The organism is Brevundimonas mediterranea, from assembly GCF_014196125.1.
Lineage (GTDB): Bacteria > Pseudomonadota > Alphaproteobacteria > Caulobacterales > Caulobacteraceae > Brevundimonas > Brevundimonas mediterranea.
Window position 1 is genome coordinate 109,715 of the sequence record NZ_JACIDA010000002.1, and the last position, 54,989, is coordinate 164,703.

Below are 54,989 nucleotides of genomic sequence, written 5' to 3' on the forward strand. Positions count from 1 at the left end.
GCCCGCTATCCCGACCACGGCGTGATCGGCGAGGAATACGGCGAGGACCGGCCGGACGCCGAGCATGTCTGGGTTCTGGACCCCATCGACGGGACGCGGGCCTTCATCTCGGGCCTGCCGCTGTGGACCACCCTGATCGCCCTGCGCGTCGCCGATAGGCCGACTGTGGGCCTGATCGCCCAGCCCTATCTGGACGAGATCTTCATCGGCGGCCCGTCCGGCGCCCGCCTGTTGCGCGGCGCGACCGAGCGGCCCCTGGCCGTGCGGGCCTGCGAACACCTGACCGACGCCGTCATCTCGACCACCGACCCCGACATCTTCAACGGCGCCGAATTGGGCGCCTGGACCCAGGTGCGCGCCGCCGCCCGCCTGGCCCGCCTGGGCTGCGACGCCTATGCCTACGCCATGGTGGCGGCGGGCCAGATGGACCTGGTGGCCGAGACCAGCCTGAAGTCCTGGGACTGGTCCGCCCTGGTGCCGGTGATCGAGGCCGCCGGCGGCCAGGTCGTCAACTGGCGCGGCGCCGCCCCGGACAACACCGGCCAGATCCTCGCCGTCGGCGACTCCCGCCTGATCGACCAGGCGCTGGTGACGCTGAAGCGCGCGGCCATCTAGATCACGCCGGTCGGCCGCAAACCGGATTGACCTGTCTTCGTAAGACGCCTCTTGTCACCGCCTAGCGAGGTCGGCGATGCCTGGACTGTCTAGCTTGGTCGTCGGCGTCGACGTCCCCTGGGTCACCAGTTGGAGCGGCGAGGACATCCTCGGCGCCGCGCCCTGCGAAACCATCGGCCGGCGCCTGGCCCTGATCCAGGCCAGCGCCCCTGGCCGGGGCAAGCCGCAGTATTCCAAAAATCACCTTGTCCGCCAGCGACTCTCCGTCGCGCGAATGCTCTGTCCCATGTGCGGCGAGACGACCGATCAAAGCGATCGATGGACCCAGGTGGCGACGCGGCGATGCGCCGGCCAGCTTCGGGCGCGCGGCGGCCAGGTGCGGGCGGACATCGGCGACGACCAAGTCTTGATCGACGCCGGCTCTATATCGCCGCTGCATCGGCGATGCGTCGATCGCTCGATGAAATACTGCCCGCATCTCCGATCCAGCGACGATGTGATGGTGATGCGTTTCCCGCGCGACTGGCTGGTCTTGCCCTTGCTGGTCAAGTCTGACGCCGGCCCGGGCGTGGCGGTGGCCTTCCTGCAGCTCTGCGGGATCACGCAGACCATCGACCGACGCTGGCGCACCCTGGCCACCTGAGGCGGGAGAAGCGTCCCTAAGCCACCGTCTCTCCGGTGACGTCCTCGGTGCGGGCGGCAGGGTCGGCGACAGGGGACAGGTCCGGGATCGGCGAGACGTAGTCGGCCATGGCGTCGAACTCGTCCAGGAAGACGGCGCGCTTGTCGTCGGCTTCCATGATCACCTCGTGCAGGGCGCCGGGGACCTCGACATAGCGGCCGCGGCCCAGGCGTTTGGCGGCCCAGCGGTTGGTCTGTTTCCACACCACGTCGTCATTGTCGGCCTGGACGATGGCGACCGGTATCTTGACCGCTTTCAGGGCCTTGGGCTTCAGCGCCCGCTCGCCGGCGTCCAGGGCGAAGGCCAGCCAGCCGTAGGTGGGGCCGCCGATGGCCAGGTGGGGGCAGGCGTACAGCTGCTGGCGCCACATCTCGTAGCGGGCCTCGTCCGAAGTCAGGGCGTCCTCGGCGAAGGTGTGGTCGAACGGATCGTCCGGGTCGCCCAGGATATAGTCGCCCGCATGGCCGTGGCGGATGTTCCAGCGGACCGCCAGCTTGACCGACCACATCGACCGTTTGCCGGTCTTGATGCGCAGCATGGGGCTGGACAGGACCGCGCCCGAGAACCGGCTCTCGCCGGCTTCCAGCGACAACAGGTTCAGGCAGGCGCCCATCGAATGGCCGACCATGATCCAGGGCTTGGGGCACTGGGCCTCGAAGGCGTCCAGCAGCCGGCCGTAGTCGTCCAGAAACTCTTCCACCGCACGGGCGTGGCCCTTCAGGCGGTCGGGCAAGAGCCGCGCCGACAAACCCTGGCCGCGCCAGTCGTGAGCCAGGACGCACCAGCCGCGCGCCAGGAAATTGCCGATGACCTCGAAATATTTCTCGATCGGTTCGGTGCGGCCGGGGCTGAGCACCACCGTGCCGCGCGGCTTTTCGGCGGTCAGATGCGACGGCGTCCACAGGGCGGCGCGCAGCCGCATGCCGCCGGCCCCACGGTACCAGTCGCCCTTGCCGCCCGGCGGCGAGGACGCGCCCGGAACCCCCATCAGGGGTGCGTTGGCGGCGAAGGCTTGAGCGCGGTTCACTCGGGTTTCCTGAATTTCAAGGTCATGCGGTCGCTCTCGCCGATCTCCTCGTATTTGGATCGGTCGAAGGCGGGGTCGGCGGGGTCGCCGCGGGGGGCGGTCAGGCGGGTCGGCGGCAGGGTGTCGACGCCGAACGGATGGTCCTTGGTGTCTTTCTCGTTGGCGTTGACCTCGGAGGCGGCGACGAAGACGAAGCCCGCCTCTGCAGCCAGCTGTCGGACGAAGGCCTCCTGGACATAGCCGTTGGCGGCCACCGGATCCTGGTCCTCTTCCGGGGCCAGACGGTGCTGCTCGACGCCCAGGACGCCGCCGGGCTTCAGGGCGGCGAAGGCGTCGGAGAAGGCCTTTTCGGCGATCCCGGCCGCCATCCAGCCGTGCAGGGTGCGCATGAACAGGCACAGGTCGGCCGTGCCCGCCGGAGCCACCGGGCCGGAGGCGGCGCCGAAGGTGGTGAACTGGGGCTCGCCATACAGTTTCTTGTCGGCGCTGAACCGGGTCTGGAAGGCGGCGTTCAGGGCGGCTTGGGCCGGATCGGCGGTCGGCCCCTCCGGGAACAGGGCGGCGATATAGGTCCCCTGGCCCCGCGTCAGATAGGGGGCCAGGATTTCGGTGTACCAGCCGCTGCCGGGCCAGAATTCGACCACCGTCATGCGCGGTTGCAGCCCGAAGAAGCGCAGGGTCTCCATCGGATGGCGGAAGGCGTCGCGGGGCCGGTCCTGGGCGCGCCACGGCCCGGCGACGGCCCATTCCAGCGATCCTTCGGGCGGACCGGCGGGGGCGGGCGGCGCCTCGGGGGCCTCCTCCTTCTTGGGGCCGCAGCCGGCCACGGCGATCAGGGCCAGAGCCGCGGCGCCGGACAACAGGAACCGGCGCGACGGGTCGCTGGAAATCGCAGAAAGAGCAGCCATCAAAACACCCCCTCGGAACGCCGGGCCCCGTGTCCGGCAAACCTTGGTCGAACGGGCATAAGCAGGTTCGTGGCGCGGGTCAAAACCCGACTATTCCGGTTTGCGGAAACGCAGGGTCATGCGGTCGCTTTCGCCGACCGCATCGAAGGTCGCGCGCTGATCGGGGGTCAGGGCGGCCGAGCCGTCGCGGGCCTGGGACTGGCGCACCGGCGGCAGGGTCCAGACGCCGAACGGGTGGTCGTGGTCGTCCCTGGGATTGGCGTTCAGCTCGCTGCGGGCCTCCAGCACGAAGCCGGCGTCCTGGGCCTCGTGGATCACATAGCTTTCGGGCACATAGCCGGTCGAGGCGACGTCGGCGACGTTCAGCCCCTCGGCGCTGCGGTGCTGTTCGACCGCCAGGATCCCGCCGGGCTTCAGGGCGGCGTAGAAGGCCTTCAGATAGGGCTGGGTGCGGCCGTCGCGCGACCAGTTGTGGAAGGCGCGGGCCACCAGGATGAAATCGGCCGAGCCGGCCTCGACCCCCATGCCCTCCAGGGGCCGGTTGACGCCGACATAGCGGCCGCCCGTCGCCGCCGCATAGGGCTCCAGGATATGCCGCCACCAGCTGGCGCCGCCCGGTTCGATCTCGACCACCGTCATGCCGGGCGTCAGGCCCCAGAAGGTCAGAGCCTCGTAAGGGCGGCGGGCGGCGTCGCGGGCGCGGTCGGCGGCGGGACGGGTCTCGGCGGCGACGGCGGCTTGCAGCGCCGTGTCCTCCTCGAAGCTCGGGATGGCGCTGGACAGGGCCGAGCGCGGCGGAGTCCAGGCGCCCTGGGTAGGGGCGGTTTGAGACTGAGCGGCCGTCGTCGCGGCGACGGTCGACAGCAGGGCGGCGAGGCCGAAGGCGGCGAGACGCATGGGGTGTTCCTTCATCCGGGGTGATCTTCAATACGGGGCGCAGCGGCCGGCGCAAATGACGATCGTGAGACGCGGGGATTGGTCGCGCACGGCCGCCCCCTTGACGCCGGTTCGGCGCATCCCATTTCATCTCTCGAGAGCGCCGGTTCCGGGCTCTCCAGACCGACGGCGCCGATTTCGGGTCGCCGGGCTGAACTCCTACCGTCCGGGCAAACCGCCGGGCGGCTCAACCTTGCTGATCCTCAGGAGGATGCTGATGCGTACCTATGATTTTACCCCGCTGTACCGTTCGGCCGTCGGTTTCGACCGTCTGGCCAATCTGCTGGAAACCGCCGCGCGGACCAGCCAGGACGGCGGCTATCCGCCCTATAATATCGAGACCACGGGCGAGAACGCCTATCGCATCGAGATCGCCGTCGCCGGATTCTCTCCCGACGAGCTGAATATCGAGGTGAAGGAAAACCTGCTGACCGTGACCGGCCGCAAAACCGCCAATGACGACGCCGAGGCGCAGAAGACCTATCTGCACCGCGGCCTCGCCGAGCGCGATTTCGAGCGCCGCTTCCAGCTGGCCGACTATGTGGTCGTGAGCGAGGCCAATCTGGTCAACGGCCTGCTGTCGATTTCGCTGAAGCGCGAACTGCCCGAGGCGCTGAAGCCCCGCCGCATCGAGATCGGCGGCGCCCAGCCCCTGATCGAGGGCAAAACCGACAAGGCCAAGGCGGCCTGATCGGTCCATCCGAACTGGAAAGGGCGGCGTTCGCGCCGCCCTTTTTTTATGTCGTCAGGTGCGCGAAGGCGGCTACCACCTGTTCGTAGGCCGGGCGTTTGAACGGCACGATCAGGTCGCAGGCCTCGGACAGAGCACCCCAGCGCCAAGCGTCGAACTCGATCTCGTCGTCGGCGGCCAGGTCGATCTCGCTCTCTTCGCCGGTGAAGCGGAAGGCGAACCACTGCTGCCGCTGACCCACGAAGCCGCGCCAGGCCTTGGGATTGTTCATCGCCTCGGGTGGGAAGTCGTACAGGATCCAGTCGTCGGTCCGCGCCAGGAACTCGACCGAGACGACCCCGGTCTCCTCGCGCAGTTCGCGCAGGGCGGCGGCCAGCAGATCCTCGCCCTCGTCCACGCCGCCTTGCGGAAACTGCCAGTTATGCGGGCCGGGCGTGGCGTGGCGGCGACCGTACCAGACCTGGCCGTCGGCGTTGAACAGCACGACCCCGACATTGGGGCGGTACAGACTGAGGTCGGTCATTAACGGCCGGGCCGCAGGGTCATGGCCGAGGCCGGCGCCAGTTGCAGGCCGCGCTGTTCCAGACCGGCGGTCCAGCGGGCGGCGGCCTCGACCGTCACCGGATAGGAGAAGCCGGTCCCCAGGGCCGAGCCGCGCAGCTTGGCCTGGGCTTCCAGACTGTTCAGGGCGGCGATGATGGCGGCGGGGGACTGGGTCTGGTCGATCACCTTGTCGGCGCTGGCGCGGGCCCAGGCGCCGGGACGGCGCTGGAACGAACCGTCGTCGAGGAAGGCGATCCCGCGCTGGCGCAGGGTCGACAGGAAGGCGTTCATCCCCGTGTCCGAGGTCGCGAACCGGTCGCCCAGATAGTTGGTGACGCCGAAATAGCCGACAGCGCGGCCCAGCAGCCAGTCCATCTTGGCGTGAACATCGTCGGGGGTTCCGCTGGCCAACAGGGTATAGGGGCCGGGGTCGTTGTCGGGATAGCCGCTGGGCTCCATCGGCATTTCCAGCATGACCTCATGGCCCTGGGCGCGAGCCTGGTCGATCCAGGACTGGAGATTGTCGGCATAGGGCACGAAGCTGAGCGTCACCTCGGGGGGCAGGCGTTCGATGGCCGCGCGGGTGGTGACGGCGTTCAGCCCCAGGCCGCCGACGATCAGGGCCACGCGCGGCTTGCCGTTCGAGCGGAAGGGCCGGGCATAGGCCTGGGCCGGAACGCGGCCGTCGGGCGCGATCATCGGCAGGGGGCCGCTGGGACCGGGTTGCGACAGGCCGGCGATCGGGGCCTTGGGCAGCGGAGACGCCGCCTGGACGGGCGCGCTATAGCTGGCCCCGCCCGCGACGGTGGCCCCGTCCGGCAGGGTGATCACCGCCTCGCCGCCTGCGGCGCCGCTGGGGTCCCCGGTTCCGGTCAGGTCCTGATACAGGCCCATGGCCCCCATGGAGAAGGCCTCGAACCCGGTCGGGGCCGGGGCGGGCGCGGCCTCTTCACGATGCAGGGCGATCCGGGCTGAAGGCGTGCCGGCGCGCGGGTCGCCGAGGACGGTCAGAAACAGGGCCGTCGCGGACAGCAGGAAGAGGCCGGAAAGCCCCGCGATCACCGGCGGCTTCTTCAGCGCGGCGACGACAGGTTTCAGGCTCGGCTTTCCACGCGCCGCGGGCGGAGAACCGGCGGCGGCGGCGAGGGCGGACTGGCGTTTGGCGAACATGGACACGGGGCGGAATCCTTCACGCCCAGTCTTGCACCGCGCCGGTTAAGAAACCCTAACGGCGGGTTCACCATGACCTTTCCTATCGCGACCTGTCATGGAACGTGCGTTGACGGGGGCGTTTCGGCTCTTTCACATGCCGGTCTCCCCGCTGCCGACTAGGACATGCCGATGATGACCCCCGCCGCCGACGACGCCCTGCGCGAAGAAGTCCGACTGCTGGGCGGCATTCTGGGCGAGGTCATTCGTCAGGAAGGCGGCCAGGATCTGTTCGATCATGTGGAGGCGGTGCGCCAGGCCTCGGTCGCCTATCACCGCGACCCGGCCTCGCATCCGGCCAAGCGGCTGGAGAAGCTGTTGACCGCCATGACGGTGGATCAGGCCGCCGGCCTGGCCCACGGCTTCGCCCTGTTCTCCCTGCTGGCCAATATCGCCGAGGATCGCGCCACCCGTCGTCGCGCCCAGGACCAGGTCGTGGCCGGCGCCCGTCCCGACACGCCCGAAGGCGCCCTGCAACGGCTGGCCGAACAGAAGGTGGACAAGGCGGCGGTGCGCGCCCTGCTGGACGAGGCCCTGGTCTCGCCGGTCCTGACCGCCCACCCGTCCGAGGTGCGGCGCAAGAGCGTCATCGACCGGATCGCCGCCGTCAGCGACATGCTGGACGCCTGCGACAAGGCCGGCGACGCCTGTTCAGCCGCCCAGATCAACCAACCCCTGCGCCGCCAGATCGTCATCCTGTGGGCCACGCGTCTGGTCCGCACCCAGGGACTGGTGGTGCAGGACGAGATCGACACCGTCGTCTCCTTCCTGGACCGCATCTTCCTGCGCGTCGCGCCGAAGCAGTTGTCGGCCTGGCGGCGTCTGCTGGACGCCCCGGACCTTCAGCCCTTCATGCGGGTCGGCACCTGGGTCGGCGGCGATCGGGACGGCAATCCGAACGTCGACGGCGCCGTGCTGGCCGCCGCCTTCCGCACCCAGTCGCGCGCCGTCCTGGGCTATTACCTGGAAGAGGTTCACGCCCTGGGCGCCGAGCTCAGTCTGGCGGCCGAACTGGCCCAGGTCTCGCCGGAACTGGCCGTCCTGGCGGACGCCGCCCACGACCCGTCCCCCCATCGCGCCGACGAACCCTATCGACGCGCCCTGACCGGCGTCTACGGCCGCCTGGCCGCCACCTATGAGGCGCGGGGCGGAACCCCGCCGCCCCGTCGCGCCGTTGTCGCCGCCGAGCCCTACCCCGGCCCCGACGCATTCGAGGCCGATCTGAAGATCATGCGCGACAGCCTGGTGGCGTATAATGGCGAGGTCTTCGCCGACGACCGGCTCAGCGACCTGGTCACCGCCGTCGAGATCTTCGGCTTTCACATGGCGACCCTGGACCTGCGCCAGAACTCGGACGTCCACGAACGGGTCGTCGCCGATCTGCTGAAGACGGCCGGGGTCTGCGCCGACTATTCCGGCCTGGACGAAGAGGGGCGGCTTGCGGTGCTGGCCGCAGAACTGGCCTCGCCGCGCCTGTTGTTCAGCCCCTATGCCGAGTATGCGGCCGAAACCCTGAAGGAGCGCGGCATTCTTCAGGCCGCCGCCGAGGCCCTGGCCGCTTTCGGCCCTCAGGCGATCCGCACCCATATCGTCTCCAAGACCGACGCGGCCTCGGACCTGCTGGAGGTCTATCTGCTGCTCAAGGAGGTCGGCCTCTATCGCCCCGAGAATCCCGCCGCCTGCCCGATCCAGGCCGCCCCCCTGTTCGAGACCATCGAGGACCTGCGCGCCTCGCGTCCGACGTTGGAGCGCCTGCTGAAGGAGCCGTCCGCCCTGGCCGTCGCCAAGGCGCGCGGCGTTCAGGAAGTGATGATCGGCTATTCGGACTCCAACAAGGACGGCTCGTATCTGACCTCGGGCTGGGAGCTGCACGAGGCCTCGCGCGCCCTGGTCGAGGTGACCAAGGCCGCCGGCCTGAAGCTGCAGCTGTTCCACGGGCGCGGCGGCACGGTCGGGCGCGGCGGAGGTTCGTCCTTCGCCGGGGTGCTGGCCCAGCCGGAAGGCACGGTCCAGGGCCGCATCCGCACCACCGAACAGGGCGAGGTCATCGCCAACAAGTACGGCGAGCCCGAGATCGCCCTGCGCAACCTCGACGCCCTGACCTGCGGCGCCGTCCTGGCCTCGCTGGACCAGGGCAAGGATCACGTCTTCACCGCCGACCACGGCGCCACCCTGTCGGACCTGTCCGCTCGGTCGATGGCCGCCTATCGCAAGCTGGTCTATGAGACCGACGGCTTCGTCGACTATTACCGCGCCGCCACCCCCATCGCCGAGATCGCCGACCTGAAGATCGGCTCGCGCCCGTCATCGCGCACCGCCTCGACCCGGATCGAGGATCTGCGGGCCATTCCCTGGGTGTTCAGCTGGTCGCAGAGCCGGGTCATGCTGCCCGGCTGGTTCGGTTTCGGTTCGGCGGTCCAAGGCCAGGACATGGCCGAACTGAAGGCCATGGCCGAGGTCTGGCCCTTCTTCCGCACCCTGGTCCAGAACATGGAAATGGTCATGGCCAAGTCGGACATGACCGTGGCCCGCCGTTACGCCACCCTGGTGCCCGATCCGGCGCTGGCGGCGCGCATCTATGGCGAGATCCGCGACGAGTGGCAGAGAACCCACGACGCCGTCCTGGCCATCACCGGTCATGACAAGCTGTTGGGCGGCCAACCCGAACTGGATCGGCTGATCCGGCTGCGCATGCCCTATGTCGAGCCGCTGAACCATGTTCAGATCGAACTGATCCGCCGCCGTCGCGCCGGCGACGAGAACCCCCGCGTCCGCGAGGGGATCTTGTTGGCCATCAACGGGGTGGCGGCAGGGCTGCGCAACAGCGGCTGATTACGGCCGCAACCATGACGCCGATTTAACCCGCCTGTCTTGGATCGGCGGCTGAACCCTCATTGAGCTGTTACACAACACGCGTATTGCGCCTTCGTCGCCGTTTCGAGCGATTATCTTTCTCTTTAGGAGCAAAGCGATGAAGGTTCTCTCCCCCGTTCTCTTCGCCGTCGCCGTCCTGTCCGTGTCCCCCGCCTTGGCCCAAAGCGATGACGCGCGGATCGCCTTCCGCGATCTGGACCTGTCCTCGGCCGCGGGCGCCGCCGCCTTCGACGGCCGCGTCGACCAGGCCGCCGCAGACCTGTGCCGCAACTTCACCGTTACGGGCAGCCGGATCGTTCGCAGCCACGCCTGCCGCTCGGCCGTTCGCGCCGAGGCGATGCGCCAACTGCCGCGTTCGCGCCAGGTCGACTACGCCCGCGCCCCGCGCGACGCCCGTCAGGTCGCCCAGGTCGTCGGCCTGTTCGCCAACAGCTGATCCCGGCCAGACCGGCGAAGGGCGCACGTCGCCCTTCGCCGCGTCCGACCTACAGCCATTTCGTGCGTTTGAAGGTGATGTACAGGCCGACGCAGACCGCGACGATCAGGCCCATCACGGCGGCGTAGCCGTAACGCCAGTGAAGTTCGGGCATGAACTCGAAATTCATCCCATAGATGCCGGCGATAGCGGTCGGCACGGCCAGCAGCGCCGCCCATGAGGCCAGCTTGCGCGTGATCACCCCCTGCCGCTGCTGTTCCAGCAGATTGGCGACCTCGAACACCGAGGCCAGGATGTCCGTCAGCCCGTTCAACCGGCTGTTCACCCGACGCACATGGTCGGCGATGTCGCGGAAATAGGGTCGGATGTCCGGGTCGATACAGGGCAGGTCCAGCGACTGCAGCCGACCCGCCACCTCCTCCATCGGCCCCAGGATGCGCCGGAACTTCAGCAGTTCGCGGCGCAGGGTGAACAGGCGGCGGATCTCGCGCCGCGACAGGAAGGCCTCCAGCGCGCGCTGCTCCAGCTCCAGCACGCTGTCCTCCGCCCCGTCGACGATCGGCACATAGGCGTCGGCGATGAAGTCCAGCACCCCGTGCAGGACGAAATCGGGACCGGCGCGAAGCTGTTCGGGGGAGGCCTCCAGCTGGGCGCGCAGGGCCGTGTGCGACCGGGCCGAGCCGTGGCGAATGCTGATGACGTGGTCCGTGCCGACGAAGACGTGGGTCTCGCCATAGCGGATGACGTCGTCCACCTTTTCGGCGGTGCGGGCGACGACGAACAGTTCGTGGCCATAGACTTCGACCTTGGGCATCTGGTGGGCCGACAGGGCGTCCTCGACCGCCAGGGGGTGCAGGTGGAACCGTTTCACCAGAACGTCGAACTCGGCGTCGGTCGGCTCGTGCAGGCCGATCCAGACGAATTCGCCGGGTTTCATCGTCAGGCCTTTTTCCGTCAGCGGCGCCGCCCGCACGCGCTTGCCGTCACGATAGACGTAGGAGGCGACGACGGACATGCGGGCGTTTCTCTCGGCGGATTCTGATCCTGATCTAGTCCAGGTCGCGCCCAAACGAAACGGCCGGCGGATCGCTCCGCCGGCCGTTCACTCATTCAGTCCAATTCGGCCGAAGGCCGACAGGCCAGGATCAGGACACCGGGAAGCCGCGGACCTTCAGCAGGGCCGCCACGTCCGGGTCGCGACCGCGGAAGGCGCGATAGGCCTCGGCACGGTCGGTGGTGTTGCCCGGCGCCAGCATGATCGACTTGAATCGGCCGGCGATGTCCGGATTGAAGACGTCGCCCGACTCCTCGAAATAGGCCCAGGTGTCGGCGTCCATCGTCTCGGACCAGAGGTAGCTGTAGTAGCCGGCCGAATAGCCGTCGGACGTGAACAGGTGATTGAACTGCGGCAGGCGGTGCCGCATCACGATCTCCCTTGGCATGCCGATGCGCGCCAGGCTGGCCTTCTCGAAGGCGTCGATGTCGGTCGGCGGCGTGGCTTGCGTGTGCAGATCCATGTCGACGATGGCCGAGGACAGATAGCTCACCGTCGCATAGCCCTGGTTGAAGGTGGACGAGGCCTGGATCTTGTCGACCAGGGCCTGGGGCATGGCCTCGCCCGTCTGATAATGTTTCAGATAGCCGTCCAGGATCGGCCGGCTCAGCACCCAGTGCTCGTGCACCTGCGATGGATATTCGACAAAGTCGCGCGGCGTATTGCCAAACGACGGATAGGTCACGTTCGACGAGAAGTAATGCAGGGTGTGGCCGAACTCGTGGAACAGGGTCTCGGCGTCGTCCAGCGAGATCAGCACCGGCTCGCCGGGCTCGGGCTTGGTGAAGTTGTTATTGTTCGAACCCAGGATCACCTTGGAGCCGTCCAGAGTCGAGAAGGACCGGTAGGTGGTCATCCAGGCGCCCGAACGCTTGCCCGGACGGGCGTAGTCGTCGGTGTAGTACAGGCCGATCAGCTTGCCGGTGGCCTTGTCGTGCAGCTCATAGGCTTCGACGTCCGGCTCGAAGGTCGGGACCGAACCCTTGGGCAGTTTGGTGAATTTGAAGCCGTACAGGCGCTCGGCCATGGCGAAGGAACCGGCGCGGACCGCGTTCAGTTCGAAGTAGGGCTTCAGCTGGTTCTGATCGAGGTCGTACTTGGCCTTGCGGACCTTCTCGGCGAAGTAGAGGTAGTCCCAGGGCTCGATGTCGAAGCCGGCGATCGCCTTCATGTCGGCGACCTCTTCAGCGACCCGAGCCTTGGCCGGCGCCCAGACGCGGTCCATCAAGCTTTGCGCATTGGCAGGGGTCTTGGCCATGGTGTCCTGCATGCGCAGTTCGGCATGGTTGCGATAGCCCAGCAGCTTGGCGCGCTGGTCGCGCAGTTTCACGATCTCGGCGATGGTCGCGTTGGTGTCGTTGGCGTCGCCGTTGTCGCCGCGGTTGACGAACTTCTTCCAGACCTGCTCGCGCAGGGCCCGGTCGTCGGCGAAGGTCAGGAAGGGGTCCACGGCCGAACGGGTGTTCAGGATGGCCCAGCCCTGGAGATTGCGACTGCGCGCGGCCGAGGCGGCGGCGGCCTTGTTCGAGGCGGGCAGGCCGGCCAGACCGGCTTCGTTCGGGATCAGGGTCCAGGCGTTCTCGTCGGCGACGACCTTCTGGCCGAAGCGGGTGAAGGCGTTGGACAGGGCGGTGTTGATCCGGCCCAGCTCGGCCTTGCCGGCGGCATCCAGATTGGCGCCCGAACGGATGAAGGCGTCGCGGCGACGCTCGGCCAGACGCTTCTGCTGGGCGCTCAGGCCCATGGCGTCGGCGTTGTCGGCGACGGTCTTGACGCGCTGGAACAGGGCCGCGTTGAAGGTGATCTCGTCCGAGGCCGCCGACAGGATCGGCGACAGTTCGGTGTCGACCGCGTCATAGGCCTCGCCGCCGATGTTGGAGGTCATGACGCCATAGAGGTTGGACGCCCGGTCCAGCGGCTCGCCCGCCAATTCCAGCGCCGTCATGGTGTTGGCGAAGGTCGGGGCCTCCGGATTGTTGGCGATGGCGGCGATGTCGGCGCGTTGCAGCTCGATGCCTTCCAGCATGGCCTCGCGCAGCTTGGCCGGGGTCACCTTGTCGAACGGCGGCAGGCCATCATACGAACCGGTCCATGGCTGCAGCAGTTCGGCCTTGGGCGTCGCGGCCGGCAGGACGGCGCGGGCGATGCGCCCTTCTTCAGCCAGGTCCATGGCTGTCGGCGCGCCGGCGGCGGGCGCAGCGCCGGATCCGGTGGAGGCGCAGGCCGAGAGGGCCATCAGGCTGCCGCCCGCGATAAGAAGCTGGCGTCTGTGCATGGAATGCTCCGTGGAAAAATCATGTCGGGGTCACACTTAGGCGCACCGGACCGGATCGTCACCTGTCCCGCCCGTTAAAGGCCCGTAATCTTGTTGGATCGATCGTCGCACTGTTCTAAAGCCCGGACATGGCTATTGGCGTTTTCGACTCCGGCGTGGGCGGCCTGACCGTCCACCGTGAACTGACCCGACGCTTTCCCCAGCGGGACTTCGTCTATCTGGCCGACCAGGCCCACGCCCCCTATGGCGGGCGCGGCGGCGAAGACATCGTCGAACTGACCAGGGCGGGGTGCGAGCGGCTGTTCGAGGCCGGCGCCTCGGTCGTGGTCCTGGCCTGCAACACCGCCAGCGCCATCGCCCTGCGCCGGCTGCAGCAGACCTGGATCCCCGGCCTGCGCGAACGGCTGGGCCGTCCGGTCAATGTGCTCGGCATCATCGTGCCCACCATCGAGGCCGCCACCGGCAAGCCCTGGAGCTTCGAGGCCGAACGGCCCCAAGAGGGCGAGAAGGTCCAGGCCATCGACATCACCGGCGTCTTCTGCACCGCCGCGACCGCCATCAGCCGCGTGTTCGAGATCGAGATCGACAAGCGGCGCGAGGACATCGCCGTCTTTTCCGAGCCCTGCCCCGGCCTAGCCGGCCTGATTGAGCTAGGCGCCCCGCACGAGGAGCTGAAGGTGGTGGTGGACGACCACGTCGACGCCCTGCGCCGCCGCATCGGCCGCCATCCGGACAAGGCCATACTGGGCTGCACCCATTACGAGATCATCGCCGAACTGTTCGCCTCGGCCCTGCCGGCGGGGACGGTGCTGATCAACCAGCCGACCGCGGTGGCTGATGCGCTGGAGCGGTATTTCGCGCGGCATCCCGAATTCGAACTGGGCGACAGCGGCCGCCGCGACTTCCTGACCACGGGCCAGGCCGGAGCGCAGTCGGAAATGGTGTCGCAGTTCTGGGGCGCGCCGCTGGCGTTCGCGCGGGCTTAGGCCGCAATCCCCGTGTTCGTCATCCTCGGGCTTGACCCGAGGACCGGATGGGGGTCGGGCTGTGCCTCCAAGGCCAGCGCAGAGCGTGGGCGGCGCCCGGCCCTCGGGTCAGGCCCGAGGATGACGGCGGTTAGAGGTCAGCACCCCGGACAATCCGGCAGGGCCTCATTTTCCAGCTGAAGCGTTGTGTGGCGGATCGAATGGCGTTTCGCGACGGCTTGGGCCTCCATCAGCAAGGCCGCCCCGTCCTCGCGGTCGTGGACCAGGTGAGCCGTCAGAGCGGTCTCGGTCGTGGACAGGCCCCAGACGTGCAGGTCATGGACCTCGCGAACCCCGTCCAGTCCCGCCAGCGCCCGCTCCAGCCCGATCATGTCGACATCGCCCGGCGCGCCGTCCATGGCCAGATTGACCGAATCCTTCAGCAAGCCCCAGGTCGACCACAGAATCACGGCGACGATGACCAGGCTGACGATGGGATCGACCAGGGACCAGCCGGTCAGCATGATCAGCCCGCCCGCCGCCACGACGCCCAGCGACACCCCGGCGTCGGCCATCATGTGCAGATAGGCGCCGCGGGCGTTCAGGTCGTGCTGGGACTTCATGAACAACAGGGCCGTACCCAGATTGATGAAGAAGCCGATGGCCGCCACCGTCATGATCACGCCCGAGCCGACCGGCGCGGGTTCTGCAAAACGCCGCACGGCCTCGAAGGCGATGGCTCCGCAGGCGAAGATCAGCAGCAGGGCGTTGCCCAGGGCCGCCAGCACCGTCGCCTTGCCGAAGCCGTAGGTGCGTCGGCCGCCCGCCGCTCCGTGCGCCCCGCGCCGCGCCAGCCAGGCCGCGCCGCCCGCCATGGCCAGGCCCAGGACATCCGACAGATTATGCCCGGCGTCGGCCAGCAAGGCGGTCGAATCCGCGATCAGTCCTGCGCCGAACTCGCAGAACACGAAGGCCAGATTGACCACCAGGCCGACGGCGTAGCGCCAGTCGCCGGTGTCCACCGGTCCATGGGCGTGCCCATGCCCATGATGATGGTGGTGATGGCCATGCGAAGAGTCATGGCCGTGATCATCATGATCGTGCCCATGATCGGAATGGTCGTGTTCAAGCGAGACGTTCATGGCTCCGCCTATACGCCCTTTGAGCCAACGGCCAAGCTGGTACTTGATAACGCATTGAATGTTATCATGTAATATCCATCAATGCGGTTGGAGAACGATCACCAGCCCCAGGGCGATCAGGGCCACGCCCAGCACGGCCCCTTCATAGCGCGCCCACCGCTCCATCCGCAGGATCGACGCGCCCGCGCTGGCCAGGCCCGTGAACACCGCCATGCCGGCGATGGTGCCGACGGCGAAGACCAGTGTCAGCAGAGCCAGGGCCGCCAGGCCCTGGGAGGCCGAAGACAGATAAATGGGCAGCAACACCTCGCCCGGCGACACGGCCATCATGGCGACCAGGCCCAGGAAGGCGGCCTTGTCGGACACAGCCGGCGGCGCGGCCTCCATCGTCGGGCCGCCCGCCGTTGCGGGCCGCAACACCGTGGCGCGCGCCAGATAGAAGGCGCCGAACAGGAACAGCAGCACCGCCGCCAGATGGGGCAGAAGCCCCTCGACCCACTGATCCAGCGCCAGGCCCGCCGCCACGATCAGGCCGCCGACCACCGCTGTCGAGGCGATATGGGCTAGGCCCGCCGCCGTTACGGCCAGCAGCACGCGCGACGCCCGCCAGCCCTGCGCCCGACCCACCAGGGTGAAGGGCAGCCAGTGGGTCGGCAGGGCGGCGTGCAGGAAGGCCGCGACGAAGCCGCCCCCGAGCAGGGACAGCAGCACGGACGGTTCAGAGGCGGGCGACATGGGCAGGCCTATACTCCGTTACTTTATAACGGTCGAGACCAATTCCACCTTATAGCCAGTCGGCGAAGGGTTCCCGGTCCAGCATGTCTTCATAGGTGGGGCGCGGCCGGATGACGGCCCACTGGTCGCCATCGACCAGAACCTCAGGGACCAGGGGGCGGCTGTTGTATTCGCTGGCCATGACGGCCCCATAGGCGCCGGCCCCGGTGAAGACGACCAGGTCCTCGGCCTCCAGCGGCGGCAGGCTGCGGTCGCGCGCAAAGGTGTCGCCCGTCTCGCAGACTGGCCCCACCACGTCATGAGACAGGGCGGCGCCGTCGCGCGGATTGACCGGCTTGATGTCATGGAAGGCGTCGTACAGGGCCGGGCGCATCAGGTCGTTCATCGCCGCGTCCAGCACCAGGAACCGCCGTCCGTCCGAGCGTTCGGTGACCTGGATCACCTGGCTGAGCAGCACCCCGGCGTTTGCGGCCAGCAGACGGCCGGGCTCGAAGGCCGCCTCGACGTCCAGGCCGTTCAGGACCCGCGCGGCCATGGCCACATAGTCGGCCGGCGACGGCGGCTCGACCCCGCCCGAATAGGGCACGCCCAGCCCGCCGCCCAGGTCCAGCCGCGTCACCGCATGCCCCTGGGCCCGCAGGTCGCGGGTCATCTGGACCAAGACCTTGAAGGCGGCCTCCAGCGGGGCCAGGTCGGTGATCTGGCTGCCGATGTGACAGGCCAGGCCGACGGGCGTTACATGGGGCGAGGCCGAGGCGCGAGCGTACAGGGCCATGGCCTCCTCGACCGGCACGCCGAACTTGTCGCCCTTGCCGCCGGTGGTGATCTTGGCGTGACCGCCGGCGCCGACATCGGGATTGACCCGCACAGCCACGGCCGGCGAGGCCTGCATCAGGGCGGCGACCGCGATCAGCCGGTCCAGCTCGGCGCCGGATTCGATATTGATCTGGCGCACGCCGACGCCGATGGCGAAGACCATCTCCACATCGGTCTTGCCGACGCCGGAGAAGATGATCCGGTCAGCCGGAACCCCTGCCGCCAGGGCGCGGCGAATCTCGCCCTCCGACACGGTGTCGGCGCCCGAGCCCAGTTTGGCCAGGGTCGCCAGCACGGACAGGTTGGAGTTGGCCTTGACCGCAAAGGCGATCAGGGCCTCGCCCAGGGCTTCGCGATGCGCATCCGCCGCGGCCCGCAGCAGGCCGTAATGCCGCTTCAACGTCGCGGTGGAATAGACATAGACGGGCGTGCCCACCTCGTCGGCGATGATTTCCAGCGGGACGCCTTCGGCGTACAGAGCGCCGTCCTTCAGGTCGAAATGATGCAAGGCGGCCTAGCGGGGATCGTTCTGGGCGGCGCCGGCGCCGATGGGATTGGAGGGACCGCCGTCTATCGGCACGCTGCTGGACGGACGGTTCATGGTCGCGGGCTCGGGCAAGCCGGGGGCGCGGCTGCCGCGCGGCGCACGCTCGGTCTCACGCACCGGCGATTCCAGATCGGCCATACGTCCACAGCCAGCGGCCGACAGGGCGAGCAGGCCCACGAGGATCAGGGTCTTCTTCATAGGCGGGCTCTCCAGTCGGCGATGCGCGCGCGGACCTGTTCCGGCGCAGTGCCGCCATAGCTCTGACGACTCTGGCACGAAGCCTCGGCGGTCAGCACCTTGTAAACCGCTTCCGTGATCCCCGGCTCGAGTTTCTGCATTTCTTCCAGCGGCAGTTGCGACAGGTCCACGCCCATCGCCTCGGCCTGTTTCACCGCCGCGCCTGTGACATGGTGCGCCTTGCGGAAAGGCAGGTTCAGTTCACGCACCAGCCAGTCGGCCAGGTCGGTCGCGGTCGAGAAGCCGGCGCCGGCGGCCGCCGCCATCCGTTCAGTGTTCGGACGCAGGGCCGAGACCATGGCGGTCATGGCGACCAGGGCCAGGTCCAGGGCGTCGAAGGCCTCGAACACCGGCGGTTTGTCTTCCTGCATGTCCTTGGAATAGGCGAGCGGCAGGCCCTTCATCACGGTCGACAGGGCGACCAGCGAGCCCAGGATCCGGCCGGTCTTGGCCCGGACCAGTTCGGCGGCGTCGGGATTGCGCTTCTGCGGCATGATCGACGAGCCGGTGGTCAGGTCGTCCGGCAGGCTGGCGAAGCCGAACATCGGCGTCATCCAGACCACGATCTCCTCGGCCAGGCGCGACAGATGGCCCGCCGTGATTGAGGCCGCGGCCAGGCTTTCCAGGGCGAAGTCACGGTCCGACACGGCGTCCAGCGAATTGGCCATCGGCCGGTCGAAGCCCAGTTCGGCCGCCGTCATGTGGCGGTCGATCGGGAAGGGCGAACCGGCCAGGGCGGCGGCGCCCAGGGGGCTTTCGTTCATCCGCGTCCGGGCGTCGGCGAACCGGCCGGCGTCGCGGCCGAACATCTCGACATAGGCCATCAGATGGTGGCCCAGGGTCACGGGCTGGGCGGTCTGGAGATGGGTGAAGCCGGGCATCAGATCGCCGGCGTGCTGTTCGGCCCGATCCAGCAGGGCGGCCTGCAGGGCCTTGAGCTGGGCGATGGTGCGGTCGGCGGCGTCGCGGACCCACAGGCGGAAATCGACGGCCACCTGGTCGTTACGGCTGCGGGCGGTGTGCAGCCGGCCCGACGGTTCGCCGATCAGTTCCGACAGCCGGGCCTCCACATTCATGTGGATGTCCTCGAACTGGTCGCGGAAGGGGAAGGTCCCGCCGACGATCTCTGCCTCGATAGCGTCCAGCCCGCCCAGGATGGCTTCGGCGTCGGCCGGTTGGATCACGCCCTGTTTGGCCAGCATCCGGCAGTGGGCGCGCGATCCGGCCAGATCCTGACGCCACAGACGCTGGTCCACGCCGATGGAGACGTTGATCGCCTGCATGATTTCGGCGGGGCGCGACGAAAAGCGGCCGCCCCACATGTCTTGACCTGCGGGCTTGGCCGGGGCCTTAGAAGCACTGGCTTGGGCGGTATCGGAGGCGGCGTCTGTCATGAGTGGCTCGAGAAAGGCGATCTGGGCGGTCGTCGGCGCGCTCGTGCTGTTCAGCACGCTCGCCGGCGCCGGCGGCTTGGCGATGTCGCTATACGCCAATCATCGGCAGAAGGCGCAACCCCAGACGACGCCTGTTGCGAAAAGCGATCTGGCCCGGTTCGCGGTCGGGCCGCTGGCGTCGCTGGAGACGCCGTCCGAGCTGAAGACCGCGCCGGAATACATGTTCCGCGACCGCAACGGCACGGCTGTGCGGTTCTCGACCTTCGAGGGCAAGGTGGTGGTGGTCAATCTGTGGGCCATGTGGTGCGCCCCGTGCCGCACCGAAATGCCGACCCTGGCCCAGCTGGCCCGGTCCTATCAGCGCAACGAGGATCTGATCGTCCTGCCGATCAACGTCGACGCCTCGCCCGACGCCCTGGCCGACGCCAAGAGCTTCATCGACGTTCACGAGCCCCTGCCGCTGTACAGCGACATCAAATTCCAGCTGCCGTTCGAGTTTCCGGGCAAGGGCAAGATGCCCCAGACCATCTTCCTGGATCGCGATGGCCGCATCCGCGCGACCTTCTCGGGCGAGGCCGACTGGAACAGTCCCGAAGCCCACGCCCTGATCGACGCCCTGCTGGCGGAAGGCGCGCCCGGAGCCGGGGCGACGCCCGCCGCCTGAGGCGTCAGTTGTCGGCCGGCACGCGCTGATCGGTGTTCGGGTTGACGGCGCCGGGCTTGCCCTCGGCGGCGGCCTCGGCCTGGTTTTCCTCCAGCTCGTCGGCGGCATTGCCGGCGCCGGTCTCGACCGCCCGCGCGGCCTTCATGGCCCCGGACTCGATGACTTCGCCCGCCTGGGCGGCGACTTCGCCGGTACGATCCGCAGCCGCCTCGGCTTTGGCTTCGGTCTTTTCCTGCTCGGCCTCTGTGCAGGCGGCGGCGCCCAGGGACAGGACGGCGGCGGCTGTCAGCAGGGCTTTTGTACGGATGGTCATGAGGTCTCTCCGGTCAAGGTTGTCGGCCGCTGAACGCGGCAGGACCGGGCCGGTTGCCAAAAGAGCTTCTGCGGGGTCGTTTGCCACAGACACAGCTCCAGGTCACAAAAGAAAACCCACAGTTGCTTTGCCGGCTATAAACATGGTTCCCTCTCTTAGGGAATATTCCCCAGGAGGAATGAAATGAAATTGTTCCGTTCGAGTTTCGCCCGGGTCAGCGCTGCCCTCGCGATGGCCGCTACTGCGTCGCTTGCTTCCGTGACTGTGGCGTCTGCCGATCCATCAGACCCTGTCTGCATCATGCCGCCCGAAGATTACTGCACATACTTGGGCGGCTATACCTACGGTACGACGGCTTGGAAGCAATGCTATCGCACCGCCAGCGCGCTATATTACGGCGAGTACTGCGGCGGCATTTGGTCATAAATTCCAATAGAACCTATCGGTCCGCTCTTTAAGGGCGGACCCTTTCCCTTGGGTATCGGAACTTATGAGAAGGTGGTGACTGGAGGCGGGATCGAACCGCCGACCTGTGGGTTATGAATCCACCGCTCTAACCATCTGAGCTACCCAGTCGCATCCCGTCTCCGGGCGTCCGCGAGGCCTGGGGCCAGCGCGAAAGAGGCGTGCCTATATCGCCGTCGGGCGCGCGGTTCAAGTCGTCTCGACGCAGATCGTGCGGCGATGCGGCGCAGGACAGGCCTCGGCGGGAACGGTAACGCTGAAGGGGTCGTTGCCGATGTCAGCCCCCAGTCCGTCCCCGATCCCCTCAAGACCTTGCCGGAGCTTCCCCCGCCATGCGCCTCATCGTCCTCGCCGCCTCGACCTCCCTGCTCGTCCTCGCCGCCGCCTGCGGCGCCAACGGCGAGAGCGCTCCGGCCTCAAGCCAGGCGGGCGCGGCGCTGGAGACCCGGCCGGCCAACAACCCCGACCAGCATCCCGCCTTCCCCGGCCAGACCCGGGCGCCGGGGGTGAAGACCGACGTCGCCCTTAGCCACAGCGTCGTCGCCTCGGGCCTGATGCATCCGTGGGGCCTGGCCCTCATGCCCGACGGACGCTGGCTGGTGACGGAAAAGCCCGGCCGACTGCGGATCATCACGGCCCAGGGACAGATCGGCGAACCGGTTCAGGGCCTGCCCCGCGTCGATGCGCGCGGCCAGGGCGGGCTGCTGGACGTCGTCACAAGCCCCGGCTTCGGCCAGGACCGGCTGATCTACTGGAGCTATTCGGAGCCTCGAGACGGCGGCAACGCCACCTCGGTCGCGCGGGGCCGCCTGTCCGACGACGGGGCGCGGGTGGAGGACGTCCAGGTCATCTTCCGCGCCCTGCCCGTCTATGACGGCGACAAGCATTTCGGCTCGTCCCTGGCCTTCGCGCCGGACGGCAAACTGTTCATCACCCTGGGCGAACGCTCCGACAGGCCGATGCGGGCGCAGGCCCAGGATCTGGGCTCGCACATGGGCAAGACCATCCGGATCAACGCCGACGGTTCGGTTCCCCAGGACAATCCCTTCGTCGGCCGCGCCGTCGCCCTACCCGAAATCTGGAGCCTGGGCCATCGCAACGTCCAGGGAATTGCCGTCCAGCCTGGAACGGGAGCGATTTGGACCATTGAGCACGGCACGCGCGGCGGCGACGAGGTCAATCTGGACAAGCCGGGCCTGAACTACGGCTGGCCCGACGCGGCTTACGGCGTGGAATATGCGGGCGGTCAGATCAACAGCGGCGCGACACAGAGGTCCGGCACCGAACAGCCGGTCTATTACTGGGACCCGGTCATCGCGCCGGGCGGGGCGACCTTCTATCAAGGCGCCATGTTCCCCGGCTGGGACGGCGATCTGCTGGTCGCCGGCCTGAAGGAAAAACACATCGCCCGGCTTGTGATCGAGAATGACCGCGTGGTCGGCGAAGAGCGGCTGCTGACCGACCTGGGTGAACGGATCCGCGACGTGGCCGTGGGACCGGACGGCGCCGTCTGGGCCATCACCGACGAGGACGACGGCAAGCTGGTCAGGCTGGCGGCCGCGCGGTAGTCTGCGCGCGGTCGGGGTCGTCCGAACGCCTCGGCGTTCCAATATGGAGATCCCCATGCGCAACGTCATTCTGTCGAGCCTGATCGCCCTGCCCCTGCTGGCGGCCTGCGGCACGACCAAGGGCGTCAACAGCTACCAGGCCGACATGGACGCCCTTGAGGCGGCCTGCACCGCACGTCAGGGCATACTGACGCCCACCGGACTGCAGAGCGGCCGGCCGGAGACCGACTACGCCTGTCGGATCACGGGCGTCACGAGCCGTATTCCGTCAAACTGAGCGACACCGGAGCGCCTCGTCTTCACGGACGCTCCGGGTCAGACGCACCGCCTTCGGCGTCTGTCGTCCTCGTCGTCATCGCCCCACATACGGCCGGCGACATGGCGGTCGCACCCGTTCACGCGGCTTATTACTTGACGTTGACGTAAACGTAGGGTTCTTGGCGTTCGAGCTTAGACCCGTCCTTTCCCCGACCGTCGCGCGACGCCCAATCTTCATTGGGCGCCGAGCGCAGGGGCCAAAAATGGAGACTCACGCCCATGGCTGACGCCTATATCTACGACGCCGTCCGCACCCCGCGCGGCAAGGGCAAGAAGGACGGCTCGCTGCACGAGATCACCGGCCTCAGCCTGGCGACCCAGGTTCTGGAGGCCCTGCGCGACCGCAACGACCTGGACACCTCCAAGGTCGATGACGTCATCCTGGGCTGCGTCACGCCTGTGGGCGAACTCGGCGCCGACATCGCCCGCACGGCGGTGCTGTCCGCCGGCTGGTCGCAATATACCGCCGGGGTTCAGGTCAACCGCTTCTGCGCCTCGGGCCTGGAAGCCGTAAACATGGCCACCGCCAAGGTGAAGTCCGGCGAGGCCGACTTCGCCGTCGGCGGCGGGGTCGAGGTCATGAGCCGCGTGCCCATGGGCTCGGACATGGGCGCCTGGCCCACCGACCCGTCCTCGGCCTTCCCGACCTATTTCGTGCCGCAAGGCGTGTCCGCCGACATGATCGCCACCAAATACGGCTTCAGCCGCGACGACGTGGACGCCTATTCGGTCGAGAGCCACAAGCGCGCCGCCAAGGCCTGGGCCGAGGGCCGGTTCAAGAAGTCGGTCATCGGCGTTAAGGATCAGCTGGGCCTGACCATCCTGGATCGTGACGAGACCATTCGTCCGAACACGGACATGCAGTCCCTGGGCGGCCTGAACCCGTCGTTCGCCATGATGGGCGAGATGGCCTTCGACAGCGTGATCAACCAACGCTACCCCGAGGTCGAGCGCGTCAACCACGTCCACACGCCGGGCAACTCGTCCGGCATCGTCGATGGTTCGGCAGGCGTGCTGATCGGCTCGCTGGAAGCCGGCCAGGCCTTGGGCCTGAAGCCGCGCGCCAAGATCCTGGGCGGCGCCTCGATCGGCTCCGAGCCGTCGATCATGCTGACCGGCCCGGAATATGTGACCCGCAAACTGCTGGGCAAGCTGGGCATGACGCCCGACGACATCGACGTGTGGGAGCTGAACGAGGCCTTCGCCGCCGTCGTGCTTCGCTACATGCAGGCCCTGAACATCGACCACGCCAAGATGAATGTGAACGGCGGCGGCATCTCGATGGGCCACCCCCTGGGCGCCACCGGCGCCATGATCACCGGCATCGCCCTGGACGAGCTGGAACGCTCGAACAAGTCGACGGCCCTGATCACCCTGTGCATCGGCGGCGGCATGGGCACCGCCACCGTCATCGAACGCGTCTGATCCGGAGCGAATGACTATGGAAAACTTCAAGATCGACATCGACGCGGACGGCATCGCCGTCATCGCCTTCGACGTCCCCGGCCGTTCGATGAACACCCTGACCAGCGCGGTCATGGCCGAGATCCCGGCACTGGTCGAACGGATCAAGACCGACGACGCCATCAAGGGCGCCGTCATCACCTCGGGCAAGGCGTCGGGCTTCTGCGCCGGCGCCGACCTGGGCGACATGGCCGGCGGCGTCCTGTCGGGCGGCGGCGACCTGCAGAAGGCGTTCGACGCCGGCTGGAAGCTGAACGGCGCCTTCCGCGCGCTGGAGACCTGCGGCAAGCCGGTGGCCGCGGCCATCAACGGCCTGGCCCTGGGCGGCGGGCTGGAGTTCACCCTGGCCTGCCACTATCGCGTGGTCGAGAACGACAACAAGATCCAGCTGGGCCTGCCCGAGATCAAGGTCGGCCTCTTCCCCGGCGGCGGCGGCACGCAGCGCCTGACCCGCCTGGTCGGCGTTCAGAACGCCATGATGGCCATGAGCGAGGGCAAGTCCTTCCGCCCCAACGACGCCAAGGGCGCCGGCATCGTTCATGAGGTCGTCGAAAAGGGTCAGTCGGTCGAGGCCGCCAAGACCTGGATCAAGAACGGGGGGAAAGCCGTGCAGCCGTGGGACGACAAGTCGTTCAAACTGCCCGGCGGCGGCCCCTATCACCCGGCCGGCATCCAGAACTTCATGGTCGGCAACGCCATGCTGCGCAAACAGTCCTACGGCAACTATCCCGCCGTGCTGAACCTGATGAAGGCCGTCTACGAGGGAACCCAGGTTCCGATGGACGCGGCCCTGCGGATCGAGACCCGCTATTTCATCAAGACCCTGATGACGCCTCAGGCCCAGGCCATGATCCGCTCGCTGTTCCTGTCCAAGCAGGAACTGGACAAGGGCGCCGTGCGTCCGGCCGGCGTGCCCAAGTCCGATCCGAAGAAGGTCTCGGTCCTGGGCGCCGGCATGATGGGCGCCGGCATCGCCTATGTGCAGGTCATGGCCGGCATCGAGACGGTGCTGATCGACCAGACCCAGGAAGCCGCCGACAAGGGCAAGGCCCATGTCGAGGAGTTGCTGAAGAAGCGTCTGTCGCGCGGTCAGATGACGCAAGACAAGTATGACGCCACCCTGGCCCTGGTCACGGCGACGACCGACTATGACCACATCAAGGGTTCGGACCTGGTGGTCGAGGCCGTGTTCGAAAGCCGCGAGATCAAGGCCGACGTCACAAAGCGCGCCGAGGCCCAACTGGTCGAGGGCGCCGTCTTCGGCTCCAACACCTCGACCCTGCCGATCACCGGCCTGGCCGAGGCCTCGGTCCGGCCCGAGGACTTCATCGGCATCCACTTCTTCTCGCCCGTCGACAAGATGATGCTGGTCGAGATCATCCTGGGCGAAAAGACGGGTCAGGCCGCCATCGCCAAGGCGCTGGACTATGTGCTGAAGATCAAGAAGACGCCGATCGTGGTCAACGACAGCCGCGGCTTCTACACCTCGCGCTGCTTCTCCACCTTCCTGATGGAAGGCATGGCGATGCTGGAAGAGGGTTACGGCCCGGCCCTGATCGACAATGTCGGGCGGATGACCGGCATGCCGCGCGGCCCGCTGGAGATGCACGACGACGTCGCCCTGGACCTGTCCTACAAGATCGCCAAACAGACGGCGCTGGACCTGGCCGACAAATATGTCCCGTCGGAAGGCGCCGACATCGTCGCCACCATGGTCGAGGGCGGACGCTTCGGCCGCAAGAACGGCAAGGGCTTCTACGACTACGACAGCAAGCCCAAGACGCTGTGGGCAGGCCTGCGCGAACTGGCGCCGACCACCAAGGGCATCGACAAGCCCGAGGAGGCGACCGCCTTTGCGCAGATCGACGAGCTGAAGACACGCCTGCTGTATCGCCAGGCCGTCGAGGTCGCCCGCTGCTGGGCCGAGGGCGTCATCGACGACCCGCGCGAAGCCGACCTGGGCGCCATCCTGGGCTGGGGCTTCGCGCCCTGGACCGGCGGCCCGATCAGCATGATCGACGGCATCGGCCTGGCCAAGTTCGTCGAGACGGCGGACCGCCTGGCCGCGACCTATGGCGACCGGTTCAAGGTTCCGGACCTGCTGCGCGAGATGGCGGCCAAGAACGAGACCTTCTACGGCAAGTTCGCCCCGGAGAAGGCCGCCGCCTGATCGGTTGCGGACAGGATTGAACGACGGAACGGGCGGCCTTCGGGTCGCCCGTTTTGGTTTGGGCCCTATCGCTCTTCCGCTCATCCCGGCGAAAGCCGGGACCCAGTTCTGTCGCTCGGCAGTGCGTTGGATCGCAACACGGATTCCGGGGGCGAGACAGATCGCCCAAAGTCCTGGGTCCCGGCTTTCGCCGGGATGAGCGGATGTATGGAAATTGGCCTCAAGTAGCGCGAACGCGCGATAGGCCAAGCAAAAAAGACCCGCCCGACACGAGGTCGGACGGGTCGCTCCGCCGCCCCTCGCGGGGTCGGTGGCGGGTCGCTTGGGGCGACGGAGTGTCTAGGAAGGCGAGACGGTCGTCAGCCTTCGAGATCCTGGCCTTCGTCCGGCTCGGGCGTGCCCAGCAGTTCGTCGGCGATTTTGCTGGTCGAGGCGCGCACGGCCTTTTCGATCGAGGCCGCGATGTCCGGGTTCTGTTTCAGGAACTCGCGGACGTTCTCGCGGCCCTGGCCGATCCGGGTCGAGTCATAGCTGAACCAGCTGCCCGACTTCTCGATCACCCCGGCCTTGACGCCCAGGTCGATAATCTCGCCCAGTTTGGAGATGCCCTCGCCGTACATGATGTCGAAGATGACCTCGCGGAACGGCGGGGCGACCTTGTTCTTGACCACCTTGACCCGGGTGGTGTTGCCGACCACCTCGTCCCGGTTCTTGATCGCGCCGGTGCGGCGGATGTCCAGACGCACCGAGGCGTAGAACTTCAGCGCATTGCCGCCCGTCGTCGTCTCGGGCGAGCCGTACATGACGCCGATCTTGTGACGGATCTGGTTGATGAACAGGACGATGCAGTTCGACTTGGAAATGGAGGCGGTCAGCTTGCGCAGCGCCTGGCTCATCAGACGCGCCTGAAGGCCGGGCAGGCTGTCGCCCATCTCGCCCTCGATCTCGGCGCGCGGGGTCAGGGCGGCGACGGAGTCGACAACCACGATGTCCACGGCGCCGGAGCGCACCAGGGTGTCGACGATCTCGAGCGCCTGTTCGCCGGTGTCCGGCTGGGACACCAGCAGATCATCCAGGTTCACGCCCAGCTTCTGGGCGTAGCCGGGGTCCAGCGCGTGTTCGGCGTCGACGAAGGCGGCGGTGCCGCCGGCCTTCTGAACCTCGGCCACCGTATGCAGGGCCAGGGTCGTCTTGCCCGAGGATTCAGGGCCGAACACCTCGATCACCCGTCCGCGCGGCAGGCCGCCGATGCCCAGCGCCATATCCAGGCCCAGGGATCCGGTGGACACCGAGGGGATCACATCGGCGACCCCGCCCTTGCCCAGTTTCATCACCGAACCCTTGCCGAAGGCGCGATCAATCTGGGCGATCGCCGCCTCCAGGGCCCGTTGCTTGTCGCCGTCTTCCTTGCCCACCAGTTTCAAAGCCGCCTGTGCCATTGCCTTCGTCTCCCTTGCCATGATTCCCGTCAGAAGCTTGGGAGAGACCCGCCATGGACCCGCCCCCGTTTTTGTGAGGCCGACTATGTGCACGGTTTGTTCCAGTTCACAAGATGTTCTCATCCGGAACCCATGAGAACATCCGAATTCTACGTCCGATTTTGACGCATCAGGGAACGGCGACCGGCGCCTCAGCCGCCGGCTCGGCATGGCGGGCCGCCAGGGACAGGCCGCAGCCCAGGATCAGCATGGCCGCCGCCAGCCCGGCCAGGGTGTGGCGCGCGCTTCCCGCACCCGGGGCCAAGGGCCGGGCCAGGGCGACGATCAGCACGGCGATCAGGCCCAGCGCGCCCGGCTGGTCCATCCCCACGCCCAGGAAGACGAAATGGCCCAGCCCCGCCAGCCAGCCGCCGACGACCCCGGTGGCGACCGCCGCGGGCGCCAGGGCGGCCCATCGCTCCAGCCGCGCCCCGATCCCCGCCGCCAGGGCCGCTGCGCCGGCCGCCGCCAGCCCGGTCCAGACGAACAGCAAGGCCGCCTCGGGCGCCACGGCCTGAACCAGCACGCCCAGGATCAGCACCAGGACGATGGCTCCCAGCCAGCCGCCCCAGACCGTCTCGTCCTCGCCGCCAGGCCACAGGCTCAGACCCACGGCGACCAGGGCCGCGCCCAGCACCACCGGATCGAACCCGCCCAGGCCCGTGGCCAGAACCGCCGCCGCGGCGATCACCCCCGCCAGCAGACGCCGCCCGATCAGGGCCCGCCCCGCCAGCAGGGCGAACATCACCCCCAGCACGGCCAAGCCTACGCCCGCCTCCATCCAAGGCAGGCGGCGCAGCAGGACATAATAGGTCTCGGCCGATTCGATCCGGCCACCGACCGGCCCGGCCAGAACCCGCACCGCCTGGGCCACGACGATCCCGGCGGCCAGCAGCCAGACGCCCCCGCTCAGCCCCTTGCCGAACTGACGCAAGGTCAGGCCCGTGGCGTGACGCGCGCCCCAGGCGGCGAAACCGGTCAACAGAAAGGCCAGACCCAGCAGCCCCCACCCCGTCCCCGGCCCGTGCCGCAACACCCCCAGGCCGAAGACATCGGCGTAGACGGCGTTCTGCGTGGCCTTCGGCAGGACGGGCGCCCGCACCAGGGCGTCGGTCATTTCCAGCGCCTGGGATCCGATATGTTGCAGACTGCCCTGGTCCAGGGCGTCCGGCGTCGAACTGGGCGAATGGTACTGGGCCGGCCGACCGATGAAGGCCAGGTTGATCCCGGCCAGGCCCCGGTCGGCGGCCAGGGTGAAGTCGGTGCCGTTGGGCATCAGCCGATAGACGAAGATGGCCAGGGCGTTGCTGGCCGCGCCGCCGTCCGCCCGGCGCGTCGCCCGAGCGTAAAGGTCGATGGTCTGGGCGTTGCCGGGGCCGGTCTCGAACATCATGGCCCGACCGCCGCCGCCGCGCGCCTCCAGGTTCACCACCGCCCCGACCCGACCCCGCAACGGATGTTCGCTGAAGAAGGCCCGCGCCCCGTCCAGGTTCAGCTCCTCCCCGTCGGTGAGCAGCACGACAAGCCCTCGGTCCGCCGGTCCGCGCGCCCTGATCGCCCGCACCGCCTCCAGCACCGCCGCCACGCCGCTGGCGTCGTCAGCGGCGCCGGGCGAGCCCGGCACGCTGTCGTAATGGGCCATCAGCACCACGACGGGCAGGCTGGGGTTCCGGCCCGGCAGGACGCCGACCAGATTGACCACCGACAGGCCCTCGACCGACTCGCCCCGGTCCTCGATCCGGCGCACGGCGGCGGGCGACAGGGCCCCGGCCTGGAGCGTGGGCGCCAGGCCCAGCTGCGCCATTCGGCCCTGCAGATAGGCCTGGACCAGGGCGTGATCGGTCGAACCTATGGGACGGGGGGAGCGCGCCATGACCCGCACGTCCGCCATGGCCCGCTCCGCCGAAAATCCGGACGCGGCGGCGCTTGTCGGCGCGGGCCGAGGCGTCTGTGTCGTGATCACGGCCAACCCCAGCGCAGCCGCCAGGGCCGTCAACAACAAGACCAGCCGCATTAGATGCATCCCCCGAGGCGTCATCGCGCCAATAGGGCCGAGCTGGCGTCATTTCGCAAGTGCGGGGTCAGGGACGCGTCCGGTTCCGTTCGACCCGGTTGCCGGTCGCCCCGTCGCCGTCGTCGGCGCTGGACCCGAACGGATAGCCGGCGTCATCGCCGCAATAGGACCGGTTCCCCTCGCGCGCGCCCACCACCACCGTCCGGGGGCGCAGCCAGCCGACGCCGGAAAACACATTATCCGTGATCTGATTATAGGACGGCGTCTGGTGCCGGATCACCCCGTCCTCGCCGCAGTTGCGGTACAGGAAGACCCCGCCGCGACCGCCCAGGGCGAAGCGGTTGCCGATGATCCGATTGGCGCCCGATCCGTCCACGGCGATCTGTTCACGCCCGGTGCGAATGGTGAAGTCATTGTCCTGGATCACCGTTCCGGCGCTCTCGGCGTCCAGATAGACGGCCGTCGAGACCGACCGGCCCGAAAAGCGCGAGCGCGTCACCATGGTCTGCGTCACCCCCGGCCCGACATAGAGGGGAATGGTCCCTACCCCCTCGAACCGCACCCGCTCCAGCATCGTGCCCAGGGGCGCAGCGCTCTGGGCCGCCGTCGTGTGATCGGGCGTCCGTGACGAGGCCAGCAGGTCGCGCATCGATCCGCCCGCCCCCATGCCCCATATCCGCACATTTCCGACGACGGTGCAGTTTCGCACATAGGTCTGGACCGGACGGCTCCAGCCGTCGCCCTGCCGCCGCGACCAGATCGCCACCGTCGGCGTCTGTGACGTCGCCTCGCGCGGCGGTCGGATCACCCCGCCGCCGCAGTCGATCCCCGCGCCCGAGGTCTCGGCCCCCTCCATCAGAACAGGCCGCCGCACGGCGACGCCCGCCAGGTCGGCGCGGCACGTCAGGCGATAGGCTTGATCGGACGGGGCGGTCAGGTCGCGCACCTCGGCCGGAGTGCAGGCCCGCGCGCCTGCGGGATCGCCCGCCTGAACCGCCGCCAGCAGGATCAGGCCGCTCCACATCTCAGGGCAGGGGAACAGCCAGAGCCGCGCGCTCGGCCGCGCAGCCGGGATTGGTCCGCCCCGTCGCCCGCGCCGCCGCCAGTTCGTCGCGCGCTGCGGCGATCTCGGCGTGGAAATCCGGGGTCGCGGCGATTTCAGCGACGACGGCCCGCCCCAGCGCCTCGCCCGCCAGCCCATCGCTGGGATAGTCCATGGCGCAGATCTGGCGGCTCAGGTCGATCTCATGGCCGATGCGCCGCACCGCCGCCGCCCGCTCCGGCGCGATCAGGGCCAGGGCCTCGGCATAGGCGGTTCCCAACGCCGCACCGGCGGAGGGCGCGGACGGGCTGCGTCGCATCGCCGGCGTCAGGGTCTGGCAAGCCCGGCGCGCGGAATCCTCGGCGACCGGACGGGCGCGCTCGCTGCGCGCCTGGGCCAGCACGACCGCCGCCTGGGCGTCATGAAAGACCGTGGCCATCATCCGGTCCAGCGTCGGCGTCTCGGCCGAGCCCAACCGCACCCCCAGGGCGCAGTCGAAATGCTGAAGCGCCAGCGGCGGGCGCAGTTCGGCATGGGCGGTCGCCATCAGCCAGCGGTCCGAATCCTCCAGAGCCTTGAACCGCGCCGAAGCCGCCCGGTCGGCCGCATCCTGCGGCGATCCCTCGGCGGGCGCGGGCATAACAGCCTGGGCTAACCGCGCGACAAGGCCGGGCGACAGATAGCCTTCGTCGGTCGCGCTGAAGATCGGACGGGGCGAAGGCCGCTCGGCCGGGGCGCAGGCCGCCAAAGGCAGGATCGAAGGCAGGATCACCGTCGCCGCGATCAGGGCGGCGACCGGTCTCACAGACCCGCGCTCCAGCTCAGTTGCACCGAGGTCTCGCCGCCGGCGCCCGGCGCCGCCACCACCTGAAGATTGGTCGCGCCCGCCTGGCCGCCCGCCGCGCCATAGGCTCGGGCGTCGCCCTGGTTCATGCCCATGACCGAGGTCAGGCCCGCCTCCTCGGCGCGGGTGCGATAGAAGGCCACCACCTCGTCGGGCGTTGCGGCGGTGGTGAAGGTGACCAGCCCGCCCTCGCCGTCCGGCCCGGCGGCGGTCGTCGCCGGCTGGTCCAGGGCGGCGCCGGGATACAGGGCGGCATAGGCGGGCGCGCCGGGTGCAGCGGGGATATCCGCCGTCATCGCCTCGGGCGCAGGCGCAGCCTCTCCCTCCGACGGCGAAGCCGGGGCGGTCATTTGGTCAGGGGCGGCGAGGGAGGCCTGGGCCGGCGCCTTTTCGGTCCTGGACCGGTCGTCGCAACCTGCAAGGCAAAGCAAGACTAAGGCGGCCGAGGCCGCCAGACGGCGTATCATCGGGGAATCGTCCCTTGGACCCATGGTCAAGGCGCCACCGTGGCGCAAGGATGCGGCGGCAGCAAGGCGTCGGCGTCAATCGTCGTGTTCGGTGCGGCTCTGGGCGTCAGCCGAGGCCCGTCCTTCTTCGGCCAAGGTCTCGTTGATTTCGAGCGAGTCAGGGTCGTCGTCTGACCCGCTGGCCGACCCGCCGCGCAGCGAGCCGGCGCGGGTGTCCGATCCCGAGTCGCTACCGTCCAACGCCTCGATCAAGGCGTCCGCCTTGTGCCCCAGGTCCGGCTTTTCGCCCATATCGGCGGCTTCGCGGGCATCCTCGCACTCGGCTTCGGTCTTTTCGGCGTCAACGTCCGTCATGGCTCATGTCTCCGGGTTCGTCGGAGGTAAAGCGCCCGACCCGGTTGCGGTTCCCCGCTCCCTGCCCTTGAACCTCGGCCGTCAACCCCGATCTAGGCGTCATGATCCCGTTCTCAGTTCTCGACCTCTCCCCCATCGTCGAAGGCGGCGACGCCCGCCGCGCCCTGGATGAAACCCTGGCCCTGGCCCAGGCCGCCGACCGGCTGGGCTATGAGCGGTTCTGGCTGGCCGAGCACCACAACATGCCCGGCATCGCCAGCGCCGCGACGGCCCTCGTCATCGGCCATGTGGCGGCGGGGACGCAGCGGATCCGCGTCGGCTCAGGCGGCGTCATGCTGCCCAACCACGCCCCTCTGGTGGTGGCCGAACAGTTCGGCACCCTGGAGACCCTGCACCCCGGCCGGATCGACCTGGGCCTGGGCCGCGCGCCGGGCAGCGACGGCGCCACCGTTCGCGCCCTGCGCCGCTATTTCGAGGGCGCCGAACAATTCCCGCGCGACGTGGTCGAACTGATCCAGTGGTTCGAGCCGGCCTCGGACAATCAGCCCGTCCGCGCGGTCCCGGGCGCCGGCCTGCGCGTGCCCATTTGGCTTCTCGGCTCCAGCCTGTTCAGCGCCCAGCTGGCCGGCCAGCTGGGCCTGCCCTACGCCTTCGCCAGCCATTTCGCGCCCGAACTGCTGCTGGAGGCCCTGGCGCTTTATCGCCGTAGCTTCACCCCGTCTGGCCGGCTGGCCCAGCCCTACGCCATGGCCGCGATCAACGTCTTCGCCGCCGATACGGACGCGGAGGGCGTGCGCCTGTCCACCTCGATGCAACAGAGTTTCGCCCGCCTCTCCACCGGCAAGCCGGGCAAGCTTCCGCCGCCCGTCGACGACATCGCCGCCATCCTGACCCCGCAGCAGATCGAGGGGGCGCGCAGCCGCCTGCTCTATTCCGCCGTCGGCGGGCCGGACACGGTGCAAAAACAGCTGTCGGACTTCATCGCCCTGACCGGCGTGGATGAATTGATGGTCACCGGCATGGCCTTCGACAACGCCGCCCGTATCCGCAGCCTGGAGATCGTGGCGGAGGCTCGCGAACGGATGGAGACGGCGGAAGCGGCCTGATTGGCCGGTTCACTCCAGTCCGGTCAGAAACGCCAGCAGCAGCCCATTCACCTCATCCGGCCGCTCCTGCTGAATCCAGTGGCCGGCGCCGGACAGGACGACCGAACGGGTCAGGTTTGGAACCCAGTCCTTCAGCCCCGCTTCGGCCGAGCCGGCGTAATGCCGCACCGGGTCGTCCTCGCCGACGATGAACAGGGCCGGCTGGAGAATCTGCTGATCCTGCACGAAGGCGGTCAGCGACCAGTTCAGGTCGATGGCCCGATACCAGTTCAGCGGCCCGTCGAAGCCGCCGGCCGTGAAGGCTTCGACATATTCGGCGAAATGGGCGGCGCTCATCCACGGCGGCAGGTCGGCGCCGTCGTCTATACTGTCCAGCAGGCCGAGGCCGCGCGCCATGAAGCCGGTCGCCCGTTTCGCAGCCGGGGTGGCCCCGTCATAGGCCCAGAACAGTTTCCTCAGCGTCGTCGCCGGATCGACCTCCAGCGCCAGATGGGCGTCCGCCGCCTGGAACCGGCTGATATAGAGATCGCCCATACCGGCCCGCTCGGACAGGATGGCCATGACGGTCGTCGGCGGGCCCTGGGGCCGACGCGGCTGGAAGGGCACGGACAGACCGGCCACCGCCGTGAACAGATCGGGCCGCAGCAGGGCGCAATGCCAGGCGACCGGCGCGCCCCAGTCGTGGCCCACGACGACGGCGCTCTGTTTGCCCAGCGCCCGGACCAGATCGACCATGTCCCCGACCAGATGCAGGATCGAACAGACGTCGACGCCCTTGGGCTTGTCCGTGCCGCCGTATCCGCGCATGTCCGGCGCCACAACGTGATATCCCGCCGCCGACACGGCCTCGACCTGGACCCGCCAGCTGATCCCCAGTTCGGGGAAACCATGGATCAGCAGGACCAGTGGCGCGTTGGGGTCTTCGAACCCCGCCTCCAGCACCTGTTGGACAAGGCCGTCGGTCTTGATAAGCCGGGTGCGCATTCCAACCTCCCCATCCCTAGCCAAGGCGGCCTATGCCGCTCTCATCGAACAGGACGGACATGACCCGCCTCGTCACCTTTGCAGACGGTACGACCGTTCCCGCCCTGGGCCAAGGCACCTGGGAGATGGGCGACGATCCCGCCTGGCGCGACGAGGAGCAACAGGCCCTGGCGCGCGGCATCGACCTGGGCCTGACCCTGATTGACACGGCCGAGCTGTACGGCGACGGCCGCTCCGAACGGCTGGTGGGCGAGGTCATCGCCGGGCGCCGCGACGAGGTCTTTCTGGTCTCCAAGGTCCGGCCCGACAACGCGTCGGAAATGAAGATGATGCTGGCCTGCGAGAAGTCGCTGGAACGGCTGGGGACCGACCGGCTGGATCTGTATCTGCTGCACTGGGAAGGCCATGTGCCGCTGGAGGAGACGGTCGAGGCGTTTCGCGAACTGGTCGATGAGGGGATGATCGCCCGCTGGGGCGTGTCCAATCTGGATCTGCGCGCCATGGAGCGGCTGATGGAGATCGAGGGGGCCGAGGACTGCGCCGTCAACCAGCTGCTCTATAATCTGGGCTCACGCGGGGTGGAGTTCGATCTGCTGCCGTGGATGCAGGCGCGCGACATGCCGATGATGGCCTATTCCCCCCTGGGCCGCGGCGAGTTGCTGGAACAGCCCCTGATCCGCGACATCGCCAACCGCCACAGCGCCGACCCGGCCCAGGTCGCCCTGGCCGCCGTCCTGCGCCACGACGGGGTCATCGCCATCCCCAAGGCCAGCTCGGTCGAACACGTCGAGGCCAACGCCGACGCCCTGGAGATCCAGTTCGACCTCGAGGACATCGAACGCCTCGACGAAGCCTTCCCCCCGCCCACGCGCGAGACGCCGCTGGATATCATCTGAGGCAAGGGACACGGCCGACCCCCGGCCGCGTCCCTTGCCACGGCGTGATTTAACGGTTGCCGCCGGCCACAGCGATGATTTCACCGGTGATCCAGGCGCTGTCTGACGAGGCCAGGAAGACGGCCACAGGCGCGATGTCAGACGGCTGACCCATGCGGCCGAGCGGGGTCTGGGCGACCATCTGGGCCTCCAGTTCCGAGCCGATGATGCCCGTGGCGTGCGTGCCCTCGGTCTCGACGGCGCCGGGCGCGATGGCGTTGACCCGGATCTTGCGCGGGCCAAGCTCTTTGGCGAGCACGCGGGTGATCGAGTCCACGGCGGCCTTGGTGGCCGTGTACACCGAGGCGGTCGGAATATCGACGGTGGTGGCGCTCGAGCTGATGTTGATCACGCTGCCGCCGTCGGGACCGAAGCGCTTGGCCGCCTCGCTAGTGGCCAGCAGCAGGCCCAGAACATTGGTGTCGAACTGGCGGCGGTACTCGGCCTCGGTAAAGTCCTCAATCGGCGCGAAGGCATAGACGCCGGCGTTGTTGACGAGGATGTCCACGGCGCCGAACGCCTTCTGGGTCTCGTCGAACAGCCGCGTGACATCGTCGCTGCTGGCCACCGACGCCTGGACGGCGATGGCCTTGCCGCCGGCGGCGGTGATCTCGGCCACGACCTTGTCGGCCCCTTCGCGGCTGGAGGCGTAGTTGACCGCCACTGCGGCGCCCTCGGCGGCCAGGGCCTTGGCGATGGCCGCGCCTATGCCCTTGGACGCCCCGGTGACGACGGCGGTCTTGCCTGAAAGCTTGCTCATGATCTCTCTCCGGTCGCCTTCAGCGGCGAACGGTTTGATACTTAGATAACCATCGAAGTGATTCAATAAGCGAGGCCGTTGATTTTCTGAAAGCCGCCTCAGATTTCGGCGAGCTGGGCCAGATAGGCGTTCAGAACGTCGCGCTGCAGCACCAGGAAGGCGAACTTGCCCTGCCGGCAGATCTGGATCAGGCCGGCGGTCTCAAGCTCCTTCATATGGTGCGAGAAGGTGGGGGCGCTGACCGCCACGAGTTGGGCGACCGCGCCGCAGGGGGCGGGTTCGCTGGTCGCGCCGATTTCCTTGAGGATCTGACGGCGGCGCGGCTCCGCCAGGGCCTTGGCGATCAGGTTCACCTGGCGTTCGTCCAGCACGATGCGCGGCGCGTCTTCCATAGGGCTCATATGCGGTGCGAGAGCGCCTGACGCAAATGGGTTCGCGGCCTATGGGAGACGGGGTCGCGACGACACATCGATCGTCAGATCGACTACCCGCTCCCGATCAACTCCAACAGCCGCGCCCGCGCCTCCCCGGCATAGCGCGACGCCGGGCCCCGCCCCCAGACCGGATCGGGCCACAGGCCGTCGTCACGACGTCGGCCGACGACATGGACGTGCAGCTGGGCCGTCACATTGCCGATAGCCCCCACGTTCAGCTTCTCGACCGGCCCCAATCGCCGCACCAGCGCCCCGGCCCGCACCGTCTCCTCCATCAGCATGGCCCGCTGTTCGATGCTCAGGTCTTCCAGCTCCACCGCCCCCTCGACACGCGGGATCAGGATCAGCCAGGGAAACCGCGCGTCGTCCTGCAGCCGCACATGGCACAGCGGCCATTCGGCGGCGGCGACCGATCCGGCCTCGAAGGCGGGCGCGACGACAAACCCCATGCTCAGTTCAGTCCGTAGATGACGCAGGCGCTGTCGGTCATGACCTGCAACGGCGGCTGAAGCGCCAGCCGTGCGGCCTCGATCTGAGCCTCGCTCGGCGCTCCGCCCGCCATCTCGGCAACTGGCGCAGGCACACGAACCGCCAAACGTGGCGGCGGCGGAGCGTTAACGCGCGACCCCGTCACCATCATCTCGTCCACCGTCGTCTCCTGCCCACCCCCGGCGGCATAGGCGGGCCAGCCCGCCAGGACGTCGGTCTGGCAGACCCGGCCCGACGGATCGATGATCTTGACCCGGCCCAGGGTCGCGCCCGCATTGGTCGCCGCCGCCTCGGCCCGGCGCCGCGCATCCTTCATCGCCTCGGCCTGCAGATTGGCCTTCCAGCTGTTCTCTGGATCCAGCTGGAAATTCACCTGGCCGATCGACGTCGGGCGCGAGGCCACGATGGTGGCGTACACCCGCTCGATCAGGCTCACGTCGCGGACCGTCACATTGACCGAGGCGTCGGCCTGATAGCGCGCCACCCGGTCGGCGCGGGTGTTGTCGCGCATCACCCCGTTCTCGTCGCGGTACTGATCATACAGGGGCCGAGTAGTGACGCTGGTCTCGACCCGCACCTTGTCCGCCCCATAGGCCGACAGAGACTGGCTCAGCGCCCGCACCTGATCGGCGGCGGCCCGCGAGGCCTCGGCGACGCTGCGGTCTACCGACTGGAAGCTGGCGGAGACGAAGGCGCGGTTGGCCTGGAGTTCGACCCGCACCTCGCCGACCGAGGCGATGACCGGGTCGCGCATCCACCAGGGCGCGGGAATATAGCGGTCGCCGATGGTCGCGGGCGGGGCCTGGGCCAGGGCGGGAGCGGCGACGACGACGGGGGCGGCGCCCAGCAGCAGGGCCAGGGCAAGGGAACGGCGCATCGAAATCCTCCGGTTTGCGCCCGACTTTCGCAAGCCAGACCAAGGCCGTAAAGCGAGGTTCTTGCGACAGCCGCGAGAGGGGTCTAGACCGCCCGCACGATTAATCCCCTTTCGCACACGCAATAAACGGAGACATCCATGGCTCGCGCGAAGATCGCTCTCATCGGCGCCGGCATGATCGGCGGCACCCTGGCCCATGTGGCCGCGCGCGAAGCGCTGGGCGACGTCATCCTGTTCGACATCGCTGAAGGCACCCCCCAGGGCAAGGCGCTGGACATCGCCGAAGCCACCGCCGTCTTCGGCTCAGACGTGGCCCTGAAGGGCGCGAACGAGTACGCCGACATCGCGGGCGCCGACGTCTGCATCGTCACCGCCGGCGTGCCGCGCAAGCCGGGCATGAGCCGCGACGACCTGATCGGCATCAACCTGAAGGTCATGAAGGCCGTCGGCGAGGGCATCAAGGCCCACGCCCCCAACGCCTTCGTCATCTGCATCACCAACCCGCTCGACGCCATGGTCTGGGCCCTGCAGAAGTTCTCGGGCCTGCCCAAGGAGAAGGTCGTCGGCATGGCCGGCGTGCTCGACTCGGCGCGCTTCGCCTATTTCCTGGCTGAAAAGACCGGCGTGTCCGTTCAGGACATCCACGCCTGGACCCTGGGCGGTCACGGCGACGACATGGTGCCGATGGTGCGCCACTCGACCGTCGGCGGCCTGCCCCTGCCGGACGCCGTCAAGGCCGGCTTCCTGTCGCAGGACGAGTTGGACGCCATCGTCGACCGCACCCGCAAGGGCGGCGGCGAGATCGTCGCCCTGCTGAAGACTGGCTCGGCCTTCTATGCGCCGGCTGAATCGGCCATCGCCATGGCCAAGTCCTATCTGCTGGACCAGAAGCGCGTCCTGCCCTGCGCCGTCTGGCTGTCGGGCGAATACGGCCTGTCCGACCTCTACGTCGGCGTCCCGGCCCTGATCGGCGCCGCCGGCGTCGAGAAGGTGATCGAGTTCACCACCAACGACGAGGAAAAGGCGATGTTCGAAAAGTCCGTCGCCTCGGTCCAGGGCCTGCTGCAGGCCTGCAAGGATATCGACGCCTCGCTGGTTTAAGCGATCGTCCAGATCGAATGACGAAGGGCCTGCGGATCGCTCCGCAGGCCCTTTTTCTTTGCACTCACAGACCTTCCCCCGCTTGCGGGGGAAGTGTCAGCTCGTCGAGCGCAGCGAGACGGCTGACGATGGGGGAAGTCTTCTTCCAGCCAAGCAAGACTCCCCTCTCCGAGCCTGGTCCGCTGCGCGGACGCCGGCCCACCTCTCCCGCAAGCGGGAGAGGGTCTGCTGTCACTCCCGCACGTGGGCCAGCCAGTCCTTGCTCTGCATCTCGTTGAAGCGCGACACGGTCCGTTCGAACTCGAACGCCCCCACCCCTTCGGTATAGAGGGCCTCGGGCCGGGCGGCGGCCAGGACGATCAGCTTGGTCTTGGCCTCGTACAGGGCGTCCACCAGGGTCACCAGACGCCGCGCCTCGTGGTGGTTGGCCGAACTCAGGATCGGCACATCCTCCAGAAACAGGGTGTGGAACCGTTCGGCGATGGCCAGATAGTCCTGCGGCCCCAGCGGCCGGCCGCACAGGTCCGCGAAACTCGCCCGCGCCATCGAGCCGACCGTCCGTTCGATCACCACGTCGCGACCCAGCACGGTCAGGTGCGCCGGTTCTTCCGGCTCGCCCCCCTTCAGTTCGCGCCAGAGTTCCTCGAACCCGGCCCGGTCGTCCGGCGTATGCCAGATCTCGGCCGCACTCAGCCGGTCCAGCCGCCAGTCGCGCGCCCCCGCCGTCTGCACCACGGCGCAGCGGTCGCGGATGATGTCGATGAAGGGGGTGAAGAGCTGGCGGTTGATGCCGTTCTTGTACAGGTCCTCGGGCGCCCGGTTCGAGGTGATGGCCAGCACCACCTTATCCTCGAACAGGGCCTCGAACAGCCGGCCCAGGATCATGGCGTCGGCGATGTCCGTCACCTGAAGTTCGTCGAAACACAGCAGCCGGGCTTCGGACGCGATCAGCCTGGCGATGGGGGGAATGGGGTCGTCGCCCTTATGAGTCCCGAACACGGCCTTGCGGGTCTTCGCATCCCCCTCGCGCCACTGGCGCACCAGGTCGTGGATCCGGGCCATGAAGGCGTGGAAATGAGCGCGCGTTTTCCGGGGCTCAGGCGTGGCCGAATAGAACAGGTCCATCAGCATGGACTTGCCCCGCCCCGGCGGCCCCCACAGATAGATCCCCTTCACCTCGGGCGGCCGTCCGAACAGGCCGCGCCGGGCCAGATCGGTCTCCAGCCGCTCCAGGGCGACCAGCACCTGGTCTTGCGCCGGATCGGGCGTCAGCACGCCCTCTTCCACGCGGATGTCGTAGGCGTTTCGGATGCGGGAGGTCATGAGCCCCTGCTTAAAGTCCCCGCCGGCGAAAAGCGATTGCTTCGCGGCTGCGAACGCCTAAATGCACACCACACAACACATCGCGCTCAAGCAGCGAGGCCCCGTGGGCCGAGCGATAGCGCGTCCGAAGGACCAATCATCATGGGTTATCGCGTCGCGATCGTCGGGGCCACGGGCAATGTGGGCCGCGAAATGCTGAACATCCTCGAGGAGCTGGAATTCCCCGTCGATGAAATCCACGCCATCGCCTCGCGCAAGTCCAAGGGGGTCGAGGTCTCGTTCGGCGACAAGACCATCAAATGCCAGGACATCGAACAGTTCGACTTCTCCAAGGTCGACCTGGTCCTGATGTCGGCCGGCGGCGAGGTGTCGCGCGCCTGGTCCGAGAAGATCGGCAAGGCCGGTCCCATCGTGATCGACAACTCCTCGGCCTTCCGCAAGGACCCGGACGTGCCCCTGATCGTGCCGGAAGTGAACCCGGACGCGGTCAAGGACGCCAAGAAGAAGAACATCATCGCCAACCCCAACTGCTCGACCATCCAGCTGGTCACGGCGCTGAAACCCCTCCACGACGCGGCCAAGATCAAGCGGGTGGTGGTCTCGACCTATCAGTCGGTGTCCGGCGCCGGCAAGGAAGGCATGGACGAGCTGTGGAACCAGACCAAGGCCATCTACGGCCTGGGCGACGCGCGTCCCAAGAAGTTCCCCAAACAGATCGCCTTCAACGTCATCCCCTATATCGGCTCCTTCCTCGAGGACGGCTCGACCGACGAGGAGCAGAAGATGTCGGACGAGACGCACAAGATGCTGGACCCCGACATCAAGGTCACCGTCACCTGCGTGCGCGTGCCGGTCTTCGTCGGCCACTCCGAGGCCGTGAACATCGAGTTCGACCGCCCCATCGCCCCGGACGAGGCCCGCGCCATCCTGCGCGAGGCGCCGGGCGTGCTGGTGATCGATAAGCAGGAGCACGACGGCTATATCACCCCCGTCGACGCCGCCGGCGAACACGCCGTCTATGTCAGCCGCATCCGCAAGGATCCGACCGTCGAGAACGGCCTGAACCTGTGGATCGTGTCCGACAACCTGCGCAAGGGCGCCGCCCTGAACGCCGTCCAGATCGCCCAGCTGCTGGACGAGACGGGGGTGATCACCTCGTCGTCGGGGTATCGTTCGATCACGGTGTAAACCGCTCCTCTTAGCTTTCGTCATCCTCCGGCAAGCCGCGTCTTCGCGGCGCAGACCGGGGGACCCAGCGGCGCCGAAGGCGAAATCCATCCGCCGCTGGGTACGAAAGACCTCTTCTGCGACAGGTTCGCGCTCTCGCGCGCCGCTGGGTCCCCCGGTTCCGCTTCGCGGCCCGGAGGATGACGAAAGTAAAATCAGGTGCGCTCCCCATGACCGCCGCCCCCCTCCCCAACGACCCGCGTCCGGTCGCCACAGCCATCGCCTGCTACAGCCTGTGGGGCCTCTTGCCGCTGCTGTTCATGGCCCTGGCGGCCCACGGGTTCGGCGCACCCGAGATCCTGGCGCACCGGGCCGTCTGGTCGGTCTTCGTGGCGGGCCTGTTCCTGCTGCTGGCGGGCCAGTGGGGCGAGGCGCGGCGGGTGCTGGCCACGCCGCGCACCCTGGCCTGGCTGGCCCTGTCGGCGGCGATGATCGCCACCAACTGGAGCCTGTACGTCTTCGCCACCACCCATCATGCGACGCTGGAGGCCAGTCTCGGCTATTATATCAATCCGCTGCTGAATATGGCGGCGGGGGCGGTGTTGTTCCGTGAACGGATCGACCGCTGGAGCGCCGTCGCCATCGGCCTCGCCGCCGTTGGGGTCGTCATCCAGACCATCGCCCTGGGCCATGTGCCGATCATCGGCCTGACCCTGGCCGTCACCTTCTGCGCCTATGCGGTGATCCGAAAGCGGGTGCCCGCCTCGGCCCAGACCGGTCTGTTCGTCGAATGTCTGGTGCTTCTGCCCTTCGGCGCCCTGTTCCTGGCCTGGCTGGCGACGCACGGCCAGGCTACGGGTTTCGCCTCCCCCGCCGGTCTGGCATGGGCCCTGGTCAACGGCCCGGCGACGGTCATCCCCCTGGTGTTGTTCGCCTGGTCGGCGCGGCGTCTGCCCCTGTCCACCATCGGCTTCATCCAGTTCCTGGCCCCGACGCTCCAGTTCGCCTGCGGCGTCTGGGCGGGCGAGGCCCTGACGCCGCTGCGCATCGTTTCCTTCGGCTTCATCTGGGCCGGAGCGGGGGTGTTCGCGATCGGCGCCGCGCGGCGGTCGCGCGCCGCAAGGCGCGCCGTCGTCCTGTCCGAAACGGTCTAGAGCGCGCCGTATAGCGCCTCCAGCAGCCGCCGGGGGCGAGGGTCGCCGATCAGGTGCGGCGACTGACGCGTCATCACATAGGCGGCCGACAGCCGGCGCGACGGGTCGGCCATGGCCATCGACCCACCCCAGCCGTAGTGGCCGAAAGACTCGCCTGGCCCGAAGACGTTCAGCCCGTCATTGCGCATCAGGCCCGCCGCCCAGCTGATCACATAGGGCAGCACCTTGTCCGGGCCGTGGATCCGTTCGCGCGTCAACTGGTCCAGCGTCCGCGCCGACAGTACCGACCGGCCGGCCAGCATTCCGCCGTTTGCGACCACGCCCAGCATCCGCGCCAGGCCCAGGGCCGTGCCGTGCAGATTGGCGGACGGAATCTCCATCTTGCGCCATTCGGCCGACCCCCGCCCGCCAGGGGCCGAGCCCCGGTCCAGGAAGGCCGCTTGTTTGATCGGATCGACCACGCCCAGGCTGGGCGCCGCCGTCGGCTTCCTCATCTGCGCCACGCGCGCATGTTCGCTTTCCGGCAGGCCAATCCACAGATCCAGCTCAGGGAAGTCCTGGCGCAGCGCCTGGCCCATGCTCCGCCCCGTCGCGCGGCGAAACACCTCATTGGCCAGATAGCCGACCGTGACGGGGTGATAGCCCGAGGCCGTCCCCGGCGCCCACATCGGCGCCTGGGCCGCCAGCCGGGCCAACACGGCGGGCACATCGAACCAGATTGTCGGATCAACCGCCTCGGAAAAGCCCGGCAGACCCGCCTGATGGCTCATCAACTGGGCCACGGTCACGTCCGCCTTGCCCGCCGCCCCGAACTCGGGCCACAGCGAGGCGACCGTCTGGTCATAATCGACCTGCCCCGCCTCGACCGCCGTCGCCATCAACAAGGCCATCACCGCCTTGCCCGTCGAGAAGACCGAGGTCAGGGTCGCATCCGTGAACGGCGTCGTCTTCGCCGTGTCTGCATGCCCCGCCCACAGATCGACGACCGTCTCCCCGTCGATCAGCACGCTGAACCGCGCCGCCTGCTCGTTCAGCCCCTCGGGCGCGTCGGTGAAGTTGGCGGCGAAGGCGTCCCGCACAGCCTCGAAACCGGGAGCGCAGACGCCTTGGATGTCGATGGGATCGGTCATGGCGTGGTCCTAGCGCGACCGCCGCCCACGAAAAAGGCCTCCCGCCGAAACAGGAGGCCTCAATTTCTACGACCCTTGGAAAGGATCAGGCCGCGACGACCTCCGTCGCCTGCTCGGCCAGGATGGTCAGGCCTTCGCCGTTGACGTCGGCGAAGCCGCCCTTGACGTCGTACTGGGTTCGGGCGGCGCCGACATAGACGGTCACCAGACCCTCGCGCAGGGCGGTCATGAAGGGGGCGTGGTCCGGCAGGACGCCGAAGTCGCCCTCGACGCCCGGCGCATCCACCTGGTCCACCAGGCCCGAGAAGACCTCGCGTTCCGGCGAGACGAGGGAGAAGTTGAGTTTGCCGGCCATTGCGTGCGACCCTTATTGATCGCTCGATTGAGCGAATGTGACATAGCCGGACAGGAGGCTAAAACGAAACATGCGGCCCGGAGCACCTGGCTCGGAGCCTTCCAGAACCACTTTTACGCCGGCCTCGGAACCTGTCCCTGAGAATTCATAACGCAGGAATGGCGGGCCTCGGCGTGCGGCCACGTCTTCCACAAAGGCGGCGCCCGTCAAAACTTGCGCCGTCGATCGAAATGTCGCGGCGACAGGCGGCCCGTAGGCGATGACTTCGCACTGGCCGGGTCCCGGCTCGGAGACGATCACCCCCCCCTTGGCGCTCTCCAGATTCCAGATAGGCCCCGTCGGGTTGCGGGACTGCGCGAGGAAACGAGCATCCTCAGGCGCCGGCGACACGAGGGCGCGGATGGAGTCGGGCAGAGCGGCGATTCCGCCTGGAGCCGCCACCGCAGGCATGCAGACATTCGTCACGCCTTCTGAAAACCCCGCAGCGATACGCGCGGCAGACATCTGGGCGTGGGCCGCGCCCGCCGTGCCGGCCAGGACGGCGGCCAGGAAGAGAGCGCGCCCCGTCCGCATCAGGCGTCCGCCGCCATCTTCTCGGCCTTGGCGACGGCCTCTTCGATGGCGCCGACCATGTAGAAGGCCGATTCCGGCAGGTGGTCGTATTCACCGGCGACGATGCCCTTGAACGAGCGGATCGTGTCGGCCAGTTCGACGAACTTGCCGGGCGAGTTGGTGAACTGTTCGGCCACAAAGAAGGGCTGCGACAGGAAGCGCTGGATCTTACGTGCGCGCGAGACGACCAGCTTGTCCTCTTCCGACAGTTCGTCCATGCCCAGGATGGCGATGATGTCCTTCAGGCCCTTGTACTGCTGTAGCACTTCCTGGACCGAACGGGCCACGTTGTAGTGCTCCTCGCCGATGACCAGCGGGTCCATGATCCGCGAGGTCGAGTCCAGCGGGTCGACGGCGGGGAAGATGGCCTGGGCGGCGATGTCGCGGTTCAGAACCGTGGTCGCGTCCAGGTGGGCGAAGGAGGCGGCGGGCGCCGGGTCGGTCAGGTCGTCGGCGGGCACATAGATGGCCTGGACCGAGGTGATCGAGCCCTTCTTGGTCGAGGTGATCCGCTCTTGCAGGTTGCCCATCTCGGTCGCCAGCGTCGGCTGATAGCCCACGGCCGAGGGGATGCGGCCCAGCAGAGCCGACACTTCGGAACCGGCCTGGGTGAAGCGGAAGATGTTGTCGACGAACAGCAGGACGTCCTTGCCTTCCTCGTCGCGGAAATACTCGGCGATAGACAGGCCGGTCAGGGCGACGCGGGCGCGGGCGCCGGGAGGCTCGTTCATCTGGCCGTAGACGAGGGCGCATTTGGAGCCCTCGGTCGAACCGCCGTTCTTGGCCGGGTCCACGTTCACGTTGGACTCGATCATCTCGTGATACAGGTCGTTGCCTTCGCGGGTGCGCTCGCCCACGCCGGCCAGAACCGAATAACCGCCGTACGCCTTGGCGATGTTGTTGATCAGCTCCTGCATGGTCACGGTCTTGCCCACGCCGGCGCCGCCGAACAGGCCGATCTTGCCGCCCTTGGTGTAGGGGCACATCAGGTCGATGACCTTGATGCCCGTGACCAGGATTTCCGACGAGGTGGACTGCTCCTCGAACGAGGGCGCCTCCTTGTGGATCGGGCGGTATTCAGCGGTCTTGATCGGGCCCTGCTCGTCGATCGGCTGGCCGACGACGTTCATGATGCGGCCCAGGGTGCCGGGGCCGACCGGCGCCTGGATCGAGGATCCGGTGTCGGTGACGGGCTGACCGCGCGTCAGGCCTTCGGTCGTGTCCATCGAGATGGTGCGGACCATGTTCTCACCCAGGTGCTGGGCGACTTCCAGAACCAGGGTGAAGGGCTCGCCCGTCTTCTGGTCAATGTTCTGGGTGTGCAGGGCGTTCAGGATCGCCGGCAGGTGGCCGGTGAACTCGACGTCCACGACGGCGCCGATGACCTGGGCGATCTTGCCCGTGGCGACGGCGGAGACGGGAGACGCTGCGGGAGCGGCCTTCTTGGCGACCGGCTTGCGGGCGGCGGGCTTCTTGGGGGCGACGGTGTCGGTCATGGCTGGGGTCCGTATCGGAATGTCTGTTCGGTCGAGATCAGAGGGCTTCGGCGCCGGCGATGATCTCGATCAGCTCGGTGGTGATCTGGGCTTGGCGCTTGCGGTTGTATTGCAGCGTCAGGGCGTTGATGAGGTCGCCCGCGTTGCGCGTGGCGTTGTCCATCGCCGCCATCTGCGACCCGAAGAAGCCGGCCTGGTTCTCGTACAGGGCGGCCAGGATCTGGGTCGTCAGGTTGCGCGGCAGCAGGGTCTCGAGGATTTCCTCTTCCGACGGCTCATAGTCATAGACCGCGCCGTTCAGGTCGATGGGCTGGGCGTCGCCCTCGACCACGGCCGGGATCAGCTGCTTGCCGGTCGGGACCTGCTGGATGACCGATTTGAACTGGCTGTAGAACAGGGTGACCACGTCGGCCTGGCCGTCCTCGAACGCCGTGGCGATCATTTCGGCGACCGGCTGGGCCAGGGGCAGGCCGATGGTCTTCTGGGCGCTCAGCTCGAAGGTGTGAACCACCTTGTCGCCGTACAGACGGGTCAGTTGATCGCGCGACTTGCGGCCGACGGCGATGATCTTCACGTCCTTGCCGCTGGCGATCAGGCTGTTGATCCGCTCGCGCGCGGCGCGGATGACGTTGGTCGAGAAACCGCCCGCCAGACCCTTGTCCGCCGTCGCCACCACGATCAGGTGACGCTGGTCCTGACCGGTGCCGGCCAGCAGCTTGGGCGCGTCGGCGCCCGAGACGCCGGCGGCCAGATTGGCGATGACCGAGGCCATCTTGCGCGCATAGGGCCGGGCGCTCTCGGCCTGGTCCTGGGCGCGTTTCAGCTTGGCCGCGGCGACCATCTGCATGGCCTTCGTGATCTTCTGCGTGGCTTTCACGCTTCCGATCCGATTGCGCATTTCCTTGAGGCTGGCCATCCGGCTTTGCTCTTCCTCTAACTAACCGGCGGGGTTCAGGCGAAGGTCTTGACGAAGGCGGCCAGGATGTCCTTCAGCTCGGCCTCGAGGTCGGCGGTCAGGTCCTTCTTGGTGCGGATGCCGTCCAGCAGCGAGGCGTGGTTCGCGTGGATGCGAGCCAGCAGTTCCTTCTCGAACCGGCCGACGTCGCCCACGGCGATCCCGTCGATATAGCCGCGCGTGCCGGCGTAGACCGAGACGACCTGTTCTTCCATCGCCAGGGGCGAATACTGAGGCTGCTTCAGCAGCTCGGTCAGGCGGGCGCCGCGGGCCAGCAGCTTCTGGGTCGAGGCGTCCAGGTCCGAACCGAACTTGGCGAAGGCGGCCATCTCGCGATACTGGGCCAGCTCGCCCTTGATGGTGCCGGCGACCTTCTTCATCGCCTTGGTCTGGGCCGAAGAGCCGACGCGCGACACCGAGATGCCGACGTTCACGGCCGGACGGATGCCCTGGTAGAAGAGGTCCGATTCCAGGAAGATCTGGCCGTCGGTGATCGAGATCACGTTGGTCGGGATATAGGCCGAAACGTCGTTGGCCTGGGTTTCGATGATCGGCAGGGCGGTCATCGAGCCCGAGCCGTAGTCGGCGTTCAGCTTGGCCGAGCGCTCCAGCAGGCGGCTGTGCAGGTAGAAGACGTCGCCCGGATAGGCTTCACGGCCCGGCGGACGGCGCAGCAGCAGCGACATCTGACGATAGGCGACGGCTTGCTTGGACAGGTCGTCATAGACGATCAGGGCGTGCATGCCGTTGTCGCGGAAGAACTCGCCCATGGCGGTGCCGGAGAAGGGCGCCAGGAACTGCAGCGGGGCCGGTTCCGAAGCCGTGGCGGCGACGACGATGGTGTATTCCAGCGCGCCCGACTCTTCGAGGGTCTTGACGATCTGGGCGACGGTCGAACGCTTCTGACCGATGGCGACGTAGATGCAATAGAGCTTGGCGCTCTCGTCGTCGGTCTTGTTGACGTTCTTCTGGTTCAGGATGGCGTCGACGGCGACGGCGGTCTTGCCGACCTGACGGTCGCCGATGATCAGCTCGCGCTGGCCGCGGCCGACGGGGATCAGGGTGTCGATGGCCTTCAGGCCGGTCTGCATCGGCTCGTGGACCGACTTGCGGGGAATGATGCCCGGCGCCTTGACGTCGACGCGGCGGCGCTCGGTGAACTGGATCGGGCCCTTGCCGTCGATCGGCTCGCCCAGCGGGTTGACGACGCGGCCCAGCAGACCCTTGCCGACCGGCACGTCCACGATCTCGCCCAGGCGGCGCACGTCGTCGCCCTCGGCGATGGCGGCGTCGGCGCCGAAGATCACGGCGCCCACGTTGTCGCGTTCCAGGTTCAGGGCCATGCCCTTGACGCCGGCCTTGGTGAACTCGACCATTTCGCCGGCCTGGACATTGTCCAGACCGTGGATGCGAGCGATGCCGTCGCCGACCGACAGCACGCTGCCGACGTCGGAGACATCGGCTTCGACGCCGAAGTTGGCGATCTGCGACTTGAGGATGGCCGAGATTTCAGCGGCGCGGATGTCCATGACAGGCTCTCTGTTCTTCAGTCTTCTGCGGGTGCGCCGATCAGGCGCGCATTCGTTGTGGCGGGAGCGGGCCTTAGGCCCGCTTGAGGGCGAACTTCATCTGGTCGAGCTTGGTCTTCAGCGAGGCGTCGAACAGTTTCGAGCCGACCTTGATCTTCAGGCCGCCCAGGATCGACGGATCGACGCGCGTGGTCAGTTCCGGCGCCTTGCCCAGGCCGGCGCTCAGCGCGGTCTTGATCGCGGCTACTTGCTTGGCGTCCAGCGGCTGGGCCGAGACGACCTCGGCGGCGACGATGCCGGCGTGTTTGGCGTAGCGGGCCTCGAACCCGGCGATCACGCCCGGCAGATCCTTGGCGCGATGGTTCTGGGCCAGCAGGCCCAGGAAGTTGGCGGTGGTCTGTTCGAACTTCGCCTTGGCGGCGATGGCGACCAGGCCCTTGCCCTGATCCTCGGCCGAAATGACCGGCGAGGTCGCCAGGCGGCGCAGGTCGGCGCTCTCGATCCAGGCGGCCTTCAGCGACGCCAAGTCAGCACGAACCACGTCCAGGCGGCCGGTTTCCAGCGCCAGATCAAACAGCGCCTGTGCGTAGCGATCGCCGACTTCCGTCGTTCTGAAATCATCAGCCACTGATTAGGGTCCGAGGTCGTTGTGTCAGGGTCGCGACCGAATGCGAGGCTCGCAACGGTCAAAAGCTTGAAATGCTTGCGGAAAGCACGACAGAGGCCGTATTCGTGAATACGCCCCCTTCAAGCCGGGCGCCTGATAGCACGGGGTTTTGCTGCTCGCAACATTGCGTGAAGGGCGATAAGGCCGCACCCCGTCACAAGCGCCCGCGCGGCATGTCGCACACCGGTCATTCCCGCATGGGATATCCCGCCTTAACAATCCGCCCCGAGCCTCAATATCCCGAGATCTCAGATGAAGCCTGCCGCCCTGCTGATCGCCGTCGCGGTCGCCTTCGCCGCCCTGACCTCTGCCTCTGCAGCCCAGCCTACAGCCTCGGACGCTGCACGCCCTGTGCGGCTGATGAGCTACAACATCCGCTACGATGGGCCTGACGATGTTCCGAACTGGACACAGCGTCGCCCGCACATGGCGCGCCAGATCGCCTTCTTCGATCCCGACGTTCTGGGGGTGCAGGAGGCCCTGCCGCACATGGTCGCCTATCTGGCCGAACAGGCGCCGGCCTATGATCATTACGGCGTCGGTCGCGACGACGGCGCCCAGATAGGCGAGACCACCACCCTGTTCTGGCGGCGCGCCCGGTTCGAGACCGTCAGCACCCAGACCCTGTGGTGCTCGCCCACGCCGGACCAGCCGTCTAAGGGCTGGGACGCCGCCTACCCCCGCACCATCACCCGCGTCGTCCTGCGCGATCGGGCTGACGGCGGCCTGCTCGATGTCCGCAACGCTCATTTCGACCATGTCGGCGTGATCGCCCGCGAAGAATGCGCCGCATTGGCCGCTGACATGGCGCCGGCCTCGGTCGACGGCGTGACCGCGTCGGTGGTCTTGATGGGGGATTTCAACACCGGCCCCGACAGCGCCCCCTATCGCCGCATCCTCGCCTCGGGTCTGCGCGACGCCCGCGCGGTCAGCCCCGTCGTCTTCGGCCCGGCCGGCACCTACAACGACTTCGACATCGCCAAGGACAACGACGGCGTCGCCATCGACCATGTCTTCGTCGGTCCCGGCCTGTCGGTGGACCGATACGGCGTCCCGACGGACTCTTTCTCGGGACTGGTGATTTCGGACCATTTCCCCGTGGTCGTGGATGTCGCGCTCATACGGCCCTGAAGGGTGGGGTGCGACCATGACGCCGCACCCCCTCGCTTGATCGGAACTCGCTTCGGCCCTAGCGCTTTACGCTGACGCTTTTCCCTCTAGGACACCTCATGCTCGACAGCATTACGCCCCTGCTCTCCGACCCGGCCGCCTGGGCCGCGCTGGTGACGCTTATCGTGATGGAGGTCGTGCTCGGCATCGACAACCTGATCTTCATCTCGATCCTGTCGAACAAACTGCCCGAGCATCAGCGCCAGAAGGTGCGCCGCATCGGCATCGGCCTGGCCCTGGTCATGCGCCTGGCCCTGCTGTCGATCATCGCCTGGCTGGTCGGCCTGGTTCAGCCCGTCTTCACCGTCATGGGCAACGAGTTCTCGTGGAAGGATCTGATCCTGATCGCGGGCGGCCTGTTCCTGGTCTGGAAGGCCACCAAGGAGATCCACCACACCGTCGATCCCACGCCGACCCATGACGTGATGGATAAGAAGGACGTGATGATCAACAACGCCGGCGCGGCGATCTTCCAGATCATCCTGCTGGACCTGGTCTTCTCGATCGACTCGATCCTGACCGCCGTCGGCATGACCGAACACCTGCCGATCATGGTGGTCGCGGTCCTGGTCGCTGTCACCGTCATGCTGCTGGCCGCCGATCCGCTGGCCAACTTCATCAACGAGAACCCCAGCGTCGTCATGCTGGCCCTCGGCTTCCTGCTGATGATCGGCATGGTGTTGATCGCCGACGGCTTCGGCTATCATGTGCCCAAGGGCTATATCTACGCCGCCATGGCCTTCTCGGCCGGGGTCGAGGCCCTGAACATGATGGGCCGTCGCTCCGCCACGAAGAAGGAAAAGGCCACGGCCGCCCGCGCCCAGGCTGATCAGGCCGAGGCCCGCGCCAAGAAGGCCGAGGCGGAAGCCGCCGCCGAACAGGCCTGATCCGATGACCCGTCGCCTGTCGTTACGTCTCGCCGGCCTCGTCTCCGGCCTGCTGCTGGCGACAGGCGGCGTCCTTCCGGCCCGGGCCGAGGTTCCAGTCCAGGCCTATGAAGTCGTCCGCGCCTATCCGCACGACAAGACGGCCTTCACCGAAGGCCTCTTCTTCCATCAGGGGGCGCTGTACGAAAGCACCGGCCTGTACCCGTCCTTCATCCGTCAGGTGCGGCTGGAAACCGGCGAGGTCCTGCGTCAGCGCGACCTGCCGACCGTCTATTTCGGCGAGGGCATGACCACGCTGAACGGCAAGCTCTACAGCCTGACCTGGCGCAACCACATCGGCTTCATCTGGAAGCTGGACGACTTCTCGCCCCTGGGCGGCTTCTCCTATCCGGGCGAAGGCTGGGCCCTGACCACCGACGGGCGGCGGCTGATCATGAGCGACGGCACCGACCAGCTACGCTTCCTCGATCCCGACACCCTGGCCGAGACCGGCCGCGTCTCCGTCACCGCCGACGGCAAGCCGCTGGACCAGATCAACGAGCTGGAGTGGATCGACGGCGAGGTCTTCGCCAACCTGTGGCAGGACAACCGCATCGCCCGCATCGACCCGGAGACGGGGGTAGTGAAGGCCTTCATCGATCTTACGGCCCTGGTCCCCCAGGATGCGGGCCTGGACCCGAACGACGACGTCCTGAACGGCATCGCCTGGGACGCCGACGGCAAACGCCTGTTCGTCACCGGCAAGCGCTGGCCGCAGCTGTTCGAGATCAGGCTGCGCTGACCGCCGGCGAATGTTCGGCGCCGAAGAGGCGTATATAGGCGTCAAGTTCCGCATTTCGCAGACCCAGCGACTCCAAGACCGCAGCCATGAAACTGACGGGCGCCGTGCCCGCCGCCGTGACGATTCGGTCGGCCAGAACGGCGTGCGGCTGATCGCGGTAGTGGGCCGCGCCGGCATAGTCGGTGATTGAAAGGCTGTCCGGCCCATTGGCGGTATGGCCCACATGGTCCAACAGCCCAGCGCGCGCCAGGGCCAGGGTTCCGTCGCAAATCCCGCCTACCGTCTTTCCGGCGGCATGGGCCTGGTGCAGCAGGTCGGACAGGTCCGGCGCGTCGGGCTGACGCCAGATGGACCCGCCGTTGACCAGGATCGCATCGACCTCGTCGACGTCGATGTCCTCGATGGCCAGATTGGGAACGACGAACAGCCCCCCGGCGGACACCACCTCCTCCCCCTCGGGAGAGGCGAACAGGGTTTCGATCCCATAATGGCTGCGCGCGCCCGCCATGATCAGCGCGGTTTCCCAGTCGGCGTAGTCGGGTGTCAGAAGCGTTACGATGGTAGTCACGGCGGCCTCCCTTGCCTGTCGCTTCAATCTACCGAAGCCGCGTGACAGTTCTGCCCGTCAAGACGAGGTGGACGCCATGCGACGTCCGCCCCTTTTCGTCGCCGCGTAAGCTGCCGATCAGCCGTGCAGGTCGAACCGGTCCAACTCCATGACCCGGGCCCAAGCCGCCACGAAGTCATCGACCAGCTTCGTCTGTCCATCCGCCCCGGCATAAACCTCGGCCAGGGCGCGCAGCACGGCGTTCGAGCCGAACACCAGATCGACACGGGTGCCGGTCCAGCGCAGCTCGCCGGTCTTGCGGTCACGCCCGTCGAACAGGTCCTTGGCCGGCGACGACGCGGACCACTTCACGCCCATGTCCAGCAGATTGACGAAGACGTCGTTGGTCAGGGCGCCCGGCCGCTCCGTCAGCACCCCGTGGGTCGAACCGCCCACATTAATGTTGATGGCGCGCAGCCCCCCGATCAGCGCCGTCATCTCTGGGGCGGTCAGGGTCAGACGCTGGGCCTGGTCGATCAGCAGGGATTCGGCGGGAACGGCGTAGCGGGCCTTCTGATAGTTGCGGAAGCCGTCGGCGACGGGCTCCAGATAGGAGAAGGACTCGACGTCCGTCTGGGCCTGGCTGGCGTCCGTCCGGCCCGGCGTGAAGGGCACGACGACCTCATGTCCGGCAGCCTTGGCCGCCGCTTCAACACCCGCAGCGCCCGCCAACACGATCAAGTCAGCCAGCGACACCTTCTTGCCGCCGACCTGGGCCTGGTTGAAGGCGAACTGCACGCCTTCCAGGGTCTTCAGCACCCGCTCCAGCGGCTCGGGCTGATTGACCGCCCAGTCCTTCTGCGGCGCCAGCCGAATGCGCGCGCCGTTTGCGCCGCCGCGCTTGTCCCCGCCCCGGAAGGTCGAGGCCGAGGCCCAGGCCACGCCGACCAGTTCCGACACGCTGAGACCCGTGGCCAGCACCTGCGCCTTCAAGACGGCGACGTCGGCCGCGTCGATCAGCGGATGATCGACGGCGGGCACCGGGTCCTGCCAGACCAACTCCTCCTTGGGGACTTCCGGGCCCACGTAGCGCGAGCGCGGTCCCAGATCGCGATGGGTCAGCTTGAACCAGGCCCGTGCGAAGGCCTCGGCGAAGGCCTGCGGATTGTTCAGGAAGCGACGCGAGATCTTCTCGTATTCCGGATCGAACCGCATCGACAGATCGGTCGTCAGCATGGTCGGTCGACGCATCTTGGTCGGATCATGGGCGTCGGGGATGATGAAGCCGGCGTCCTTGGCCACCCACTGGTGCGCCCCGGCCGGGGACTTCTCCAGCTCCCATTCGAAGGCGAACAGGTTCTCGAAGAAGAAGTTGCTCCACTGGGCCGGGGTCTGGGTCCAGGTCACTTCCAGGCCGCTGGTGATAGCGTCGCCGGCCTTTCCGCTGCCGAAGCTGGAGGCCCAGCCCAGACCCTGAGCTTCCAAACCGTCGGCCTCGGGCTCGGGTCCGACATGGTCGGCCGGGCCGGCGCCATGGGTCTTGCCGAAGGTGTGGCCGCCGGCGATCAGTGCGACCGTCTCCTCGTCGTTCATCGCCATCCGCGCAAAGGTGTCGCGAATGTCGCGCGCCGCGGCGATCGGATCGGGATTGCCGTCCGGGCCTTCCGGGTTGACGTAGATCAGGCCCATCTGGACCGCCGCCAGCGGGTTCTCCAGATCGCGCGTGTGCTGGACGCCGTCGGCGGTGTCGTCCGCGACCAGCACGGCCTCGTCGGCCGGCTTGTCCACGCCGTGCGAGCCGCGGGCGTAGCGCTCGTCTCCACCCAGCCAGGTGTTTTCACGCCCCCAGTAGACGTCCTGATCCGGCTCCCAGGTGTCCTCGCGACCGCCCGCGAACCCGAAGGTGCGGAAACCCATGGTCTCCAGCGCCACATTGCCGGTCAGGATCAGCAGATCCGCCCAGGAAATGCTCTGGCCGTACTTCTGCTTGATCGGCCACAGCAGGCGGCGCGACTTGTCGATATTCACATTGTCAGGCCACGAGTTCAGCGGCGCGAAACGCTGCTGGCCCCGGCCGCCGCCGCCCCGTCCGTCCTGGACGCGATAGGTGCCGGCGCTGTGCCAGGCCATACGGATGAACTGCGGCCCGTAATGGCCAAAGTCCGCCGGCCACCAGTCCTGCGAGTCGGTCATCAGCTGGCGCAGATCGTTCTTCAGCGCCTCATAATCCAGCTTGGAGAAGGCCTCGCGATAGTCGAAGCCCTCGCCCAACGGGTTCGACCG

54 protein-coding genes and 1 tRNA gene (2 of these 55 running past the window's edge) are annotated in these 54,989 nt (G+C 67.8%); 20 read left to right on the forward strand and 35 right to left on the reverse strand.

Annotated elements, in window-relative coordinates; genetic code table 11:
- Both hisN and GGR11_RS09495 read left to right on the forward strand, forming a co-directional pair.
- On the forward strand, window positions 1–615 hold the 3' portion of the coding sequence (gene hisN, locus GGR11_RS09490; protein WP_183196521.1) for a histidinol-phosphatase. The gene continues 171 nt to the left of window position 1, outside the view; 615 of the gene's 786 nt are visible here — the last part of the coding sequence; the start codon falls outside the window, past its left edge; the stop codon is at window positions 613–615.
- A 76-nt stretch (window positions 616–691) separates the two neighbouring features.
- Window positions 692–1,258 carry a hypothetical protein gene (locus GGR11_RS09495; protein ID WP_183196522.1) on the forward strand — a complete coding sequence of 189 codons (567 nt, stop codon included), beginning with the start codon at window positions 692–694 and terminating at the stop codon, window positions 1,256–1,258.
- Window positions 1,259–1,274: 16 nt separating this feature from the next.
- Here the strand turns inward: GGR11_RS09495 and GGR11_RS09500 are convergent, their stop codons facing one another.
- The 3 genes from GGR11_RS09500 to GGR11_RS09510 form a co-directional block, all read right to left on the reverse strand.
- Entirely contained in the window at window positions 1,275–2,324 is a 1,050-nt protein-coding gene (locus tag GGR11_RS09500; RefSeq protein ID WP_183196523.1) for an alpha/beta fold hydrolase, read from the reverse strand.
- Window positions 2,321–3,232, reverse strand: a complete 912-nt coding sequence (locus GGR11_RS09505; protein WP_008261396.1) for a class I SAM-dependent methyltransferase — start codon at window positions 3,230–3,232, stop codon at window positions 2,321–2,323. Before GGR11_RS09505 ends, GGR11_RS09500 begins: the two co-directional genes overlap by 4 nt.
- A 90-nt stretch (window positions 3,233–3,322) precedes the next feature.
- Window positions 3,323–4,129, reverse strand: coding sequence for a class I SAM-dependent methyltransferase (locus tag GGR11_RS09510; protein WP_183196524.1), 807 nt, complete (start codon window positions 4,127–4,129; stop codon window positions 3,323–3,325).
- Between the two features lie 256 nt (window positions 4,130–4,385).
- On the opposite strand from GGR11_RS09510, the gene GGR11_RS09515 reads away from it, so the two are divergent.
- The gene (locus GGR11_RS09515; protein ID WP_183196525.1) at window positions 4,386–4,859 is read left to right on the forward strand and encodes an Hsp20 family protein; all 474 of its coding nucleotides are present in this window, start codon (window positions 4,386–4,388) and stop codon (window positions 4,857–4,859) included.
- 46 nt (window positions 4,860–4,905) lie between these two features.
- Here the strand turns inward: GGR11_RS09515 and GGR11_RS09520 are convergent, their stop codons facing one another.
- Window positions 4,906–5,382, reverse strand: a complete 477-nt coding sequence (locus tag GGR11_RS09520; protein WP_183196526.1) for an RNA pyrophosphohydrolase — start codon at window positions 5,380–5,382, stop codon at window positions 4,906–4,908.
- Window positions 5,382–6,572, reverse strand: a complete 1,191-nt coding sequence (locus GGR11_RS09525; protein ID WP_183197806.1) for a divergent polysaccharide deacetylase family protein — start codon at window positions 6,570–6,572, stop codon at window positions 5,382–5,384. Before GGR11_RS09525 ends, GGR11_RS09520 begins: the two co-directional genes overlap by 1 nt.
- A gap of 171 nt (window positions 6,573–6,743) precedes the next feature.
- Between GGR11_RS09525 and ppc the strand changes: the two genes are divergently transcribed.
- Window positions 6,744–9,443, forward strand: a complete 2,700-nt coding sequence (gene ppc, locus GGR11_RS09530) for a phosphoenolpyruvate carboxylase (RefSeq protein WP_343051113.1) — start codon at window positions 6,744–6,746, stop codon at window positions 9,441–9,443.
- A 139-nt stretch (window positions 9,444–9,582) separates the two neighbouring features.
- Complete coding sequence (locus GGR11_RS09535) at window positions 9,583–9,921, forward strand: UrcA family protein (RefSeq protein WP_183196528.1); 339 nt, start codon at window positions 9,583–9,585, stop codon at window positions 9,919–9,921.
- A gap of 49 nt (window positions 9,922–9,970) precedes the next feature.
- On the opposite strand, the gene GGR11_RS09540 is transcribed toward GGR11_RS09535, so the two are convergent.
- Window positions 9,971–10,936: a magnesium and cobalt transport protein CorA gene (locus GGR11_RS09540; RefSeq protein ID WP_035308188.1), complete on the reverse strand. Its 966-nt coding sequence runs from the start codon at window positions 10,934–10,936 to the stop codon at window positions 9,971–9,973.
- A gap of 130 nt (window positions 10,937–11,066) precedes the next feature.
- Window positions 11,067–13,250 carry a M3 family metallopeptidase gene (locus GGR11_RS09545; protein ID WP_183196529.1) on the reverse strand — a complete coding sequence of 728 codons (2,184 nt, stop codon included), beginning with the start codon at window positions 13,248–13,250 and terminating at the stop codon, window positions 11,067–11,069.
- A gap of 128 nt (window positions 13,251–13,378) precedes the next feature.
- Here GGR11_RS09545 and GGR11_RS09550 point away from each other — a divergent pair, with 128 nt between their 5' ends.
- Window positions 13,379–14,236: a glutamate racemase gene (locus GGR11_RS09550; protein WP_183196530.1), complete on the forward strand. Its 858-nt coding sequence runs from the start codon at window positions 13,379–13,381 to the stop codon at window positions 14,234–14,236.
- A gap of 137 nt (window positions 14,237–14,373) precedes the next feature.
- On the opposite strand, the gene GGR11_RS09555 is transcribed toward GGR11_RS09550, so the two are convergent.
- The 5 genes from GGR11_RS09555 to argH all read right to left on the reverse strand — a co-directional run bounded on the left by GGR11_RS09555 (window position 14,374) and on the right by argH (window position 19,014).
- Window positions 14,374–15,357, reverse strand: coding sequence for a cation diffusion facilitator family transporter (locus tag GGR11_RS09555; protein WP_183196531.1), 984 nt, complete (start codon window positions 15,355–15,357; stop codon window positions 14,374–14,376).
- 78 nt (window positions 15,358–15,435) lie between these two features.
- Entirely contained in the window at window positions 15,436–16,092 is a 657-nt protein-coding gene (locus tag GGR11_RS09560; RefSeq protein ID WP_183196532.1) for a hypothetical protein, read from the reverse strand.
- 49 nt (window positions 16,093–16,141) lie between these two features.
- Window positions 16,142–17,416 carry a diaminopimelate decarboxylase gene (gene lysA, locus GGR11_RS09565; protein WP_183196533.1) on the reverse strand — a complete coding sequence of 425 codons (1,275 nt, stop codon included), beginning with the start codon at window positions 17,414–17,416 and terminating at the stop codon, window positions 16,142–16,144.
- Window positions 17,417–17,422: 6 nt separating this feature from the next.
- Window positions 17,423–17,653, reverse strand: coding sequence for a hypothetical protein (locus GGR11_RS09570; RefSeq protein WP_183196534.1), 231 nt, complete (start codon window positions 17,651–17,653; stop codon window positions 17,423–17,425).
- Window positions 17,650–19,014 (reverse strand): argininosuccinate lyase, encoded by a 1,365-nt coding sequence (argH, locus tag GGR11_RS09575; RefSeq protein WP_425485677.1) that lies wholly within the window; start codon window positions 19,012–19,014, stop codon window positions 17,650–17,652. Before argH ends, GGR11_RS09570 begins: the two co-directional genes overlap by 4 nt.
- 70 nt (window positions 19,015–19,084) lie before the next feature.
- Between argH and GGR11_RS09580 the strand changes: the two genes are divergently transcribed.
- Window positions 19,085–19,750: a TlpA family protein disulfide reductase gene (locus GGR11_RS09580; RefSeq protein WP_183196536.1), complete on the forward strand. Its 666-nt coding sequence runs from the start codon at window positions 19,085–19,087 to the stop codon at window positions 19,748–19,750.
- A gap of 4 nt (window positions 19,751–19,754) precedes the next feature.
- Here the strand turns inward: GGR11_RS09580 and GGR11_RS09585 are convergent, their stop codons facing one another.
- Window positions 19,755–20,063: a hypothetical protein gene (locus GGR11_RS09585; RefSeq protein WP_183196537.1), complete on the reverse strand. Its 309-nt coding sequence runs from the start codon at window positions 20,061–20,063 to the stop codon at window positions 19,755–19,757.
- 183 nt (window positions 20,064–20,246) lie between these two features.
- On the opposite strand from GGR11_RS09585, the gene GGR11_RS16650 reads away from it, so the two are divergent.
- A complete protein-coding gene (locus GGR11_RS16650; RefSeq protein WP_221205238.1) occupies window positions 20,247–20,489 on the forward strand; it encodes a hypothetical protein in 243 nt (80 codons plus the stop codon).
- Window positions 20,490–20,562: 73 nt separating this feature from the next.
- On the opposite strand, the gene GGR11_RS09590 is transcribed toward GGR11_RS16650, so the two are convergent.
- A tRNA-Met gene (locus GGR11_RS09590) sits at window positions 20,563–20,639 on the reverse strand.
- 221 nt (window positions 20,640–20,860) lie between these two features.
- Here GGR11_RS09590 and GGR11_RS09595 point away from each other — a divergent pair.
- The 4 genes from GGR11_RS09595 to GGR11_RS09610 all read left to right on the forward strand — a co-directional run bounded on the left by GGR11_RS09595 (window position 20,861) and on the right by GGR11_RS09610 (window position 26,048).
- Window positions 20,861–22,096 carry a PQQ-dependent sugar dehydrogenase gene (locus GGR11_RS09595; RefSeq protein WP_183196538.1) on the forward strand — a complete coding sequence of 412 codons (1,236 nt, stop codon included), beginning with the start codon at window positions 20,861–20,863 and terminating at the stop codon, window positions 22,094–22,096.
- Window positions 22,097–22,151: 55 nt separating this feature from the next.
- Complete coding sequence (locus GGR11_RS09600) at window positions 22,152–22,373, forward strand: hypothetical protein (protein WP_183196539.1); 222 nt, start codon at window positions 22,152–22,154, stop codon at window positions 22,371–22,373.
- A gap of 260 nt (window positions 22,374–22,633) precedes the next feature.
- Window positions 22,634–23,839 (forward strand): acetyl-CoA C-acetyltransferase, encoded by a 1,206-nt coding sequence (locus tag GGR11_RS09605; RefSeq protein WP_183196540.1) that lies wholly within the window; start codon window positions 22,634–22,636, stop codon window positions 23,837–23,839.
- Between the two features lie 16 nt (window positions 23,840–23,855).
- Complete coding sequence (locus GGR11_RS09610; RefSeq protein WP_183197808.1) at window positions 23,856–26,048, forward strand: 3-hydroxyacyl-CoA dehydrogenase NAD-binding domain-containing protein; 2,193 nt, start codon at window positions 23,856–23,858, stop codon at window positions 26,046–26,048.
- Window positions 26,049–26,407: 359 nt separating this feature from the next.
- Here GGR11_RS09610 and recA read toward each other — a convergent pair whose 3' ends face one another.
- The 6 genes from recA to GGR11_RS09640 form a co-directional block, all read right to left on the reverse strand.
- The gene (gene recA / locus GGR11_RS09615; RefSeq protein WP_008261712.1) at window positions 26,408–27,487 is read right to left on the reverse strand and encodes a recombinase RecA; all 1,080 of its coding nucleotides are present in this window, start codon (window positions 27,485–27,487) and stop codon (window positions 26,408–26,410) included.
- A 169-nt stretch (window positions 27,488–27,656) separates the two neighbouring features.
- A complete protein-coding gene (locus GGR11_RS09620; protein ID WP_183196541.1) occupies window positions 27,657–29,540 on the reverse strand; it encodes a M20/M25/M40 family metallo-hydrolase in 1,884 nt (627 codons plus the stop codon).
- A 67-nt stretch (window positions 29,541–29,607) separates the two neighbouring features.
- A complete protein-coding gene (locus GGR11_RS09625; RefSeq protein ID WP_183196542.1) occupies window positions 29,608–30,564 on the reverse strand; it encodes a right-handed parallel beta-helix repeat-containing protein in 957 nt (318 codons plus the stop codon).
- A 1-nt stretch (window position 30,565) separates the two neighbouring features.
- Window positions 30,566–31,387 (reverse strand): phosphatase PAP2 family protein, encoded by an 822-nt coding sequence (locus GGR11_RS09630; protein ID WP_183196543.1) that lies wholly within the window; start codon window positions 31,385–31,387, stop codon window positions 30,566–30,568.
- Window positions 31,384–31,776 carry a hypothetical protein gene (locus GGR11_RS09635; RefSeq protein ID WP_221205239.1) on the reverse strand — a complete coding sequence of 131 codons (393 nt, stop codon included), beginning with the start codon at window positions 31,774–31,776 and terminating at the stop codon, window positions 31,384–31,386. The genes GGR11_RS09630 and GGR11_RS09635 overlap by 4 nt, the downstream gene beginning before the upstream one ends.
- Window positions 31,777–31,968: 192 nt before the next feature.
- Window positions 31,969–32,247: a ribonuclease gene (locus GGR11_RS09640; RefSeq protein WP_183196544.1), complete on the reverse strand. Its 279-nt coding sequence runs from the start codon at window positions 32,245–32,247 to the stop codon at window positions 31,969–31,971.
- Between the two features lie 101 nt (window positions 32,248–32,348).
- Here GGR11_RS09640 and GGR11_RS09645 point away from each other — a divergent pair, with 101 nt between their 5' ends.
- A complete protein-coding gene (locus GGR11_RS09645) occupies window positions 32,349–33,353 on the forward strand; it encodes an LLM class flavin-dependent oxidoreductase (protein ID WP_183196545.1) in 1,005 nt (334 codons plus the stop codon).
- Window positions 33,354–33,362: 9 nt separating this feature from the next.
- Here the strand turns inward: GGR11_RS09645 and GGR11_RS09650 are convergent, their stop codons facing one another.
- A complete protein-coding gene (locus GGR11_RS09650; protein ID WP_183196546.1) occupies window positions 33,363–34,337 on the reverse strand; it encodes an alpha/beta fold hydrolase in 975 nt (324 codons plus the stop codon).
- A gap of 59 nt (window positions 34,338–34,396) precedes the next feature.
- Here GGR11_RS09650 and GGR11_RS09655 point away from each other — a divergent pair, with 59 nt between their 5' ends.
- Window positions 34,397–35,233, forward strand: coding sequence for an aldo/keto reductase (locus GGR11_RS09655; RefSeq protein WP_183196547.1), 837 nt, complete (start codon window positions 34,397–34,399; stop codon window positions 35,231–35,233).
- Between the two features lie 49 nt (window positions 35,234–35,282).
- Here the strand turns inward: GGR11_RS09655 and GGR11_RS09660 are convergent, their stop codons facing one another.
- The 4 genes from GGR11_RS09660 to GGR11_RS09675 form a co-directional block, all read right to left on the reverse strand.
- Window positions 35,283–36,032, reverse strand: coding sequence for a glucose 1-dehydrogenase (locus tag GGR11_RS09660; protein ID WP_183196548.1), 750 nt, complete (start codon window positions 36,030–36,032; stop codon window positions 35,283–35,285).
- Between the two features lie 98 nt (window positions 36,033–36,130).
- A complete protein-coding gene (locus tag GGR11_RS09665) occupies window positions 36,131–36,424 on the reverse strand; it encodes an ArsR/SmtB family transcription factor (RefSeq protein WP_425485672.1) in 294 nt (97 codons plus the stop codon).
- Window positions 36,425–36,516: 92 nt separating this feature from the next.
- Entirely contained in the window at window positions 36,517–36,915 is a 399-nt protein-coding gene (locus GGR11_RS09670; RefSeq protein WP_183196550.1) for an HIT domain-containing protein, read from the reverse strand.
- A gap of 2 nt (window positions 36,916–36,917) precedes the next feature.
- On the reverse strand, window positions 36,918–37,832 hold the full coding sequence (locus GGR11_RS09675; protein ID WP_183196551.1) for an SIMPL domain-containing protein: 915 nt from the start codon (window positions 37,830–37,832) through the stop codon (window positions 36,918–36,920).
- 138 nt (window positions 37,833–37,970) lie between these two features.
- Between GGR11_RS09675 and mdh the strand changes: the two genes are divergently transcribed.
- A complete protein-coding gene (mdh, locus tag GGR11_RS09680) occupies window positions 37,971–38,933 on the forward strand; it encodes a malate dehydrogenase (protein ID WP_183196552.1) in 963 nt (320 codons plus the stop codon).
- Window positions 38,934–39,164: 231 nt separating this feature from the next.
- Here the strand turns inward: mdh and zapE are convergent, their stop codons facing one another.
- Window positions 39,165–40,256 carry a cell division protein ZapE gene (gene zapE, locus GGR11_RS09685; protein WP_183196553.1) on the reverse strand — a complete coding sequence of 364 codons (1,092 nt, stop codon included), beginning with the start codon at window positions 40,254–40,256 and terminating at the stop codon, window positions 39,165–39,167.
- A gap of 141 nt (window positions 40,257–40,397) precedes the next feature.
- Between zapE and GGR11_RS09690 the strand changes: the two genes are divergently transcribed.
- Together GGR11_RS09690 and rarD are read left to right on the forward strand one after the other, a co-directional pair.
- Complete coding sequence (locus tag GGR11_RS09690; protein WP_183196554.1) at window positions 40,398–41,444, forward strand: aspartate-semialdehyde dehydrogenase; 1,047 nt, start codon at window positions 40,398–40,400, stop codon at window positions 41,442–41,444.
- A gap of 209 nt (window positions 41,445–41,653) precedes the next feature.
- Complete coding sequence (rarD, locus tag GGR11_RS09695) at window positions 41,654–42,577, forward strand: EamA family transporter RarD (RefSeq protein ID WP_183196555.1); 924 nt, start codon at window positions 41,654–41,656, stop codon at window positions 42,575–42,577.
- On the opposite strand, the gene GGR11_RS09700 is transcribed toward rarD, so the two are convergent.
- The 7 genes from GGR11_RS09700 to GGR11_RS09730 all read right to left on the reverse strand — a co-directional run bounded on the left by GGR11_RS09700 (window position 42,574) and on the right by GGR11_RS09730 (window position 49,282).
- Entirely contained in the window at window positions 42,574–43,707 is a 1,134-nt protein-coding gene (locus tag GGR11_RS09700; RefSeq protein ID WP_183196556.1) for a serine hydrolase domain-containing protein, read from the reverse strand. The genes rarD and GGR11_RS09700 overlap by 4 nt on opposite strands.
- A gap of 85 nt (window positions 43,708–43,792) precedes the next feature.
- A complete protein-coding gene (locus GGR11_RS09705) occupies window positions 43,793–44,062 on the reverse strand; it encodes an ATP synthase F1 subunit epsilon (protein ID WP_183196557.1) in 270 nt (89 codons plus the stop codon).
- Between the two features lie 12 nt (window positions 44,063–44,074).
- Window positions 44,075–44,635, reverse strand: a complete 561-nt coding sequence (locus GGR11_RS09710) for a hypothetical protein (protein ID WP_183196558.1) — start codon at window positions 44,633–44,635, stop codon at window positions 44,075–44,077.
- Window positions 44,635–46,170: a F0F1 ATP synthase subunit beta gene (gene atpD / locus GGR11_RS09715; protein ID WP_183196559.1), complete on the reverse strand. Its 1,536-nt coding sequence runs from the start codon at window positions 46,168–46,170 to the stop codon at window positions 44,635–44,637. Before atpD ends, GGR11_RS09710 begins: the two co-directional genes overlap by 1 nt.
- A gap of 37 nt (window positions 46,171–46,207) precedes the next feature.
- On the reverse strand, window positions 46,208–47,086 hold the full coding sequence (locus GGR11_RS09720; RefSeq protein WP_183196560.1) for a F0F1 ATP synthase subunit gamma: 879 nt from the start codon (window positions 47,084–47,086) through the stop codon (window positions 46,208–46,210).
- A 35-nt stretch (window positions 47,087–47,121) separates the two neighbouring features.
- Window positions 47,122–48,654, reverse strand: coding sequence for a F0F1 ATP synthase subunit alpha (gene atpA / locus GGR11_RS09725; RefSeq protein WP_183196561.1), 1,533 nt, complete (start codon window positions 48,652–48,654; stop codon window positions 47,122–47,124).
- Between the two features lie 73 nt (window positions 48,655–48,727).
- On the reverse strand, window positions 48,728–49,282 hold the full coding sequence (locus tag GGR11_RS09730; RefSeq protein ID WP_183196562.1) for a F0F1 ATP synthase subunit delta: 555 nt from the start codon (window positions 49,280–49,282) through the stop codon (window positions 48,728–48,730).
- A gap of 291 nt (window positions 49,283–49,573) precedes the next feature.
- On the opposite strand from GGR11_RS09730, the gene GGR11_RS09735 reads away from it, so the two are divergent.
- The 3 genes from GGR11_RS09735 (at window position 49,574) to GGR11_RS09745 (ending at window position 52,159) form a co-directional block, all read left to right on the forward strand.
- Window positions 49,574–50,452, forward strand: a complete 879-nt coding sequence (locus GGR11_RS09735; protein ID WP_183196563.1) for an endonuclease/exonuclease/phosphatase family protein — start codon at window positions 49,574–49,576, stop codon at window positions 50,450–50,452.
- A gap of 98 nt (window positions 50,453–50,550) precedes the next feature.
- The gene (locus GGR11_RS09740; RefSeq protein WP_183196564.1) at window positions 50,551–51,378 is read left to right on the forward strand and encodes a TerC family protein; all 828 of its coding nucleotides are present in this window, start codon (window positions 50,551–50,553) and stop codon (window positions 51,376–51,378) included.
- 4 nt (window positions 51,379–51,382) lie between these two features.
- Window positions 51,383–52,159, forward strand: coding sequence for a glutaminyl-peptide cyclotransferase (locus GGR11_RS09745; RefSeq protein ID WP_183196565.1), 777 nt, complete (start codon window positions 51,383–51,385; stop codon window positions 52,157–52,159).
- Here the strand turns inward: GGR11_RS09745 and GGR11_RS09750 are convergent.
- Window positions 52,146–52,727, reverse strand: coding sequence for a DJ-1/PfpI family protein (locus GGR11_RS09750; RefSeq protein WP_183196566.1), 582 nt, complete (start codon window positions 52,725–52,727; stop codon window positions 52,146–52,148). The two genes, GGR11_RS09745 and GGR11_RS09750, sit on opposite strands and share 14 nt — an antisense overlap.
- 117 nt (window positions 52,728–52,844) lie before the next feature.
- A protein-coding gene (gene katG / locus GGR11_RS09755; protein WP_183196567.1) for a catalase/peroxidase HPI crosses the window boundary here: on the reverse strand, window positions 52,845–54,989 show its 3' portion. It continues 126 nt past the right edge of the window; 2,145 of the gene's 2,271 nt are visible here — the last part of the coding sequence; the start codon falls outside the window, past its right edge; the stop codon is at window positions 52,845–52,847.

What these genes read in the sequence shown, in the direction of transcription:
- GGR11_RS09585 (WP_183196537.1), bottom strand. Translation starts at nt 20,063, where the DNA reads ATGACCATCCGTACAAAAGCCCTGCTGACAGCCGCCGCCGTCCTGTCC.
- GGR11_RS09720 (WP_183196560.1), bottom strand. Translation starts at nt 47,086, where the DNA reads ATGGCCAGCCTCAAGGAAATGCGCAATCGGATCGGAAGCGTGAAAGCC.
- GGR11_RS09505 (WP_008261396.1), bottom strand. Translation starts at nt 3,232, where the DNA reads ATGGCTGCTCTTTCTGCGATTTCCAGCGACCCGTCGCGCCGGTTCCTG.
- GGR11_RS09745 (WP_183196565.1), top strand. Translation starts at nt 51,383, where the DNA reads ATGACCCGTCGCCTGTCGTTACGTCTCGCCGGCCTCGTCTCCGGCCTG.
- GGR11_RS09640 (WP_183196544.1), bottom strand. Translation starts at nt 32,247, where the DNA reads ATGACGGACGTTGACGCCGAAAAGACCGAAGCCGAGTGCGAGGATGCC.
- GGR11_RS09510 (WP_183196524.1), bottom strand. Translation starts at nt 4,129, where the DNA reads ATGCGTCTCGCCGCCTTCGGCCTCGCCGCCCTGCTGTCGACCGTCGCC.
- GGR11_RS09595 (WP_183196538.1), top strand. Translation starts at nt 20,861, where the DNA reads ATGCGCCTCATCGTCCTCGCCGCCTCGACCTCCCTGCTCGTCCTCGCC.
- atpD (WP_183196559.1), bottom strand. Translation starts at nt 46,170, where the DNA reads ATGACCGACACCGTCGCCCCCAAGAAGCCCGCCGCCCGCAAGCCGGTC.
- GGR11_RS16650 (WP_221205238.1), top strand. Translation starts at nt 20,247, where the DNA reads ATGAAATTGTTCCGTTCGAGTTTCGCCCGGGTCAGCGCTGCCCTCGCG.
- GGR11_RS09710 (WP_183196558.1), bottom strand. Translation starts at nt 44,635, where the DNA reads ATGCGGACGGGGCGCGCTCTCTTCCTGGCCGCCGTCCTGGCCGGCACG.
- argH (WP_425485677.1), bottom strand. Translation starts at nt 19,014, where the DNA reads ATGTGGGGCGGCCGCTTTTCGTCGCGCCCCGCCGAAATCATGCAGGCG.
- GGR11_RS09620 (WP_183196541.1), bottom strand. Translation starts at nt 29,540, where the DNA reads ATGCGGCTGGTCTTGTTGTTGACGGCCCTGGCGGCTGCGCTGGGGTTG.
- GGR11_RS09655 (WP_183196547.1), top strand. Translation starts at nt 34,397, where the DNA reads ATGACCCGCCTCGTCACCTTTGCAGACGGTACGACCGTTCCCGCCCTG.
- GGR11_RS09635 (WP_221205239.1), bottom strand. Translation starts at nt 31,776, where the DNA reads ATGACCGCCCCGGCTTCGCCGTCGGAGGGAGAGGCTGCGCCTGCGCCC.
- recA (WP_008261712.1), bottom strand. Translation starts at nt 27,487, where the DNA reads ATGGCACAGGCGGCTTTGAAACTGGTGGGCAAGGAAGACGGCGACAAG.
- GGR11_RS09520 (WP_183196526.1), bottom strand. Translation starts at nt 5,382, where the DNA reads ATGACCGACCTCAGTCTGTACCGCCCCAATGTCGGGGTCGTGCTGTTC.
- GGR11_RS09740 (WP_183196564.1), top strand. Translation starts at nt 50,551, where the DNA reads ATGCTCGACAGCATTACGCCCCTGCTCTCCGACCCGGCCGCCTGGGCC.
- mdh (WP_183196552.1), top strand. Translation starts at nt 37,971, where the DNA reads ATGGCTCGCGCGAAGATCGCTCTCATCGGCGCCGGCATGATCGGCGGC.
- GGR11_RS09535 (WP_183196528.1), top strand. Translation starts at nt 9,583, where the DNA reads ATGAAGGTTCTCTCCCCCGTTCTCTTCGCCGTCGCCGTCCTGTCCGTG.
- GGR11_RS09625 (WP_183196542.1), bottom strand. Translation starts at nt 30,564, where the DNA reads ATGTGGAGCGGCCTGATCCTGCTGGCGGCGGTTCAGGCGGGCGATCCC.
- GGR11_RS09705 (WP_183196557.1), bottom strand. Translation starts at nt 44,062, where the DNA reads ATGGCCGGCAAACTCAACTTCTCCCTCGTCTCGCCGGAACGCGAGGTC.
- GGR11_RS09735 (WP_183196563.1), top strand. Translation starts at nt 49,574, where the DNA reads ATGAAGCCTGCCGCCCTGCTGATCGCCGTCGCGGTCGCCTTCGCCGCC.
- GGR11_RS09645 (WP_183196545.1), top strand. Translation starts at nt 32,349, where the DNA reads ATGATCCCGTTCTCAGTTCTCGACCTCTCCCCCATCGTCGAAGGCGGC.
- GGR11_RS09605 (WP_183196540.1), top strand. Translation starts at nt 22,634, where the DNA reads ATGGCTGACGCCTATATCTACGACGCCGTCCGCACCCCGCGCGGCAAG.
- GGR11_RS09660 (WP_183196548.1), bottom strand. Translation starts at nt 36,032, where the DNA reads ATGAGCAAGCTTTCAGGCAAGACCGCCGTCGTCACCGGGGCGTCCAAG.
- GGR11_RS09580 (WP_183196536.1), top strand. Translation starts at nt 19,085, where the DNA reads ATGAGTGGCTCGAGAAAGGCGATCTGGGCGGTCGTCGGCGCGCTCGTG.
- GGR11_RS09690 (WP_183196554.1), top strand. Translation starts at nt 40,398, where the DNA reads ATGGGTTATCGCGTCGCGATCGTCGGGGCCACGGGCAATGTGGGCCGC.
- GGR11_RS09675 (WP_183196551.1), bottom strand. Translation starts at nt 37,832, where the DNA reads ATGCGCCGTTCCCTTGCCCTGGCCCTGCTGCTGGGCGCCGCCCCCGTC.
- GGR11_RS09670 (WP_183196550.1), bottom strand. Translation starts at nt 36,915, where the DNA reads ATGGGGTTTGTCGTCGCGCCCGCCTTCGAGGCCGGATCGGTCGCCGCC.
- GGR11_RS09600 (WP_183196539.1), top strand. Translation starts at nt 22,152, where the DNA reads ATGCGCAACGTCATTCTGTCGAGCCTGATCGCCCTGCCCCTGCTGGCG.
- GGR11_RS09560 (WP_183196532.1), bottom strand. Translation starts at nt 16,092, where the DNA reads ATGTCGCCCGCCTCTGAACCGTCCGTGCTGCTGTCCCTGCTCGGGGGC.
- GGR11_RS09570 (WP_183196534.1), bottom strand. Translation starts at nt 17,653, where the DNA reads ATGAAGAAGACCCTGATCCTCGTGGGCCTGCTCGCCCTGTCGGCCGCT.
- GGR11_RS09550 (WP_183196530.1), top strand. Translation starts at nt 13,379, where the DNA reads ATGGCTATTGGCGTTTTCGACTCCGGCGTGGGCGGCCTGACCGTCCAC.
- GGR11_RS09545 (WP_183196529.1), bottom strand. Translation starts at nt 13,250, where the DNA reads ATGCACAGACGCCAGCTTCTTATCGCGGGCGGCAGCCTGATGGCCCTC.
- ppc (WP_343051113.1), top strand. Translation starts at nt 6,744, where the DNA reads ATGATGACCCCCGCCGCCGACGACGCCCTGCGCGAAGAAGTCCGACTG.
- GGR11_RS09540 (WP_035308188.1), bottom strand. Translation starts at nt 10,936, where the DNA reads ATGTCCGTCGTCGCCTCCTACGTCTATCGTGACGGCAAGCGCGTGCGG.
- GGR11_RS09555 (WP_183196531.1), bottom strand. Translation starts at nt 15,357, where the DNA reads ATGAACGTCTCGCTTGAACACGACCATTCCGATCATGGGCACGATCAT.
- rarD (WP_183196555.1), top strand. Translation starts at nt 41,654, where the DNA reads ATGACCGCCGCCCCCCTCCCCAACGACCCGCGTCCGGTCGCCACAGCC.
- GGR11_RS09700 (WP_183196556.1), bottom strand. Translation starts at nt 43,707, where the DNA reads ATGACCGATCCCATCGACATCCAAGGCGTCTGCGCTCCCGGTTTCGAG.
- GGR11_RS09610 (WP_183197808.1), top strand. Translation starts at nt 23,856, where the DNA reads ATGGAAAACTTCAAGATCGACATCGACGCGGACGGCATCGCCGTCATC.
- zapE (WP_183196553.1), bottom strand. Translation starts at nt 40,256, where the DNA reads ATGACCTCCCGCATCCGAAACGCCTACGACATCCGCGTGGAAGAGGGC.
- GGR11_RS09525 (WP_183197806.1), bottom strand. Translation starts at nt 6,572, where the DNA reads ATGTTCGCCAAACGCCAGTCCGCCCTCGCCGCCGCCGCCGGTTCTCCG.
- GGR11_RS09665 (WP_425485672.1), bottom strand. Translation starts at nt 36,424, where the DNA reads ATGGAAGACGCGCCGCGCATCGTGCTGGACGAACGCCAGGTGAACCTG.
- GGR11_RS09495 (WP_183196522.1), top strand. Translation starts at nt 692, where the DNA reads ATGCCTGGACTGTCTAGCTTGGTCGTCGGCGTCGACGTCCCCTGGGTC.
- atpA (WP_183196561.1), bottom strand. Translation starts at nt 48,654, where the DNA reads ATGGACATCCGCGCCGCTGAAATCTCGGCCATCCTCAAGTCGCAGATC.
- GGR11_RS09650 (WP_183196546.1), bottom strand. Translation starts at nt 34,337, where the DNA reads ATGCGCACCCGGCTTATCAAGACCGACGGCCTTGTCCAACAGGTGCTG.
- GGR11_RS09515 (WP_183196525.1), top strand. Translation starts at nt 4,386, where the DNA reads ATGCGTACCTATGATTTTACCCCGCTGTACCGTTCGGCCGTCGGTTTC.